At 41.5% G+C, this 57,671-nt stretch carries 46 protein-coding genes, 1 tRNA gene and 1 pseudogene; 19 read left to right on the forward strand and 29 right to left on the reverse strand.

What is annotated here, in order from left to right; all coding sequences use genetic code 11:
* Nucleotides 1–80: 80 nt before the first annotated feature.
* Both HUS62_RS15785 and HUS62_RS15790 read right to left on the reverse strand, forming a co-directional pair.
* Nucleotides 81–566 (reverse strand): annotated as a pseudogene (locus HUS62_RS15785) (HipA N-terminal domain-containing protein); the annotation flags it as partial.
* Entirely contained in the window at nt 559–879 is a 321-nt protein-coding gene (locus tag HUS62_RS15790; RefSeq protein WP_175080292.1) for a helix-turn-helix domain-containing protein, read from the reverse strand. The pseudogene HUS62_RS15785 and the gene HUS62_RS15790, both read right to left, overlap by 8 nt.
* 1,102 nt (nt 880–1,981) lie before the next feature.
* Here HUS62_RS15790 and HUS62_RS15795 point away from each other — a divergent pair.
* On the forward strand, nt 1,982–4,636 hold the full coding sequence (locus HUS62_RS15795) for a hybrid sensor histidine kinase/response regulator (RefSeq protein ID WP_175080293.1): 2,655 nt from the start codon (nt 1,982–1,984) through the stop codon (nt 4,634–4,636).
* Here HUS62_RS15795 and rimI read toward each other — a convergent pair.
* The 5 genes from rimI to guaB form a co-directional block, all read right to left on the reverse strand.
* Nucleotides 4,633–5,079: a ribosomal protein S18-alanine N-acetyltransferase gene (rimI, locus tag HUS62_RS15800; RefSeq protein ID WP_175080295.1), complete on the reverse strand. Its 447-nt coding sequence runs from the start codon at nt 5,077–5,079 to the stop codon at nt 4,633–4,635. The genes HUS62_RS15795 and rimI overlap by 4 nt on opposite strands.
* Nucleotides 5,066–5,368, reverse strand: coding sequence for a hypothetical protein (locus HUS62_RS15805; RefSeq protein ID WP_175080297.1), 303 nt, complete (start codon nt 5,366–5,368; stop codon nt 5,066–5,068). The genes rimI and HUS62_RS15805 overlap by 14 nt, the downstream gene beginning before the upstream one ends.
* 68 nt (nt 5,369–5,436) lie before the next feature.
* A tRNA-Trp gene (locus tag HUS62_RS15810) sits at nt 5,437–5,513 on the reverse strand.
* A gap of 146 nt (nt 5,514–5,659) precedes the next feature.
* A complete protein-coding gene (gene guaA, locus HUS62_RS15815) occupies nt 5,660–7,237 on the reverse strand; it encodes a glutamine-hydrolyzing GMP synthase (protein WP_175080299.1) in 1,578 nt (525 codons plus the stop codon).
* A gap of 100 nt (nt 7,238–7,337) precedes the next feature.
* Nucleotides 7,338–8,807, reverse strand: coding sequence for an IMP dehydrogenase (gene guaB / locus HUS62_RS15820; protein ID WP_054551225.1), 1,470 nt, complete (start codon nt 8,805–8,807; stop codon nt 7,338–7,340).
* 134 nt (nt 8,808–8,941) lie between these two features.
* On the opposite strand from guaB, the gene xseA reads away from it, so the two are divergent.
* Nucleotides 8,942–10,276, forward strand: coding sequence for an exodeoxyribonuclease VII large subunit (xseA, locus tag HUS62_RS15825; RefSeq protein WP_175080301.1), 1,335 nt, complete (start codon nt 8,942–8,944; stop codon nt 10,274–10,276).
* 11 nt (nt 10,277–10,287) lie between these two features.
* Here xseA and HUS62_RS15830 read toward each other — a convergent pair whose 3' ends face one another.
* Both HUS62_RS15830 and cysE read right to left on the reverse strand, forming a co-directional pair.
* Nucleotides 10,288–10,878: a hypothetical protein gene (locus tag HUS62_RS15830; RefSeq protein WP_175080302.1), complete on the reverse strand. Its 591-nt coding sequence runs from the start codon at nt 10,876–10,878 to the stop codon at nt 10,288–10,290.
* An 86-nt stretch (nt 10,879–10,964) separates the two neighbouring features.
* Entirely contained in the window at nt 10,965–11,789 is an 825-nt protein-coding gene (cysE, locus tag HUS62_RS15835) for a serine O-acetyltransferase (RefSeq protein ID WP_054560835.1), read from the reverse strand.
* Nucleotides 11,790–12,130: 341 nt separating this feature from the next.
* Between cysE and HUS62_RS15840 the strand changes: the two genes are divergently transcribed.
* The 3 genes from HUS62_RS15840 (at nt 12,131) to HUS62_RS15850 (ending at nt 14,026) form a co-directional block, all read left to right on the forward strand.
* A complete protein-coding gene (locus tag HUS62_RS15840) occupies nt 12,131–12,532 on the forward strand; it encodes a hypothetical protein (protein ID WP_175080304.1) in 402 nt (133 codons plus the stop codon).
* A 3-nt stretch (nt 12,533–12,535) separates the two neighbouring features.
* The gene (locus HUS62_RS15845) at nt 12,536–12,853 is read left to right on the forward strand and encodes a helix-turn-helix transcriptional regulator (RefSeq protein ID WP_175080306.1); all 318 of its coding nucleotides are present in this window, start codon (nt 12,536–12,538) and stop codon (nt 12,851–12,853) included.
* A gap of 231 nt (nt 12,854–13,084) precedes the next feature.
* Nucleotides 13,085–14,026 (forward strand): sensor domain-containing diguanylate cyclase, encoded by a 942-nt coding sequence (locus tag HUS62_RS15850; RefSeq protein WP_175080308.1) that lies wholly within the window; start codon nt 13,085–13,087, stop codon nt 14,024–14,026.
* A gap of 35 nt (nt 14,027–14,061) precedes the next feature.
* Here HUS62_RS15850 and HUS62_RS15855 read toward each other — a convergent pair whose 3' ends face one another.
* Nucleotides 14,062–16,947 (reverse strand): pitrilysin family protein, encoded by a 2,886-nt coding sequence (locus tag HUS62_RS15855; protein ID WP_175080309.1) that lies wholly within the window; start codon nt 16,945–16,947, stop codon nt 14,062–14,064.
* Between the two features lie 247 nt (nt 16,948–17,194).
* Between HUS62_RS15855 and HUS62_RS15860 the strand changes: the two genes are divergently transcribed.
* Complete coding sequence (locus tag HUS62_RS15860; protein ID WP_175080311.1) at nt 17,195–18,151, forward strand: methylenetetrahydrofolate reductase; 957 nt, start codon at nt 17,195–17,197, stop codon at nt 18,149–18,151.
* On the opposite strand, the gene HUS62_RS15865 is transcribed toward HUS62_RS15860, so the two are convergent.
* From HUS62_RS15865 to HUS62_RS15875, 3 genes are all read right to left on the reverse strand, one after another.
* The gene (locus tag HUS62_RS15865; protein ID WP_175080312.1) at nt 18,148–19,116 is read right to left on the reverse strand and encodes a sensor domain-containing diguanylate cyclase; all 969 of its coding nucleotides are present in this window, start codon (nt 19,114–19,116) and stop codon (nt 18,148–18,150) included. The two genes, HUS62_RS15860 and HUS62_RS15865, sit on opposite strands and share 4 nt — an antisense overlap.
* Before the next feature lie 48 nt (nt 19,117–19,164).
* A complete protein-coding gene (locus HUS62_RS15870; protein WP_175080314.1) occupies nt 19,165–20,400 on the reverse strand; it encodes a DEAD/DEAH box helicase in 1,236 nt (411 codons plus the stop codon).
* Between the two features lie 95 nt (nt 20,401–20,495).
* On the reverse strand, nt 20,496–21,197 hold the full coding sequence (locus HUS62_RS15875; protein WP_175080316.1) for a DUF3581 domain-containing protein: 702 nt from the start codon (nt 21,195–21,197) through the stop codon (nt 20,496–20,498).
* A gap of 538 nt (nt 21,198–21,735) precedes the next feature.
* On the opposite strand from HUS62_RS15875, the gene HUS62_RS15880 reads away from it, so the two are divergent.
* The 3 genes from HUS62_RS15880 to HUS62_RS15890 are packed head-to-tail and all read left to right on the forward strand — an operon-like array spanning nt 21,736 to nt 24,013.
* Complete coding sequence (locus HUS62_RS15880) at nt 21,736–22,137, forward strand: DUF3019 domain-containing protein (RefSeq protein ID WP_152996533.1); 402 nt, start codon at nt 21,736–21,738, stop codon at nt 22,135–22,137.
* Nucleotides 22,137–22,826, forward strand: coding sequence for a response regulator transcription factor (locus tag HUS62_RS15885; RefSeq protein ID WP_175080318.1), 690 nt, complete (start codon nt 22,137–22,139; stop codon nt 22,824–22,826). The genes HUS62_RS15880 and HUS62_RS15885 overlap by 1 nt, the downstream gene beginning before the upstream one ends.
* Nucleotides 22,823–24,013: an ATP-binding protein gene (locus HUS62_RS15890; protein ID WP_175080320.1), complete on the forward strand. Its 1,191-nt coding sequence runs from the start codon at nt 22,823–22,825 to the stop codon at nt 24,011–24,013. Before HUS62_RS15885 ends, HUS62_RS15890 begins: the two co-directional genes overlap by 4 nt.
* Here HUS62_RS15890 and HUS62_RS15895 read toward each other — a convergent pair.
* From HUS62_RS15895 to proB, 8 genes are all read right to left on the reverse strand, one after another.
* Complete coding sequence (locus HUS62_RS15895) at nt 23,997–24,839, reverse strand: MipA/OmpV family protein (RefSeq protein ID WP_175080322.1); 843 nt, start codon at nt 24,837–24,839, stop codon at nt 23,997–23,999. The two genes, HUS62_RS15890 and HUS62_RS15895, sit on opposite strands and share 17 nt — an antisense overlap.
* A 320-nt stretch (nt 24,840–25,159) precedes the next feature.
* Nucleotides 25,160–30,481 carry a S8 family serine peptidase gene (locus HUS62_RS15900; RefSeq protein ID WP_175080324.1) on the reverse strand — a complete coding sequence of 1,774 codons (5,322 nt, stop codon included), beginning with the start codon at nt 30,479–30,481 and terminating at the stop codon, nt 25,160–25,162.
* Nucleotides 30,482–30,735: 254 nt separating this feature from the next.
* Nucleotides 30,736–35,829: a S8 family serine peptidase gene (locus tag HUS62_RS23390; protein ID WP_175080325.1), complete on the reverse strand. Its 5,094-nt coding sequence runs from the start codon at nt 35,827–35,829 to the stop codon at nt 30,736–30,738.
* Nucleotides 35,830–36,643: 814 nt separating this feature from the next.
* A complete protein-coding gene (locus HUS62_RS15910; protein ID WP_175080327.1) occupies nt 36,644–38,170 on the reverse strand; it encodes an arylsulfatase in 1,527 nt (508 codons plus the stop codon).
* 221 nt (nt 38,171–38,391) lie between these two features.
* The gene (gltX, locus tag HUS62_RS15915; protein ID WP_175080329.1) at nt 38,392–39,876 is read right to left on the reverse strand and encodes a glutamate--tRNA ligase; all 1,485 of its coding nucleotides are present in this window, start codon (nt 39,874–39,876) and stop codon (nt 38,392–38,394) included.
* 80 nt (nt 39,877–39,956) lie between these two features.
* Nucleotides 39,957–40,316, reverse strand: coding sequence for a glutathione S-transferase N-terminal domain-containing protein (locus tag HUS62_RS15920; RefSeq protein ID WP_054560852.1), 360 nt, complete (start codon nt 40,314–40,316; stop codon nt 39,957–39,959).
* 67 nt (nt 40,317–40,383) lie between these two features.
* Nucleotides 40,384–41,355 carry a GGDEF domain-containing protein gene (locus tag HUS62_RS15925; protein ID WP_175080331.1) on the reverse strand — a complete coding sequence of 324 codons (972 nt, stop codon included), beginning with the start codon at nt 41,353–41,355 and terminating at the stop codon, nt 40,384–40,386.
* A gap of 64 nt (nt 41,356–41,419) precedes the next feature.
* A complete protein-coding gene (proB, locus tag HUS62_RS15930) occupies nt 41,420–42,523 on the reverse strand; it encodes a glutamate 5-kinase (protein ID WP_175080333.1) in 1,104 nt (367 codons plus the stop codon).
* A gap of 122 nt (nt 42,524–42,645) precedes the next feature.
* Here proB and HUS62_RS15935 point away from each other — a divergent pair, with 122 nt between their 5' ends.
* Nucleotides 42,646–43,593 carry a DMT family transporter gene (locus tag HUS62_RS15935; protein WP_175080335.1) on the forward strand — a complete coding sequence of 316 codons (948 nt, stop codon included), beginning with the start codon at nt 42,646–42,648 and terminating at the stop codon, nt 43,591–43,593.
* Here HUS62_RS15935 and HUS62_RS15940 read toward each other — a convergent pair.
* Genes HUS62_RS15940 through pdsO form a run of 3 tightly spaced genes read right to left on the reverse strand, consistent with a single transcriptional unit; the run spans nt 43,500 to nt 46,839 of the window.
* Nucleotides 43,500–44,087, reverse strand: a complete 588-nt coding sequence (locus HUS62_RS15940) for a class GN sortase (protein ID WP_175080337.1) — start codon at nt 44,085–44,087, stop codon at nt 43,500–43,502. The two genes, HUS62_RS15935 and HUS62_RS15940, sit on opposite strands and share 94 nt — an antisense overlap.
* Complete coding sequence (locus tag HUS62_RS15945) at nt 44,075–46,075, reverse strand: marine proteobacterial sortase target protein (protein WP_175080340.1); 2,001 nt, start codon at nt 46,073–46,075, stop codon at nt 44,075–44,077. The genes HUS62_RS15940 and HUS62_RS15945 overlap by 13 nt, the downstream gene beginning before the upstream one ends.
* Nucleotides 46,076–46,101: 26 nt before the next feature.
* Complete coding sequence (pdsO, locus tag HUS62_RS15950; RefSeq protein WP_175080342.1) at nt 46,102–46,839, reverse strand: sortase-associated OmpA-like protein PdsO; 738 nt, start codon at nt 46,837–46,839, stop codon at nt 46,102–46,104.
* 219 nt (nt 46,840–47,058) lie between these two features.
* On the opposite strand from pdsO, the gene pdsR reads away from it, so the two are divergent.
* The 4 genes from pdsR to HUS62_RS15970 all read left to right on the forward strand — a co-directional run bounded on the left by pdsR (nt 47,059) and on the right by HUS62_RS15970 (nt 50,418).
* Nucleotides 47,059–47,748, forward strand: a complete 690-nt coding sequence (pdsR, locus tag HUS62_RS15955; RefSeq protein WP_175080344.1) for a proteobacterial dedicated sortase system response regulator — start codon at nt 47,059–47,061, stop codon at nt 47,746–47,748.
* Entirely contained in the window at nt 47,748–49,874 is a 2,127-nt protein-coding gene (gene pdsS / locus HUS62_RS15960; protein WP_175080346.1) for a proteobacterial dedicated sortase system histidine kinase, read from the forward strand. Before pdsR ends, pdsS begins: the two co-directional genes overlap by 1 nt.
* 113 nt (nt 49,875–49,987) lie before the next feature.
* The gene (locus tag HUS62_RS15965) at nt 49,988–50,158 is read left to right on the forward strand and encodes a hypothetical protein (RefSeq protein WP_156426462.1); all 171 of its coding nucleotides are present in this window, start codon (nt 49,988–49,990) and stop codon (nt 50,156–50,158) included.
* A 50-nt stretch (nt 50,159–50,208) separates the two neighbouring features.
* Nucleotides 50,209–50,418 (forward strand): hypothetical protein, encoded by a 210-nt coding sequence (locus tag HUS62_RS15970; protein WP_054551195.1) that lies wholly within the window; start codon nt 50,209–50,211, stop codon nt 50,416–50,418.
* Nucleotide 50,419: 1 nt separating this feature from the next.
* Here HUS62_RS15970 and HUS62_RS15975 read toward each other — a convergent pair whose 3' ends face one another.
* From HUS62_RS15975 to HUS62_RS15990, 4 genes are read right to left on the reverse strand one after another with little or no spacing between them, the layout of a single operon-like run.
* Complete coding sequence (locus tag HUS62_RS15975; RefSeq protein ID WP_105174824.1) at nt 50,420–50,920, reverse strand: DUF1543 domain-containing protein; 501 nt, start codon at nt 50,918–50,920, stop codon at nt 50,420–50,422.
* Nucleotides 50,921–50,928: 8 nt separating this feature from the next.
* Nucleotides 50,929–52,272 (reverse strand): sigma 54-interacting transcriptional regulator, encoded by a 1,344-nt coding sequence (locus HUS62_RS15980; RefSeq protein ID WP_063527941.1) that lies wholly within the window; start codon nt 52,270–52,272, stop codon nt 50,929–50,931.
* A gap of 2 nt (nt 52,273–52,274) precedes the next feature.
* Nucleotides 52,275–52,802 (reverse strand): hypothetical protein, encoded by a 528-nt coding sequence (locus HUS62_RS15985; protein ID WP_175080348.1) that lies wholly within the window; start codon nt 52,800–52,802, stop codon nt 52,275–52,277.
* Nucleotide 52,803: 1 nt separating this feature from the next.
* Nucleotides 52,804–54,261 carry a HAMP domain-containing sensor histidine kinase gene (locus HUS62_RS15990; protein WP_175080350.1) on the reverse strand — a complete coding sequence of 486 codons (1,458 nt, stop codon included), beginning with the start codon at nt 54,259–54,261 and terminating at the stop codon, nt 52,804–52,806.
* Between the two features lie 312 nt (nt 54,262–54,573).
* Between HUS62_RS15990 and HUS62_RS15995 the strand changes: the two genes are divergently transcribed.
* The 5 genes from HUS62_RS15995 (at nt 54,574) to HUS62_RS16015 (ending at nt 57,373) form a co-directional block, all read left to right on the forward strand.
* Nucleotides 54,574–54,801, forward strand: coding sequence for an EF-hand domain-containing protein (locus tag HUS62_RS15995; RefSeq protein ID WP_175080352.1), 228 nt, complete (start codon nt 54,574–54,576; stop codon nt 54,799–54,801).
* A 9-nt stretch (nt 54,802–54,810) separates the two neighbouring features.
* The gene (locus HUS62_RS16000) at nt 54,811–55,038 is read left to right on the forward strand and encodes a hypothetical protein (protein ID WP_054551189.1); all 228 of its coding nucleotides are present in this window, start codon (nt 54,811–54,813) and stop codon (nt 55,036–55,038) included.
* Between the two features lie 129 nt (nt 55,039–55,167).
* Nucleotides 55,168–55,401 (forward strand): EF-hand domain-containing protein, encoded by a 234-nt coding sequence (locus tag HUS62_RS16005; protein WP_054560866.1) that lies wholly within the window; start codon nt 55,168–55,170, stop codon nt 55,399–55,401.
* Nucleotides 55,402–55,405: 4 nt separating this feature from the next.
* Nucleotides 55,406–55,639 (forward strand): EF-hand domain-containing protein, encoded by a 234-nt coding sequence (locus tag HUS62_RS16010; RefSeq protein ID WP_063703288.1) that lies wholly within the window; start codon nt 55,406–55,408, stop codon nt 55,637–55,639.
* A 93-nt stretch (nt 55,640–55,732) separates the two neighbouring features.
* Nucleotides 55,733–57,373, forward strand: a complete 1,641-nt coding sequence (locus tag HUS62_RS16015) for an amidohydrolase (RefSeq protein WP_175080354.1) — start codon at nt 55,733–55,735, stop codon at nt 57,371–57,373.
* A gap of 2 nt (nt 57,374–57,375) precedes the next feature.
* Here the strand turns inward: HUS62_RS16015 and HUS62_RS16020 are convergent, their stop codons facing one another.
* On the reverse strand, nt 57,376–57,606 hold the full coding sequence (locus tag HUS62_RS16020) for a YgjV family protein (protein WP_054551185.1): 231 nt from the start codon (nt 57,604–57,606) through the stop codon (nt 57,376–57,378).
* Nucleotides 57,607–57,671: the final 65 nt, after the last annotated feature.

Below are 57,671 nucleotides of genomic sequence, written 5' to 3' on the forward strand. Positions count from 1 at the left end.
AGAAAAAAGAAAATGGCAGGGCTAGACGATGATTATCGCTCAACCCTGTTAGAATCTGGGATTAAAATGCGCTAGCCGTGGCCGTTAGCCTGTTGCACGGCTGAAAACTTCAACTGCACACCCGCCAATGAGAAGCGCATCGGCGAGAAGCGCATCGGCGCTTCAATTTTCGTTTCATCGTCAATGCCTTGATGCACATTAGGTGGCAGCGCTTCACCATCCGCCGGTTCAACCGTGATCGCGCCAGCTAAATCCTGCCCTAGCACCCACAATAGAAAAAACTCCCGTGCTGGGTTCACACCAGCACGCTCAGCCAGGTAATTACGCATGGTTTCTTCTGGTAAAAGGTTGGAGAAAAACGGGGTTAACTTAGTTTGGGTAGGTTTGAAGCTAGTCAGCAGGCCACCGAGCGAATCTTTAAAGCCAAGCCCTAACACAGGCCGCGATTCGTCATTAATGTACGAATCCATAAAGGCAAAAAGTGTTCTGTCATTACCCACGTTGGTGATCGTTGCGATCGGTTCACCATAGAGCAACACGTTGAGCGTAGAGACATGGTTAGTCATCGTCGTCTTCCTCTAACTGATACGCGGGCGACATTGGCTCACCCTCATCGCTGATGCCGTTAATACCTTGGCCACTTCGAATGATCGACTTGATGGCAGGTACAGACTTTTTAGGCGCAACCAATAGCTCTAGGTCTACTACACGGGCAAGTGCAATCAAACTGGATATTCTTAAATCAACACTGCCAGACTCGATTTTCGAAATATGGCTTTGAGGCACACCCGAACGAGCACTTAACTCTCTCTGGCTAAACCCCTTTCGTACCCGAGCTTCTCGAAGACTTTCTAGTATCTGCTCTGTTACATAGCTCATTTCGATACGCCTTAATGCATCACTTAAGAATAATTATATACAAAAACATATCACAGTAACTCAAATAACACAAATTCGATTAGCCATTACATATCAAAAGCCATGACCTGATACATAATTACATATAAGTAGAAGGAGATTTTTGTCATCGACAAAAGAGCGATACTCTCGCTGATAATCGCGAACTGACGCATCAAACTCCCTAAGTACTTTTGTCGCTCAGCCCTTATACAGCAAGGGCTACAGAAGAACTCGCGTCAAATCGCCAGAAGATAAGTGCAACAAAGAGGAAGTTTGTACACAGTTACAGGAAATTTTGTACACACAAGTCGAAAAACAAGTGCAAAATGATGGTGTAAACAGCAACTAAATTTGAAGGTAAGTCTGATATCTCAATTAGAAATAACCGTATTGGTTCGCTTCAAGCATCTTCAAAAACAAACACTAAAGCAAAAATTACACCAACAATAAACTCCCTCATTAAATTTTGTAATTTGGTACAGAAGAAAACGTTTACCAAAAAAGAGACTCTTTTTAACGGTAGTACTTTTTACGTCAAACCCAGTAACCACAAGGCCTACAGACAGGTTTGTGTCATGGAATTTTCGCCAAAGGCCTCTAAAACGGAATTTGTACTCAAGTTTGTACACACTTTCCGAGGTTACGCTTGAACATCATTGAAAAGCAAAGAAACGAGAAAAAGACAAAAAGCCTTTAAATTCAGTACGTAGAGATGTGATTGTGGTGTGCAATGAAAGGTGATTTTAAGCGTTGAAAGGCTGGGCGGCATCAGGGTGGGAGATGATCGCAAAGGTGCGTCGTTTATTAATTTCGGTAGTTAAATTAGACATGTAAGCTGCTTTTAGTCATAACAAAGCGCACTTAACTGCCTTATAAATTATAAAGCTCGGTGCGCACTGTAAAAATAAAATAGAATTGCTGAGCATTATACCTTGTTTGTCTTAGCCAAAAAAGCAGCGATTGTAAGTAATTATTCACCTTTCGTTGAGGATTTTCGTTGTTCACTTTTTTGCTAAGCTTGTGTAATCAAGTTGTAACGCATACTATTGGTAAATTGCACGGAGGGATATCAATTTAGGTCATGAAAACCAGTAAGCTCAGTATTCGATTATTATGGTATATCACACCATTAGTGATCTTACCTTTGTTGTTTTTAGGTGGCTTTACGTTAACCAATGTGACCAATTCAACAAAAAAACAAGCTGAGCTGATTGTCAGTCGCTTTGTTGAGCAACAGCAGCAAAAAATCTTCAATTACATTGACTCATTTCACTCGATTACCCGCTTGCTTTCGACCTCCCCTGTATTGGCAGACTTTTTAGCCCGCGAACCTGAATCAAAAAATCAATACATTGAACGCCTTGGCGAATTAATGAATGTATTTGCAAGTTATTCAGAAGCTTACCCTGATATAGTAAGCATTAACTATGTTGCCCCAGACGGTAAAAGCGATGCATTTTATTCAAGCCAATTAACCCCTGCGCCGAAAAGTTACCCGTTTTTTGATCAAGTACTGCAATCAAATTTGCGCCAACAGCAATTTATGATCTCCAAAGAAGATGGCTCAACTAGCCTGTACTTTGTGCATCCAATTTATAATATCGATTACTACTTAAAACAGCCGCAGCAACTTGGGTTTATTGTTGTTCATGTTGAACCATCGATATTAAATGCCAGTATTTTAGAAGCGCCATTTAATAACACTCTAAATTTGTTTTTGACCACTAAAGGGCAAATTTTATTTAGCTCAGACTATGACCTACGCGGCAGTTACCTAAGTGAATACGAGCTTGAACAAATTAAGAGTTTGGCCGATTACGGCAAACTAGCCAGTATTGAGCTGTCGAGTATCGATAAAGAAGAGCGCATCATCTACGCGGTACAAATGACCGACGGTGATTATTTTATCTCTACCACTCCCAAAGATTTGCTATATCAGTCTGGTAAAGCCATCAGTTTAATTACTGCATTAATTGTTATTATTTCAGTAATTTCACTGCCTATTTTGATCTACATTGTGGTGCGCAACTTACTACTTACCCCAGTCGAATTATTAGGGGCTGCAAGTCATCGAGTTGGGGATGGTGACTTATCTGTATACCTACCCGCCCATACAAACGATGAAGTAGGTGTGCTTTTCAACGATTTCAATCACATGGTGAACCAAATTCGTCATTACCAAGACGAGCTTGAAGAATATAAACATCACCTAGAAGAAAAAGTTGAAAGCCGTACTAAAGCCCTCGAAGCAATGAATAGCAAGCTAGAAGTAGCAATTGCGCAAGCTGAGCAAGCAAACCAACTGAAAAGCCGCTTTTTAGCGAATATGAGTCATGAAATTCGTACTCCACTTACCGCAATTATGGGCTTCACAGAGCAACTTCTGCACAACAAAGATGCGGTGAATGATGAGCAGCATTTAAGCACTATTTTACGTAACTCTAAGCACTTGCTTGAGCTCATCAATAACATTCTTGATTTATCAAAAATTGAAGCTGAAAAACTCGCCGTTGAGCGCGGGCCATGTAATGTAGTGCAGCTTATTCATGATATTGATTCGATTATTCGACCACTGGCTAATGAGAAGCAACTGGCGTTTAATATCAACTACAAGCTACCAATACCCAAAACTATTAATAGCGATACCACACGTTTAAAACAAATCTTGATCAATATTGCCAGTAATGCAGTTAAGTTCACTGAGAAAGGCAGTATCTCGATTGATATTAGTTACAACAGCGAAAAACAACATTTACAATTTGCGATTCAAGATACCGGTATCGGTATGTCTGAGCGCGAAGTTGAGCGGGTATTTAAACCGTTTGAACAAGCCGATGCGACGACAACTCGCCGCTTTGGTGGTACGGGTCTTGGCTTGTGTATATCGAAGAACTTAGCCCAGTTATTGGGTGGTGATGTACAGCTTATTAGTGAACCTGGAAACGGCAGTTGTTTTACCATACAAGTTGCTGCTCATTTAAATGCCGAGCAGTTACAAAATGAAGGCTTTATTCATAGCTATGAGCAGCTCTCACCAAGTAAAGACGTTCAGCTGTCATTCGCAGCGAATAGCTTTGATGCCAATATTCTGGTAGCCGAAGATAACCCAGATAACCAGTTACTGATCAAGCTACTGTTACAAACTTGGGGGCTTGAGCCTGACATCGCGAAAAATGGGGCTGAAGCAGTAGAAATGGCATTGGTAAATGATTATCAGCTGATCATCATGGATATGCAGATGCCTGTCATGGGTGGCTTAGAAGCAACGCAAATGCTACGTCACGCAGCCTATGATGGCCCTATCATTGCGCTTACGGCCAATGTAATGAAAACCGATGTCGATACCTACATAGAGGCTGGCTGTGATGAAGCACTAGCCAAACCAATCGACAAAGATGCTCTAGAGCAAGTTCTTGTAAGCTACCTACACATTGAAAAAGACAGTCAAAACAAGTGGGAAAACTTACTAAAAAGTGAGAAGTTCCAACAAATTAACGACAACTATCGCTCAAAACTACCTGATTATTTAAGCCAAGTCGTGCAGTTGTATCGTGCTAAAGAGTGGGAAGCACTCCGGTCATTGGCGCACAGCTTAAAAGGCAGTGCGGGGTGTTTTAGTTTTGAAGCTATTCACAAGACTGCAGGTCAGCTTGAAAATGCGCTACGCAGTAATCAAACTGATCAGGTAGAGCAATGCTACGATGCACTTATCAATGCCCTTGAAGAAGCATCTTAAAGGGAAAAGCTCATCCCCATTAAAATAGCGTCTTCGTTGCCTGTCGCGGTTGGGTAATAGTTCTTACGCACCGACATATGTGCAAAGCCAGCGTTTTCATACAGGCCAATAGCGGGTGCATTCGACTCACGCACTTCTAAGAATAGGTTTTCAGCTTGGTGCTGCTCGCCGTGCTCAATAAATGCATTTAACAACTGCTTAGCAATGCCCTGCCCTTGGTACTTCGGCGCAACACAAATATCCATTAAAGTGTAATCTGGGCCCGCTTGTTCACCAATATAAAAACCTAGCATCTCATCACCTTGAAAAGCGGCTAGGTTAAAATAACGCCCAGCTAAACACGACAGCATAGTTTTCTCTGTCCACGGGTGACTATGGCAGGCGTTTTCGATAGCCATTAACTGGCTAATATAGGTTGCATCTACAGGTTTAAAGCTTATCAAGTTGTTCACCGATTAAAGACCAAAGTTGTTTTTTCTGTTCGCCATTGAGCTTATCGCTTGGTAAGCCTAAGCAGCCCTCTTGCCAGCTAATATTTGCTGTTTTAACGATTTGGGTAATAACTAACGGTGCAAATGCTTTTTCGAGGTCTTGGTGAAACTGTAACGGAAGCGTCAGTGTTTCTTGTTGAGTGTTTGGTATCTGTTCGCCAGAAGTATCAGGCGCAGTTCGATAGTGTTGATTCAACTCTAAAGATTGTACAGAGAATATCGCAGCGTAACTTGGATTCATAACAACTCAATCATGATTAAGAGCAAGTAATATAGGGAGATTTGCGATTAAAGTAAAGAAGGAAGAAATGGCAGGGGCGGAGAGATTCGAACTCCCAACCGTCGGTTTTGGAGACCGCTGTTCTACCAATTGGAACTACGCCCCTGCAATGACGACGAATTATATAGAGCTTTTTTCAAAGGTAAAGTAAAAAAACACAGTTTTTAGTTTAACTGCTTCTTAAATAAACAAAACGGCGAATTAGCAAGCTAATTCGCCGTTTTTGTACCAATTCAGGTCAAAATAATAAAATTATTCCCACTCGATTGTTGCCGGTGGCTTACCTGAAATATCGTAAACAACACGTGAGATACCATCGATTTCGTTGATGATACGGTTAGAAACCACACCTAAGAACTCATAAGGTAAGTGTGACCAACGTGCCGTCATAAAGTCGATTGTTTCTACACAACGTAGCGATACAACCCAGTCGTATTTACGCGCATCACCCATTACACCTACCGATTTAACTGGTAAGAATACAGTGAAGGCTTGACTTACTTTGTGATAAAGCTCTGCTTTGTGTAGCTCTTCAATGAAGATAGCATCTGCGCGACGTAGTAAGTCACAGTACTCTTTCTTGATTTCACCAAGTACACGAACACCTAAACCAGGCCCCGGGAATGGGTGACGGTAAAGCATGTCGTATGGTAGACCAAGCTCAAGACCAATTTTACGTACTTCATCTTTGAATAGCTCACGTAACGGCTCAACAAGACCCATTTCCATATCGTCTGGTAAACCACCTACGTTGTGGTGAGACTTGATTACGTGTGCTTTACCTGTTGCTGATGCAGCAGATTCGATTACGTCTGGGTAGATAGTACCTTGACCTAACCATTTAGCACTTTTCAGCTTTTTAGCTTGCTCGTCAAAAACTTTAATGAAGGTATGACCAATCGCTTTACGCTTATCTTCTGGGTCATGTTTACCAGCAAGATCTGCTAAGAATTGATCTTCAGCATCTACTTTAACAATGTTTAGGCCAAACTTATTGCCGAACATGTCCATAACTTGCTGACCTTCGTTTAAACGAAGAAGACCGTTATCAACGAATACACACGTTAGCTTGTCGCCGATTGCACGGTGAATAAGCATGGCAACAACAGATGAATCAACACCACCTGATAAACCTAAGATAACTTCGTCATCACCTACAGTTTCCTTAATACGATCAATAGCATCGTCGATGATTTTAGCTGGTGTCCATAGCTTTTCACAGCCACAGATATCAATCGCGAAGCGCTCAAGTAAACGTAAACCTTGGTGAGTATGAGTTACTTCTGGGTGGAACTGTACGCCGTAAAAACGTTTTTCTTCCCAAGACATTGCTGCATGTGGACATGTTGAAGTTTTAGCAGTTGTTTTGAAAGTCTCTGGTACTTCCATCACTTTATCGCCGTGGCTCATCCAAACGTCTAGTACGCCTGCACCGCCGTCAGTAATGTGGTCTTCGATAGCATCGAATAACGCACAGTTACCTACTTTTTCAACTTGCGCATAACCAAACTCTTTCTTATCAGAGCTGTGTACGCTACCACCTAGTTGCGTTGCCATTGTTTGCATGCCGTAACAGATACCAAGTACTGGAACGCCTGCGTTAAATACATACTCAGGAGCACGTGGGCTGTTTTCAAGTGTTGTAGACTCAGGGCCACCCGACAAAATAATACCTTGTGGATTAAATTCGCGGATTTGCTCTTCAGTTACATCCCATGCCCATAGCTCACAGTAAACACCAATCTCACGTATACGACGTGCGATTAACTGTGTGTATTGCGAACCAAAATCTAAAATGAGAATTCGTGAATCGTGAATGTCTTTGCTCATGGAGTATCTCGTTAGTCAGGAACTGCTCTCCCAAAGGGAGATGATCAATAAATTAGGGCTAGCAGATGCTAGCCCATGTAATTTCAATACCTTAAGGTAATTAACCTAAGCGGTAGTTTGGCGCTTCTTTAGTGATTTGCACGTCGTGAACGTGTGACTCACCCATACCAGCTGAAGTTACGCGAACAAATTGAGGTTTAGTATTTAACTCTTCAATTGTTGCACAGCCTGTTAAGCCCATTGCACTGCGTAGACCACCCACTTGTTGGTGAATGATTGTCGCGATAGGACCTTTATAAGCAACACGGCCTTCGATACCTTCAGGAACAAGCTTGTCTGCTTCGTTCGATTTTTGGAAGTAACGGTCTGATGAACCTTCTTTTTGGTCCATAGCACCAAGGCTACCCATACCACGGTATGATTTGTAGTAACGACCTTGATATAGCTCAACTTCACCCGGTGCTTCTTCAGTACCGGCTAACATTGAACCCACCATTACACATGATGCACCAGCAACAAGTGCTTTTACGATGTCACCAGAGAAACGGATACCACCGTCAGCAATAACAGGAATATCACGGCCTTTTAAGCCTTCAACTGCGTCAGAAATAGCAGTAATTTGTGGAACACCACAACCTGTTACGATGCGAGTAGTACAGATAGAACCAGGGCCGATACCAACTTTAACAGCATCAACACCCGCATCAGCAAGAGCAATAGCGCCTTCAGCTGTTGCAACGTTACCTGCTACGATTTGTAGATCTGGGTATGCTTGACGTGTTTGTGCAACACGGTCGATAACACCTTGTGAGTGGCCATGTGATGTATCGATAAGTAATACGTCAACACCTGCTTCAACAAGTGCTGCGATACGCTCATCAGTACCCGCGCCAACACCAACAGCTGCACCTACACGTAGACGACCTTGCTCGTCTTTACATGCATGCGGCTTGTCTTGTGCTTTTTGATAATCTTTTACAGTGATCATGCCTTTCAGTTTAAATGCATCATCAACTACGAGAATTTTTTCGATACGGTGCTCGTGCATTAGACCTAAAATTTCATCACGGTCTGCACCTTCTTTAACAGTCACTAACGATTCTTTTTTCGTCATTACTGTAGAAACAGGTTGCTCAAGTTTCGTTTCAAAACGCATATCACGGCTTGTCACAATACCAACAAGGTTATTGTCAGCGTCGGTTACAGGGAAACCTGAAAAACCTTTGTCTTCTGAAAGCGCGATAGCATCAGCAATTGTAAGATCCGCAGTCACAGTAACAGGGAAAGAAACAATGCCAGCTTCGTAAGTTTTAACTTTACGAACGTTTTTAGCTTGCTCTTCAATTGTCATGTTTTTGTGGATGAAACCTAAACCGCCCTCTTGCGCTAAAGCAATCGCTAAGCGTGCTTCTGTTACAGTATCCATAGATGCTGAAACTAGCGGCAAGTTAAGATTGATACCACGCGTTAAGCGAGTTGAAATATTTGCCGTGTGTGGCAAAACAGTAGAATGACCTGGTACTAAAAGTACGTCGTCAAAGGTAAGAGCTTCTTTAGCGATTCTTAGCATAGTGCAACTTCTCACATGTGGATCTGAGTATAAGGAATTGCGGCCAAATTTTATCAGCGTTGCGAGCACGAGTAAATAAAATTATTCATTTATTTGTGTTAAAGTACACAGAGAATTTTTTACTGGGGTTTTTAATGGCTTTTACGCAATCAACACAGCCTGTTTACACGGTCTCGCGCCTAAATAAGGAAATTCGCCATGTTTTAGAACAAGGCTTTTCATCGCTTATCTTAAATGGTGAAATTTCTAACTTTATAGCCCCTGCATCTGGACACTGGTACTTCACTTTAAAAGACGACCGAGCACAGGTAAAAGCGGCAATGTGGCGCGGCAATAATCGCGGCCAAACTTTTCGCCCGAGCAATGGTGCACAAGTAACTGTACGTGCCCGCGTATCTTTATATGAACCTCGTGGTGATTATCAGCTGATTGTTGAGCATATGGCCCCTGCTGGCGAAGGCTTATTAAAACAAGAATTCGATGCGCTAAAAATGCGCTTAGCTGCCGAAGGCCTATTTAGCTCAGCCCATAAAAAACCATTACCAACCAATATTAATCGCGTTGGGGTGATCACCTCAGCCACTGGTGCAGCTATACGCGATATTCTAACGGTACTTAAACGCCGTGCTCCGCAGCTAGAAGTCGTGATTTACCCAGCTATGGTGCAAGGCGCAGATGCACACAGCCAATTAATAGAAAAAATAAACATCGCCAATCAGCGTAACGAAGTAGATGTGCTTATATTAGGTCGCGGTGGTGGTTCACTAGAAGATTTGTGGTGTTTTAACCATGAGCAACTAGCTCGCGCTATTTTTGAAAGTCGCTTACCTATTGTTAGCGCTGTTGGTCACGAGGTCGATACCACAATTAGTGATTATGTTGCCGATATTCGCGCCGCAACACCTTCTGCAGCCGCAGAGCTAGTTGGTCCAAATACCGAAGAGCTACATAACAAAGTTACGCAGTTAGTTAGGCACTTAAATCATGCCTTTAAACACGCTTTAGCTGTAAAGCGCAGTACTGCCACTCAATTTGAGCATCGCTTGCAGCTATGCCATCCCCGTAATCAACTCAATCAACAAGCGCAAAAACTAGATGAACTTAGTTTGGCCTTACACAGCGCAATGAGTGGCAAAATCCAGCGATGTGAGCGAGTACTTGCCAACCTAACACCACGCTTAATGCAACGTTCTCCTGAAAAGCAGTTAGCGAAAAGCGAGCATCAACTGGCTCAATTGCATGCCCGCCTCACACAAGCGATGCAACAGCAACTTTCAAGTTCTCGAAACCAGCTTTCTTTACAAGCGAGCCGTTTAGATTCTGTGAGCCCACTCAGTGTGTTATCGCGTGGTTATAGTATTACTAAAAACCAACAAGGTGGCGTAGTAAAATCGGTTAACGATGTAAGTTCTGGTGAGCTTATAACCACCGAGCTTGCAGATGGGCAGCTACAATCAAAAGTTTTTTGATATCTTTGATATCACTGCGTGCTTGCGATGATTGTTAGACTATCGTCACTTGAGGTGGTGGAGGTAAATTTGAATTGTTTCCACCAGCTTTGCTCCATCATTTTATCGGTCATATTACGCCAATAATGGCTTGGCAAATCATCAACATCCTCTGGTTGCAATAGCTTAAACTGACACACAGAGCTTTTGCATGTTGAGACACTAAGCTGTGGTTGCACTGGTAAATCGGCCATGATTAAAAAATCACTCATAGCTGTTTCAACTTGGTAGGCCCAAGCCTCATCCCGAGATTGCTCTTCTAACAAGGTATAAAGTTCATCCAGGTGTGAGTCGATTTGCTGCGGAGGTATCGCGCTTGATCGGTAACTGGCAATCACTGCTTGTTGGTTTTCGACTTGTAACTTCAGCTCTGCTACTTGTTGCTCAAGCTCGCTTTTGCTAACAGCTGCTGAACTATTTGAATTGACTTCAGCGACTTGTTTATTAATAACAGGCGCTATAGCAGTGGCTTGCTGCTCTGGTGCTTGAGCTATTTGCTCTTCAACAAGTTGTTGCTGATAAGTTTGCGGCTGTTGTTGTGGGTCTGATTGAAAAAGTGACATAGCGACAGCGCCACAAATAAATGACGCTGTAACAGCTAATCCGAAGGATAATTTAGACAATTCCATTGCTCTTTTAAAGTGTAAAACTACAACATAGCACTGGTGTGGGAGGCATTACTAGCGGTAGTCGTACCATCATCTAAAAAGTTTTGGTTCATGCTCTCTGCTGGACAGGGACAGCTCGGTTTGCCGACCACTTTAGCAGGTACCCCAACCACAGTTGTGTGTGCTGGAACCGCACTTAACACGACAGAGTTTGCACCAATACGTGCCCCCTCTCCCACTTCGATGTTACCTAGTACTTTTGCACCCGCACCAATCAATACACCGGCGCGAATTTTTGGATGACGGTCACCTTGCTCATTACCTGTACCACCTAAGGTTACAGATTGTAGAATCGATACGTTATCTTCAATAACTGCTGTTTCACCAATTACAATCCCAGTTGCATGGTCAAACATAATACCATGACCAACTTTACAAGCAGGATGAATGTCAACGCCAAATACTTCTGAGGTTCTGCTCTGAATGAAGCGAGCAAGCTCTTTTCGGTTTTGTTGCCATAAACAATTTGCGAGTCGGTGCGCTTGTATTGCATGGAAGCCTTTAAGGTTCAAAATAACAGTTAAGTAACTATCAGCCGCAGGGTCGCGATCTTTAACTGCTTTTATGTCATGAGCCACATGCGTCAACATTAGGTCACATTTAACAAAGGCTTGGTCGAATAATTCACGGATAGTAAATGCTGATACCACCGCATCTGCAAGTTTATTTGCAACAATAAAGCTCAGCGCCGAACCTAAGCATTCATGATTTAACACACACGAATAAACGTGACTTGCTAAAAGCGGTTCGCGGGAAACGACTTCGTTTGCTTCATCTCGAAGCTTTTGCCAAATTTCATGACGCATAATATTGCCTTTCTGGTTGTACCTAACTGCTAAGCCTTAAGTTTAACGGATTTGTAGCAAGATGTACTAACCCGTTGTTTATTTGTTCTGGTTATATCTAATAACCAGAGTAACAATACCTATTTTTACTCTTTTTGCTGTGCTTTTTTGCCAATCGCATATGACAGTAGCAAATGCTAGCTCTAGCCGATAAACTTAATTAAAGTGCTTATTTTTCAATGACAAAACAGATATGACATCTTGCCTGTCATATGCCAAAATAGGCACTGGCATATCGCTGACGGCGTAAAAAACAAAAATAATCATTAAATTTACATCATCAACTTAACAAGGAAACGATGATGAAAAACGACGTACTAAACTCACACAAGCTAGGTTATAAATTTTACTTTCAAGATGGTGACAACCAAATCGCCTGCTTTGGTCATATCATGAGCGGTAAAGAACAAGTATATGTTAACGACGAATTGGTTAGTGAAAAGCGCAGCTTTGGCTTTAAAAGTCATCATGACTTTAGCTACCAAGGTAATGCTTATGCAGTCAAATTCGAGATGCAAAATATACTCACAGGCAAGCTTGAATGTTCGTTTTACAAAACTGGCAAATTAGTTAAACAGAGCACACAAACCTCACTTACTGATAATCCAAAACAAGTGGCTGTGGTTACCTTAGGCTGTTTTATTGGTGGTGCAATATTTGGTTTTACCCTGATCACGTTATTTGAACAGTTGATTTGGAAGTAACTGATGCAGTTGAACCCTAATACAATAAAAGCACTTAGACTTAAATTCGATTGGACGCAGCAGCAATTGGCCGATGCCTGTGATGTAAGCCTACGTACCATTCAACGAGTTGAAAAAGAAGGTGCGGCATCAAAAGAAACCACCATGAGCCTATGCGCAGTTTTTGAAGTGCGCCAAGGCGAGCTTATTAAGCTTGATGACGAAGCACCAGAACAAAGCACAACACATGCAGTGAGTAAGCAGAACCTCGCTGCAATCGTAGCGGCTTCTTCGTTTGTCAGTTTTGCCCTTGGTATGGCAACGGTATTTGTTATTTTTTAGGAGTGATAGATGACCAAAGAACAACGCGGCTACGCTACACTTATCGGCTTTGTAATAGTAACCATGCTATTTGCACTAGCAGTTAAAATTGGTGCAATGCTGTAACTTAGAGAGTAAATATAATTGTCGGCTCCGACCTTTAACTTAGGAATCGACATTTTTTATGTAATCACAATGAAAACTCAGTATTTATTGCTAACCTCTTATAAGAAAAACTAAATAGGTGTTTATGTGGTTGAGTCAAAAGAGTTCTTAAAATCAATACTTGATACTATTTCCGAACATATTGTGGTGATTAATGACACAGGTGATATCAAGTTTGTAAATCGCAGTTGGCAAACCTTTGGCGATGAAAATAATTGCCAGTGTAACACTCAATGGGAGGAGCAAAACTACCTTGCTATTTGCAAATCAGCTGCTGCCAATGGCGATGAATTTGGTGCAAAAGCCTACACCGGAATAAACCAAGTAATTAATCTACAACTCGCCGAGTTTTACCTCGAGTACCCTTGCCACAGTGATACCGAAAGCCGCTGGTTTATGATGCGTGCAGTACCTTTAAAACTTGGCACAACAGGTTATGTTGTGATCAGCCACTTAAATATTACCGAACGTAAAATCGCAGAGCAGCAAGTACAAGAACTCGCCCGTAACGATGGCCTAACACAAATAGCTAACCGACGTCATTTTGATGATTTTTATAAACAAGAATGGAGTCGTTGTGCACGTTTAAAGCACCCCTTGTCGTTAGCCATGATTGACCTTGATAACTTTAAGTCTCTTAACGATAACTTTGGTCATCTGGTGGGTGATATTTGCTTAAAAGAAGTGGCAAAACTATTACCAGATTATACTCGCAGACCTGGTGACTTGTGCGCTAGATACGGCGGTGAAGAATTTGTACTGGTACTCGGTAATACGCAAAGCCATCAAGCACAAAAACTCGTGACGCGTTTTATGGCAGCGCTAAATACGCTTCAATTAGCAGAGCTTGCCGATCACCCCTTGACGGTTAGTATTGGTTTAGCAACTATCTACCCTAGTAGCAGTGATGATGCCATGTTACTCATTGAAATGGCTGATAGCGCGCTTTATCAAGCAAAAGAAGCTGGCCGAAATCAGCTTGTGGTTGCTGATAACATCGAGCCATTAAACATAGAAAAATGCCCCTGATTAGGGGCATTGTTTAGAGCTTGTTTATTCAGTTATTACTGAAATACTTTTTCGACATCAAGTACTGAAATGTTTTTCGCTGGTATTGCAAGCTTATAGTCTGCAATCACTTTATCTTCAGCAACAAGTGCTGCTGGTTTTTCAGCGTTATACACCATAGGTGATGTTTGCTCTGAAGCTAGGCGCTTTTGCATGTCTTTGCCATCACCTGTAATAAACACATAATGAATATTCTCTGTTTGCAGGTTATCGCGAATAACACGGTTAACATCATCAAGGGTTAGCTTTTCAAGCTTGCCGCGCACATAGTCAACAAAGCTCTCAGTGTTATAGAACTCACTATCAAGTGCATAGCCTAACTGGCGATCTTGGCTTGCAACCATTTGTGGCACAAAGTTAATTAAGAAGTTACGAGTCGCTTCAAAATCTTCTTTGCTGATGCCATTTTTAATTAGCTTATCAAGCTCAAATAATGCCGTACGCGTTGCAAAGTGCGCATCGTTATTTGAACGAAGCGGACGTAACCACACTTGGAAAATTTGCTCTGAACGACCTAAGTTAGCATCAGGTTTAGTTTGGAACATACCACGAGGGAAGTACTCAATGTATGCATAATCACCATAGTTCATACCACGGGTTTGACGAATGCGCTGATACAAGAAGCTGTTTGAGCTGCGGTGTTCACCAAAGTAAGAGCGCACCAACCAAAGCGCTGTCCAGTCATCGCTACTACGAATTGTATCGATTGGGAAACCAAATGACACAGCGGTAGATTGCGCTGATTTTTCAACAATCGTTGCATGATGACCTTTAAGTTCTGGCGCATCAGGGATCGTTAAGCGGCTTTCTTTACCTTGTGGAAGCGATGTTAAATCTTTCAGCATAGTCGATTTAACATCACCCGGGATCGCACCAATTAGACCCACTGTTAACTTAGATTGAGTAAACTGGTTAGCATAAAACGCTTTTACATCGTCAAGTGTCAGTGCTTCAAGATCTGATAAATCGCCATAGTTATAGCTTTCATACGGATGGCCTTTATAAAGCTGATGATATAGCACTTCTTTACCTAGCTCTTCGTCATTTGACGCTTTCAGACCTGCTTTAATGCTATCAATAAGCTCTTTTTTCAGGCGTTTAAAATCATCTTCTCTAAAGCCAGGGTTTAACAACTGGTCGCTAACAAGTGCATACCACTGCGCGGCATTGTCTTTATGTACACGGCCGCGTAGTGAAATCATCTCTTTATCGATTTGATAGCCAAAGCTTCCCGCTAGTGGATATAACGCTTTTTGAATATCTTTGTAGCTCATAGTTTCTGAGCCACCTTGCGCTAGCATCGCTGCAGTGAGTGCTGCTAAACCTTTTTTACCATGTGGATCAGCCGCTGCGCCGGTATTAAATAACCAGTTAACATCAACCAGTGGTGAGCTATTTGTTTTATCAAGTACTTTAAAATGACGCTCTGTTGGGGCTTGCTCGATACTGGCAACCAAGGCATTTAAATCAACTTCTTGCTCAAAACCAGCCACTTTATCAAGCGCCGACATTGTCACCGTAGTACGGCTTGGATCAACAAAGTACTTGTTTGCTACCGCTTTGATATCTTCTGGCGTGATGCTATCAGCAGTGGCATAAAGTTGGTTAATCACTTCAGGGTCACGCTCAAAGTGCATGTAGCTTGCAAGTGTTGAAGCGATTGACTGCGATGAATCAAGACCATTTATAAAGCTGTATTTTAAGTTAGATTTTAAATCAGCTAACTTTTGCGCATCTACTAACTCAGTACGTGCTTGCGCATAAGTACGGTTAATCGCATCACGGGCTTTAGCAAGGTCCGCTTCGTTTTCGACTTTTACAAAAACATGCAGTAAACCCGGATCTTTAGTATCTGGGTTATAGGTAAACATTTGGCTGGCAATTTGTTTATCAACAACAAGCTCTTGATAAAGTGCCGAGTTATTAGAGAAATACAGCTGTGAGATCAAATCAAGAGCGGCACGGTCTTTTTGAGTAGGATCCCATGCAGTGCCTTTATAAGACACAAGCAACCAGTGGCCTGGTAAACCATCATTTTTTTCATGTACATATTTTGCGGCTTGTTGCTTTGGTTCAACAGGAATATCTGCTTGGTAATCACCTTTTTTCCAATTACCCCAATGCTTTTTCACCATTGCCATGGTCTCTTGTGGATCAACATCACCAACAATGACTAAAGATACATACTCAGGCTTATAAAATTTAGCGAAAAACTCTTTACCATAGGCCATTTGATCAGGCATAGCTTCAATGTCTTCGAAAAAGCCCATGGTGGTGTGCTTATAGGTATGCTTTTCGAATGCTTCGTTACGAACCGCAGAAAGTAACTTACGAATTGGGCTAGCATTATTCTTTAAATACTCACCTTTTACAGTCAGCGCTTCGGTGCGGAACTGCTCTTCGCTGTAAGTCAGGTTTTGGAAAATATCAGCTTCAATTTCGAGCACTTTATCTAAGTGCTCTTTTGAGAAGTTTAAGTGATAGTTAGTGTAATCGTTGGTCGTATACGCGCGATTATCAACACCCGAGTTTTTTAAAATATCTGAATACACATCTTGTGGGAATTTTTCAGAGCCTTTAAACATCATATGCTCAAAGAAGTGTGCAAAACCGGTTTTACCTGCTTCAACCTCATTACGTGAACCAACCGATACCGGAATTTGCAGTGACACAACATCTGGGTAATCTGTTTTAACTACCATCACGCGAAGGCCATTCTCAAGCTCTTCTAATAGATAATCTTGGCTAAATACACGGTTATCACCTTGGCTTACTAGCTGCTCAATTTCGACTTCTTTAACCATAGTTGACTGTGAGTTACTTACGCAGCCACTTAAAGCAAGTGTTACAGCAACACTGGTTGCTAATAATCTAAATTTCATAATGTTCCCTTGTTAGTTATTTTTCTCATAATCATTGCTGCTTGATTATGCATCAAAGCACCAGAAAATATGAGGGTCAGAGCAATAATTTATGTAAACAGGTGTGTCAATTTTGCGAAACGGTCAGCTTTAAACTTGAGTAAAATTCATAGTCATTGAAAAACTTTCAAGAAAAAAATCTATCTAGACGTCTAAATGGCTGCTATATTGTTTGGCATAGACATTAGCACGAGCTGGAATGAGGATTATGGCTTTATCATTACAAGAGAAAATTGAAGACACCAATCAAGGTGTCTACCTAATTGGTACCACACCACCAAAGTCAGGTACTGATAAAGCACAGCTTGAGACCATTGCTCAGAAGCTACTTGGTCGTTTACACGAAATTGAATACGACGGTGTAATCATCTACGACATTCAAGATGAAAGTAGCCGCATTGCAAAGCCGCGTCCTTTTCCGTTTAAAGAAACGGTAGATCCACGTGAATACAGTCAATTACTTCGCAGCTTGTCGCAACTTGATGTGATCACATATAAGAGTGTAGCCCAGCGTGGTGAAGCAGAATTTACCGAGTGGTTAAACGAAACACGTAACGACTTTGAACTAAAAAACTTAGTGTTGGTAGGTAGTCCATCATCTCATGGCGACATCAAATTAAGCCTACCAGATGCATATAAAACGCTTGCTAAGCAGAACAGTGATGTATTTTTAGGTGGCGTTACGATTGCCGAGCGTCATGCCAGGAAACGTAATGAACATGAGCGTTTAGTTGAAAAAACAGCGCAAGGTTGTAAGTTTTTCATCTCACAAGCAGTTTACAATGCCCAAGCAACGATTGATTTGATCACTAGCTATGCGCGTAGCTGTAAAGCACAAGGCACAGCACCAAAACGCATAATTCTGACGTTTACCCCGTGTGGTGGTGAAAAAACCTTAGAATTTATGGAATGGTTAGGTATTTCTGTACCAGAAGCGACTAAGTACCGTATGTTAGATTCGGCAAATACATTGAGTGAATCAGTGCGTATTTGCCGTGAGAATCTCGACTTAATTTTACAAAGCTGCGCACATTTAGATGTACCGCTAGGTTTAAATATTGAGAGCTTAACCAATCGTAAAGAAGAAATTGATGCGTCAATTAACCTTTACCGTTTACTTAAAGCAACCATGGAACTAAACCTAGCTGAGAAGCAAATAGCTTAACGTGCAGCCTTAGAGGCTTGCTTTTTCTCATACATGTCTTCATCTGCTCGTTTTAATAGCTCAGCAAAGTTTTCTTTTGGCTGAGCTATTACCCCTGAACCAATACTTAAGCTCGTAACAGGAATGCCCCGCTTCTCTAAATTAGATTGATAGGTGGTGTTGAGCTTATCAGCGATGCTGTCTATGCAATCACCGGGCTGAACTTGCAATAACGCAATAAACTCATCGCCCCCTAAGCGGCCGATAATATCGGTTTCACGTAGGCATTCTTTCATGGTGTCAGCTAAACAAATCAGCGCGAGATCGCCCACTTCATGGCCATACGTATCATTGAGTGGCTTAAAGCTGTTTATATCGATAAATAGACAACTAATATCAAAGCCAAGTCGTTTCGATATATTTAATTTATGTTGGCAAAGCAGATCTATTGCACGGCGGTTATAAATATTGGTCAGTGAATCGAGCATGGCAATTTCACGCATCTGCGTAAAGTTGTCTAACAGTGCAAGGTCATCTTCAACCATATCGCGAAGCTGCTCTATTAGTTCTAAAAAGCTCTGTTGATAATGGGTTTGTTTAAAATCCATAACACAAAAGGTGCCAAACGGATCACCACTTGGCCAGCTAATTGGCACCCCAAGATAAGACTCAAAACCATCTTTTACCAGTGGGCTGTCATCCCATTGACTATCTTGACTGGCGTGATCAACATAAAGCGGTGCCATGTCACGCAGTACTTTTTTGCAGAAGATATTATCGTCGGCGCTTAATTCAGCCCCGGCATCATAGGGATTTTCTTGTTGCTCACTGGAGACGATAATACGATATACATCATCTGTTTTATGAACGATGAAGCCTGCGGGAGCAGAAAACAACTCGGTCATGAGATCAATTGTTTTCTGCCACTTTTCTAAGGAGAACTGTTTATCAGCGCGGCGGAACGTCCATTTATTCTCTTCTAACATACTAAACTCTCAACTTTAGCCGGAGGATAGTATAAATATATGCCAGATTTAGGAACGTCTCCTACTTTTTTGCCCTAAAATACGTTTTTTATCGCGAGAGCGGCGTGCCTTATTCGTATTTTTACGAACTTGCTTTGGCTCTTTGGTTAAATCAGGCTCATAGCCTGGTAACCACTGCGGCGTGAGTCTCGTGTCGAGTAAGATATCTATTTCGTCCAATAGCCACTGCTCATCGATGCTAACCAGCGACATCGCCATCCCTTTCTCGCCAGCACGTCCTGTTCGACCAATACGGTGTACGTAGTCCTCAGCCACATAAGGCAACTCATAGTTAATCACATACTTGAGTGAGGCAATATCAAGACCACGCGCAGCAACATCTGTCGCAACCAGTACTCTTGTAGCACCTGATTTAAAATTTTGCAGTGCTTTATCACGCGCACCTTGGCTTTTATCGCCATGAATAGATTCGGTTTTTAAGCCGTCTTTACACATTTCTTTAGCAAGCACATCGGCGGTTTGTTTAGTGCGAGTGAATATAAGTACTTGCTGCCAATTTTTCATGCCAATCATGTGTGATACCAGCTCGCGTTTACGGTCTTCATCAACCGCATATACTAGCTGCTCAACTTCAACCGCTGCTGAGTTGCGTTTATTCACTTCAACTAATTTAGGATCATTTAATAACTGCTTACTGAGTTTAAAGATGCTGTCGTCAAATGTGGCTGAAAAAAGTAAGGTTTGGCGTTCTTTTGGCACATGGCGCAAGATGCGTTTAATTTCGTCAATAAAGCCCATATCAAGCATGCGATCAGCTTCATCAAATACCAGCGCATTGATACTTGAAAGCTTAATACTGCCTTTGATCACATGATCAAGTAAACGCCCAGGTGTTGCCACTACAACCTGCGCCCCTTTTATGGCTTTAATTTGTGGGCCAATACTAGCACCACCATAAGCCAGTGCTGCTTTTATTTCAGTATGCGCAGCATAACGCTCTACACTTGCAAATACTTGCTGAGCGAGCTCTCGGGTAGGTGTTAAAATTAGGACTTTAACGGCATCAGGGAGTACTTCAGCAGATAGCAAATTATGCAGTAGTGGTAAAACAAACGCGGCGGTTTTGCCCGTTCCCGTCTGTGCACTGCCCATTACATCAGCACCCGCTAAAATAAGTGGGATTGTTTGCGCTTGAATTGCAGTGGGGGTGTGATAATTCTCTTCTTGCAAGGCTGTTAGCAATGCAGGGGCAAGATTTAACTCTGAAAAGGTCGCTACTGACATAGTCTGAAGTACATTTGGCTATAAAAGCGCTATTGTACGCGGAACGCCAACAACAAAAAAGGCGCAATCAGCGCCCTTTATAGCAAATGTAAAGATTACGCTGGTTTAAGCGACTCTTTACGTTGATTATAAAAACTAATTAAGTCATCAACCGTTGCTTGGCAATAGTCACGAATGCCAGACACAAGCATGTGTTTTTCACCCGACCCTACTTTTTCGCCATTTTCTAACAGGTTGAAGCGAAGCGTGATTTTGCCGCGTTTGCCAGTAAACTCAAAATCAGGCTCAGCAAACTCTAACTCAGGTGCGCTGATATCAAGACGGTCAAGGTTAATCAGCATTGATTCGTAAATCACCATTGGACGGGCCGGATTGATCATCACATCCTGCTTACCCATCAATGGAATAATCACATGCGGGAAGGTCGTGCCAGAGAACTCAACATAGTTTTTGATTAAGCTATTTGTTAACTCAGGACATTGGCTAACAGCCCCTTCGCGTTTCACTTTTAGCATGACTTTTTCGCCATCGGTGATCGCAAACTCATCAGCACCTTCAGGGAAAGTCAGCTTTGAATTTTCATCAACCATGCCTGCAAACGTGAATTCCATTTTTTCACTGATGCCATAGCGGTTTAAAACCAGCGAAAAAAGTAAATCGCCCGGCACACAAAACTTTTTGGCATCTTTATCATGTAACGGATTGAAATCATCAGCCACTAACTTGGCAAAACGACAGCCTTGCTCACGTGAGATAGAAACGTAATCAGCATGTTGCTGATAATAAGGACTTAACATAATTGTTCACTGCTTAAACTACTTATAACCTGACTATACTACCAGATAAAATGAAAATAGAGGTCGAATCTGTTAATTATTAATCACGTGCTCAGCATGTGTTTAAATGCACCAGCTAAAATAGTGGCTTTGATAGGCTAAATTTAAATTGTATCAATTTGTACGAAACAATTAACAAATAACGCAGAATAGTAAAGACTAAGGCCCAACTAAATTTAGTGAAAAACTATTAGCTAAAACTAAATATAAATTCAGTTTCCCTTTTAAAACAACAAGCTAACTTTAGAATATAAAGAAAATACGCCAATAGGTTGAAATTACTGGCTTTGCATAGCACCTATTTGTAGCTATAACGATAAATGAGGTATGATAGACACGCTTTTTTATCGTGTAATCGCCACTCATAGGCTGCATAAATAATAATTATAATAAACGGCAAAAAAATGAGTACTCAAAGTGAGTTGGGCAGGTTACATCAGCTTTCGATGGTTATTGTTACTTTGAAGAAAAGACTTTTAAAAAACAGAGACTTGGTTAAATGATAAACCGATTTAGTTGGCTATTACTGTTTTTTTGTCTTTGTTTTTCGTCGCTTTGTTTAAGCGATGACAGTCCCGAGCAACCTTTTTTTAAAGTCTCACCCACTGTGTGTGTGACAGATGCAAAACAAAAAGCCTGTGAGTTTAATATACAGATTCATTTTCGTGTTGCTCCCTTTAAAGAACTTTGTTTAGAAATAACTCAGCGTCCTCAATATACGCAGTGTTACAAACAAGGTGGCTTAATTATCGAGAAATTAACGATTAAGACTGAGCATCCGCTTACAGTGAAGTTAATCAATCCATTGAGCAATCAAGTTGTTAAGCAACAACTACTGTCAATAGCAAGCTATGAAGCTAAAGATTACCGAATAAAACGGCGCTTTGGCTGGAGTTTATAATGCAGCATATTTTTTTAATTGAAGATGATGTGAAATTAGCAAGCTTAATACAAACGTTTTTGTTAAAGCATGGCTATACCATAGATGTATTTAATACTGCCGAAGCGTACCGTAGCAGTGAAATCACCTTTATGCCTTCACTGATCATCTGTGATGTGATGCTACCGGATGGCAATGGCTTTGAGTTAATATCTCAATTGAAAGAAAAGTACAGTTGCCCTGTTATTTTTCTAACGGCACTGGATTCCGTGCAATCACAAATTAAGGGCTTAAACCTAGGTGCTTACGACTACCTTGTAAAACCCATTAAGCCTGAACTGTTACTCGCCAAAGTTAAAACGATTATCGCCCACACCGTCGGCCAAGATAACTTTTCACACCAAATTGATATTTTGCGTATCGATAATAAAAAACGCGATATCTATTTTCATAACACAGCATTGAATCTCAATGAAAGTGAATTTGAGATCATTGCCTATCTTGCGAAAAACACCCCTGAACCGGTTTCTCGCGAGGTATTATTCAAGCATGTTATTGGCCGTGAGTATGACGGACTTGACCGAGCTATTGATTTAAAAATTAGCCGTTTACGTAAAAAGCTAAAAGAAACCATTAGCGAGCAAAAAGAAACGCTAGATATCAAGTCTGTACGAGGTAAAGGATACAGCTTGGATATTTCAAAATTATGAAGCAGCAATTTTTTAAGCTGTACTTAATTATCACAGTAAGCTTAATTGCCTTAGTTTTAGCTTTTGGCCAGCTTTATAATCAGTTTTTTTCTGAGCACATACCGAGTGTGCAAATAAGTGTTGCAGAACTTGCTCAAATTGCTGAGCAAAAAGAAACGAGGATCAGCTCCTTTAACCAAAACGAGGTTGTTTTACCTGATTCATTACAAGCCAAATTCGATAAAGATGGCATTATCAGCGTCACCGAAAACAATCAGCAGTATATATACCTCAAAGGTAATAACGGCAGCATCCAAAAAGTTGGCCCCATTTCTTTGATTTCGCAAGCCAAAACTGACTGGCTTGCATTTTTTGCCTTTTACTTTTTACTTGGTGCGATGATCTTATTATTTATTCGCCCAGTATTTCGCGATTTGAGCTTATTACAACGCGCAGCTCATCGCTTTAGTAAAAAACCGCAACGTATAGAGCTTGATATAAAACCAAATTCATCTATTGCGCCATTAGCCAGCACCTTCACCCATATGTCTGAGCGCATCAATAAGTTTGTTCAGCTACATAATGACTTATCGCGTATTATTTCTCATGAAATTCGCACTCCCCTTACCCGTATGCGATTTGCTTTGTCGATTGCCGATTTAGAATCTCAAGAAAGTAGCCAAATTGAGCGTGATATAGATGAGATTGAATTACGTCTAGAGCAGTACTTATCATTCGCTCGCTTAGAGCACCAACAAAGTGTTTTTAATCAGGAGAAAGTTAACTTAGCTAAACTGATCAACACAGAAATTGCTAAATTCGATTTATACAAAGAACTCAAATTCATTCCAGCCCTTGAAGTAGACACAGCCTATTGCGAAGCAAGCTTTATGGCAATCGCGGTACAAAACTTACTGATCAACGCCACAAAATACGCAAAACACATTATCCATATAAGTAGCACAGAACAAGCGGGTTATTACAGTATAAGTATTACAGACGATGGACCTGGCTTACCAATTAATGCGGATGCGTTAATTGAGCCTTTTAAACAAGGTGAAGGAGATAAGCTAGCGAGTGGGTATGGATTAGGACTGTATATAGTACATCGTATTGCCAGCTGGCATGGCGGTAAGATTAGCTTGGCTAACTGTTCGCAAACAGGCGGTGCAGAGATCACCATTCGTTGGCCTAAAAGTGGTAAGTAATTCCCGTAAAACCTGAGAAATAACCGTTTTTATTGATCATATGTGAGTTAGCTAAGTTGCTATCAAGCCATGTATGTTTAAGTTTAAAATCAAGGCTGAAACTGTCGCTGATCGGATATTCGTAACTTACTTTTAAGTAGTAGTTCGTGGCACTTTCTAAATTGTAGCTTAGTAAACGCGTTTTGCTTTCTGATGGATTAACCGTGTAGTAATAATCGATCAGCTCTTCATTTTTGTAATTAATACCCGCTTCAAGACCTGCAGTACCAGAAAACAATTCAAATACATGATAGCCGTTGAACAAGATTTCATAACCATTATGAACATTGGTTACATCGTGCACATACGCAGCACTTAACCACATGCCATCGTAGACGTTTACCGCAGATGACAGCCCCGCCATGTAAGAAAGGTCACGCTCTATAGGCGTTAGGTTAATCGGTGATGCGGTAGGTAATGTAGGTCGCCCAGAGCTCGAACGAACAACACCGGTGGCATAGAGTTTATCTACCCCATCCAACTCAAAGAAAAAACCATCATCATTAAAGCGCCCAAGTAAATCAACGTAGAAGTTCTCAGTTTCATAGAGGCTGTAGCCAACAGAGAAATCATCGAAATACCAGTTATCACCGTAATAAGCAAAGCTTGGCAGAATTGGCGAAGTGACATCATCAGCATCAAGTACCGGGTTTTCAATGCCTCCGTAACCCACAGTGATACTGGCATGTATTGTCGACTTTTTAATTAATTGTGGTTGTTTAACATCAGCCTGCGCAAACGCAGTTGATGCAGTTAAACAACATACTAAGCCAAACAATTTCTTCATTAACGCAATTCACCTTTATGTCATAAATAACAATTACTATGACAACTTAATACTACCAAAAAGTCTTTAGTCTTTACTTAATCCGGGACGATCATATCGCTTGCGCGCTTTATTGTATAACTTTTTTGACCAACAAAGCGGCGTAGACTGTTAATTTACGCCCTATCTTCAAACTAACACACTGAAAAAAATATAAAATAGCCTGTACATTTTGCTACATAGGTTTTCAGTTGTTAGTTATTCTTTTTAGTTATTAAAATTTTATAGACCAAAAAAAAGGGCCCGAAGGCCCTTTGTCACATAACATACTTAGGGAGTACTTAGCCTCGTTTTACGCGGCGACGAACACCTGCAAAACCAGCTAATAGAACTGTTAACCATGCAAGTGAACCACTTGATGATTTCGCTTTTTCTTCAGGAACAACGGTTGTCTCTTGTGCCGTTACCGTCACTGCTACACCTAGTTCCATCGCTTCAACACCGTCACTTACCGTTACAGTAAACTGATGCTCACCAGCTGTTAAACCTGATACTTCAGTGATTGCTGATGTTGGACTTGCGATTGTACCTGGGCCTTCCCATGAGAAAGTTAACTCATCGTTATCTAAATCATGTGATGCTGATGCATCTAGGGTAATAACGCTGCCTTCAGTCACTTGTTGAGCACTCGCCTCAACTGCCACTACCGGTGCATCATTAACTGCTTCAACCGTTAACATAAAGGTTGTGCTTGCAGCATCTGATGGGTACTCAATATCAGATACCATTACAGTTACTTCGGTCTCACCAGAGAAGTTATCATTTGGTGTAATCGTTACTGTATCGCCATCAACTTCATAGGTTACGTCGTCAGAAATTACAGATATTTCATTCTTCGAGTTCTTTTCATCAATGTGATGAACATCAAAGCTAATCGGTGTTTCTTCTGTTGTTACCATGTCATCAAGCGCTACCACAGTGATGTTGCCAGGAATGGCCAGTGTTGCTGTTGAAGTCATGTCATTCAGACCAGAGATTGCTGCTTTAGCTGCAACTTCAAGTGTTTGACCTGTAGCTGATGGCATAACTTCGGCCCATGCTGTTACTTCAAATTGTGATGACTCTGGACCTACATAGTCCATACACACCACGTAACCATCGCTGATCACTTCATCTAGATTGTTATAAGCGATTTGGATGCCACGGTAATTCTCTAGTGGACCATACTCATACTGCGCACCACGGAAGCCTTGTAGACCGATACTACCGGCAGGACGTGTCGACCCATAGTCTAGGTTATCGTATGCATAGTAAATTTCATGCTCACCTTTACCAAAGCGTGTATTTGCATTAAACAACACTTGGAAGTCAAATGAGTTATCACGTTTAGTGTAAGTGTATTTACCTGTAGTACGATCATACACTGGATCATCGTAGTCTGATGCATTATCCCACTCAATAATACCCCAACCAGTTGTCGTACTTGCAAGTGAAATACCTTCGTTAGACGATAAGCCAACTGACATTACAGAGCGTAATAAGCCATTATCAGTGAACTCCCAACCACGCCATAATGGACCCATGTTCTCATATGGGAATGAGTTATAAGGGAACGGATTATGAACAGGGTAGAAGTAACGGCTACCATTAGTATTCACTGTACCCATACCACGAATTTGGATTATCGAGTTTTGGATATTAGTATTTTCAGCATTGTTGTACAGGCTGAATGTGTCATAAGCACCATTATAGAAGCTTGCGATAGGTAACGAGTAACCACTTTGTGAGTTGTAAAGGTTGTTTTCATCGAAACCAGAAAGAATTGGCGTAATACCAAACTCTGATAAATCGACATAACCACCTGGATTTGAGTTACCAAAATCAGGCGTACGACACATTTCATCAGTGATGTTATCTGTCACGATATAATCAGGTTCAACATCGCGAGTATCCGCTTGCGTACCCGTTACAATGACTTTACCGTCAGCAATTTCAACGTTGATTTCTGATGCAGTTGAAACCATTACATTTTCTGCTTTAACATCAAGACCTGCAGGGATATCAAGCTCTAATGAGAACTCACGGTCTACACCTGAGTTGTTCGCTAACACTTCAAATGTGTAAGGCACCATATCACCTACTTTTGCACCAGTGTATGGCGCATCAAGGTGAGCAACATCATTACCACGGTTAAGCTTAAATGGAATTGAACCTAAGTTACCATGGTTTACAGCCGATGTACCTACATCTAGTAGTGAGTAGTACACGCTATCTGCATCAAGGTCCATGTCCCAATCTACAGTCATTTCAACTGTGTTTTGACCATCACTTCCCGGCAGGCTTGCAGTCATACCTGATGCAACTTGGTCAGACACAACTGCTGTAGCAAGTTCAAAGGTTTCTTCAACTGCATCAACAGATGATTTATTCGTATTATAAGCTACAACCCAATACTCACCTTCTTCAGGGTTGTTTATATTACAGAAGTTTTTATAAATCTTATGGTTAGATACACACAAGATTTCGTCTTGTGGCTGAACAATACCGTCACCATTGTAGTCTTTACCTACATATAAAACAGGGTTACCTACGTTCAAGGTGCCTTCAAGTTCTGACTCAACACCGACTGTTTCTGCAATAAAACGTTTTGAGTTAGCTGGCACAGTAACAAACTTAGTAAATGTTGCTTCATCTAAAATATCAGCCGCATCAACATCATCAGCTCTGTTAATATCCCAAGGGAAAGTACGGTCATCGTCTTTTGGTAAAGTTACCGTAGTGATATCTGCTTTAACTGGCTCATATGCGCGAGCTACAGGTGCTTCAACGCTTGGTAACACAATACCTTTAGCAACATAAGTACCTACATTTGAGTGAGCTGTCGTCTCTAATGATGATGGTAAGTTACCACGGTCATATTTAAATGCCACAGGCCAATGTGCATCAGGGATATCCGCTTCTTCAGCTTGGAAAACAAGGTTTGTATGAAGCTCAACTTCAGAGTTACTGAACCAATCTTGAGTATCCATGATTGATGCTTTAACAATGATTGTTTGTGTTTCACCTTTTTTAAGTGTGAAAGTTTTCGGGAAGATATCGATGTTCACACCATTTTGTGCTGTTTGTGTGTTTACATCAAAAGCCCAGTTTTCAACATCTTCATGGCTTACAGTCCAAGTGCCATCTTCTGTTGCTTTAATGGTACGAACCCACTGACATTCAGGCGCACATGAGAAGTTAACTAGATTTGGTAGGTTTAATTTATGTGGTGTACCACCATTGTATGGATCTGCAGCTAAGAAGTTATCAGCCGTTTCATCCATTACAAATCCCGCTTTTGCAGCAAGAGCAACATTGATGCGGCCCGCGCCCGAGCGATAGATTTTCGCATCTGCAACAACATCACTTTCGCTGTTTAGGCGGTGATATTTAACCACGTTTTCAGCAGTCATTGATAATGCAGATTGAATTTCAGCAGCAGTCCACTCTGGGTGAATTTGACGTAATAACGCCATTGTACCTGCAACATGTGGTGATGCCATCGATGTACCACTAATTGCAGCGTAATCTTGACCATGCGGAGTCACAAACGGATGCTCATCAGAGTATGCCGCGTAAATATCAACACCAGGAGCTGCTAGCGCAGGAGCAAGCACTTCAACATTAGAATAAGACGGGCCGCGTGATGAGAATTTTGCCAACCAATCAGCATCTTCAGCATCAACACGGCGCTCAATTACTGTTGGTTTGATAGTGATCATATGACCAAGTTCTGAGTAACTATCTACCCAATCCTCTAAACCATCTTCTGGATAAACACCATTCCATTGCTCATAAGTAAAGTGAACACCTGGTAATGAGTAACCTTCAGCTACAGTACCTTGGTCACGGACACGGTTGAACATGATGAAACCATCTGCACCACCGGCTTTTACGTGATCAACTTTTGCTGTACGCGCATTCGCTTCTGAATCGTTTGGATCGTGACGTTGACAGATTACAATAACATTCGTGCTACCATCAGACGCACCTTCGATTTCAGTACCATCTTTGTAGAAATTGAAAGTGTTTTCTGGGTAATCTGCAGTACAGTAACCGTTGTAATCTTTAAAACCATTGACGTCTTCGTAATCTTTAGCCCAAACAACAACACCTGTAATTTCTTCGCTGTTAATTGAACCACCAACAAGGCCTGTTTCTGACCAGCTAGGTACTTCTGAACCCAGTGTTTCGTCTGCAAAGCCAGCAAACTCAACGGCAGTTTCAACAGCTACAGTACGACCATGCGTTGTTGCTGCAACTTGTGCAAGCCAAGGAGACGAGTTATCTAAATAACCAAAGCATTCAGCTGCGCCACATGCTTGACCATTGTTACCTGCAGCCGCTGCAACGTTGATACCTGCTTCACGCGCTGCTAAGAAAGCAAGTTGCACGGGATCTGCCCAAACATTTGAATCGGCACCACCAATTGAGAAGTTGATTACATCAACACCATCAGAAATTGCATCTTCGATACCAGCAACAAGTGCTTCACCTGGGCAGCCTGCGTATTCTTCACTTGATGGGTAACATACTTGATAAGCAATAATATTTGCATGCGGTGCAACACCTGAAATCTCAGGGAATAAACCTTCTTTTAAGATATTACCATCAGTGTTTTCACCGTAGCTTGCTAGCATAAATGGCACGTCTTTGACGACGTTACCCGCTGCTGTTGAAGCTACGTGTGAACCGTGACCTTGGTAATCTTCACCAATTGCAGGCCAGCCTGGGATCATGGCATCAAATGCATCTGTGATCACATCATAAGAACGCACACCGATCAATTTATTATTACATTGAATTTCTTCAGGCTCTTCAACACAGTCACCTACATAAACACCTGAACCAAACGGGTTTTCATGCTCGTAACCATCACCACCTACAGCTGCAAATGAAGGGTGGTCTGTGTTAATACCAGTATCGATGATACCAACGATTTGGCCTTCACCTTTACCTTTGATGCCACTTGGAACGCTTGAGCCATCCCAAATTTGATCAGCACCGATATGCTTAGGACCTTCATCAGAAAGAAGATCATAATTCTTCGAACGCATTACAGAAACAACTGCACCAAGCTCTGCAACGCGCATCGCTTCTTGCTCTGTCATTTTTACAGAGAAACCATTTAATGCTTTAGTGAATTGACGGCGCATCTCTGTGCGGCCCGTTACTGCTGTCACGCTTTGCATTACAGTACGTTGTTTTGAAAGTAATTTGTTTTGATAGTCAGTTACGGCTGAGACCGCCGCTTGACCTTTTTCAAATACTTTTGAAACGCCTTGTGCTTGAAGTGTTTGTGATAATGGCGAGGTTAAATCGCGGGCTTCAAGAGCCACAGAGTTATCACGTAAACGAATAATATAAATATGTTCACCATCAATGCCTTCTTCAGCAAATTTATTTGCTTTGCTATTTAGCTGAACATTTAGACCATCGTTTTGTAGCATGTTGCTAGAGTCACCTTGATTAAACTCTTTGCTAAATGCTTTTACTTCTTCAAATGTGATATTAGGAGCTCTTAATTGGTGTTTAACTTGGTTGTTATCTACACCCGCCGCATGAGCAGCACTGGCACTATAGAGAGCTGCGGCAACAGCAATCGAGAGTGTTTTCACTTGCATAAAGTATCCCCTGGATAGTTAATTAGAATAATTATTCAAGCTCTGTGAACATCCATTTCACCGCTTGCGATTACAATATAACCACAGGGACAATTAAAAACAGGCGTACATTTGTGTAGCGTTTTGTACACACTGGTAACATTAAAGTTACTTTTAAGCTATAAAAAGATACAAACACACCAATGTAAGGTAATAATAATAAACGAAAAAAGGGCCATAAGGCCCTTTTGTTAAATCACTCATTTTTGCAAAGTTTAATCGCGTTTTAGTTTACGACGTCTTACTCCAGCAAAACCAGCAAGTAGTACCGTTAACCATGTAATTGAACCACTTGAACCTTTGTCAGAGTCAACCTCTGGTTCAGGCGTTACTTCTGTTGGTTTCTCAATACCATCTGAGTTTACAGTTAACACAAACGATGTTTGCGCTTTATCTGATGGGTTTTCGATATCAGAAACCACCACAGTTACCTCAATGTCACCATAGAAGTACTGATCTGGTGTAATCGTCACAGTATCACCTTCGACAACGTAGCTTGCGTTTTCAGCGATAATTGAGATTTCATTTTTAGAGTTTGTTTCATCAATATGATGTACTTCAAAGCTAATTGGTGTCTGCTCTTCAGTTACCATATCGTCAAGCTCAACAACAGTGATATTACCTGCAACTTCCACTGTATTTGTCACAACTTTATCAGCCGTTCCCGACATTTGCGTACGCGCTTCAAACTCCATAGTTTGCCCTGCACCACTTGGTAAAACTTCCATCCATGCGGTTACTTCAAATTGTGAAGACTCAGGGCCTACATAGTCCATACATACAACAAGGTCGTCTTGAATTACTTCATCTAAGTTGTTGTAAGCAATATCAACACCTAAGAAGCCTTCTAATGGACCGTACTCATCGATAAAACCTTTGTAACCTGCAATACCAATACTACCGCGCGCATCAGTTGAGCCAAAGTCTATATTATCGTATGCAAAATAGATTTCATGCTCGCCTTTACCAAAGCGTGTTTGCGCATTAAAAATAGTTTGGAAGTCAAAGCTATTGTCACGACGCACACCTTCGTACAGACCTGTTTCACGGTTGCGGTTAAACTCACCGTAGTCAGCTGCATTATCAAACTCAATAATAGCCCAACCACTTGATGTACCTGCAACAGTAATACCTTCTGATGAACTTAAGCCCATTGAAAGGATATCACGGTTATAAGTACCATCAGTGACAGCAAAACCACGCCATAGCGGTGCAATATTCTCATATGGGAATGAGAAGTATGGGAAACGGCTATGTGCAGGTTGTAGATAAGGTGAACCTAGGTTATCAATGGTACCGATACCTTTAACCTGAATAAAGTTGCTATACCAGTTTACGTGATCATAGTTATTGTAAAGACTCAAACGGTCCCATTGACTACCCCAAACTTGGGTTACAGGAATAATCCAACCACGACGATAATTTGGTAATCCATTGTCAGCAAAACCTGATAGCACAGGGGGCATACCAAACTCGCTTAAGTCAACATAACCACCAGCGTTTGAATTACCAAAATCAGGGGTGCGACACATTTCGTCAGTGATACTGTTTGTTACGATATAATCTGGTGCTACATCACTAGTATCAAGCTGAGTACCCGTTAGAGTTAACTTACCATCAGCCACTTCAACATTGATATCTGATGAGCTCGAGATAAGTACGTTATCTTCGTGAAGCGCTAAACCATCTGGAATATCAAGCTCGAAGCTGTATTCACTATCGATACCAGTATTGTTCGCCAGTACTTCAAATGTAACAGGAACATAGTCGCCAGCTTTCACTTTTGCCTTTGGTGAATCAACATGGATGTGGTCTTTACCACGAATAAGTTTAAGTGGAATTGAACCTAAATCACCCATATTTGTAGCAGAACTACCAACATCAACAAGCGAGTAGTAAACGCCATCAACATCCATTTCCATATCCCAGTTGATAGTCATATCAACCGTATTTACGCCATTACTTTGTGGTAGAGTTGCGCTTAGTTGCTCTGATATCTGATCTGTTACAACCGCAGTAGTGAAGCTAAATGTCTCAACAATATCGCCTTCTGGGTAATCATTTTTGTATGAGTTATAGATAACAGCCCAATACTCACCCTCTTCAGGGTTGTTGATATTACAGAAGTTGTTATAAAGCTTATGATTAGATACACATAAGATCTCGTCTTGAACTTGGATTTGACCATCACCGTTGTAATCTTTACCGACATAAATAAGCGCATTACCAGCATCGTTTGTGCCTGCTAGTTCTGACTCAGAGCCCATGATTTCAACCGTTAAACGCTTAGCATTCGCTGGTACACTAATAAACTTAGAGAATGTTGCTTCATCAAGTACATCAGCTGCATCAACTGAACCTTCAACACGATTGATATCCCAAGGATAAGTTTTATCGTTATCTTTAGGTAGAGAAATCGTCTCTAATTCAGCTTTTACCGGCTGGTATACACGCGCAACAGGTGCATCAACATTTGGTAGTTGAATGTTAGGGGCTGTGAAAGATCCCTGATTTGTATGCACAACTTTATTTAAGCGCGATGGTAAATCACCACGGTCATATTTAAATGCCATTGGCCAATGAGCATCAGAAATGCCTTCTTCGGCCGCTTTAAAGTGTAAGTTTGAATGTAGCTCAACTTCAGAGTTACTAAACCAATCTTGGGTATCCATGATTGATGCTTTCACAACAATTGTTTGCGTTTCGCCTTTTTTCAGTGAGAAAGTTTTTGGATAAACATCAATGTTTACACCGTTCTGAACTGCTTGATTATTTGTATCAAATGACCAGTTCACCACGTCACCGTGCTCAACCGTCCACGTACCATCTTCAGTTGCTGTGATAGTACGAACCCACTGACATTCAGGTGCACAAGTAAAATCAACTAGGTTAGGTAAGTTCAATTGATGTGGAGTACCACCATTGAATGGATCTGCAGCTAAGAAGTTCTCTGCTGTTTCGTCCATTACAAAGCCGACTTTAGCAGCTTTAGCAACATTAATACGACCCGCGCCTGCACGGTAGATTTCAGCAGTATCAACGACGTCAGTTTTATCATTTAAACGATGATATTTAACGAGGTTTTCTGCAGTCATGGTTAATGCTGACTGCACCTCAGTGGCTGACCAATCAGGATGAATTTGGCGTAGTAACGCCATGGCACCTGCAACATGCGGTGAAGCCATAGAAGTACCGCTAATTGCGTTATAATCTTGGCCATGAGGCGTTGTGAACGGGTGCTCATCTGAGTAAGCAGCTAAAATATCTACACCTGGAGCAGCTAAAGTTGGCGCAAGAATTTCAACATTAGAATAAGATGGGCCACGTGATGAGAATGTTGCTAACCAGTCAGCATCTTCATCATTGACTTGTCGTTCAATTAGAGTCTCTTTGATAGTGATCATGTGGCCTTTTTCTGAGTAGCTATCAACCCAGTCTTCTAAACCATCATTAGGATAAACACCATTCCACTGATCATAAGTAAAGTGCACACCCGGTAATGAATAACCTTCTGTCACTGTAGCCTGTTCTCTATCGCGGTTAAACATGATAAAACCATCTGCACCGCCTGCTTTTACGTTATCTACTTTTGCAGTACGTGCGTTTGCATTAGGGTCGCTAGGTTCATGGCGTTGACAAACTACAATAACATTGGTGCTACCATCTGCTGCACCTGCGATTTCAGTGCCATCTTCATAAAAATTAAAGGTATTTTCTGGGTACTCTGCAGTACAATAGCCATTGTTATCTTTGTAGCCATTTACATCTTCATAGTCTTTAGCCCAAACAACTACACCGGTAATTTCTTCGCTATTGACCGCACCACCAATTAAGCCTGTCTCTGACCAGCTAGGCACTTCTGAACCAAGCGTTTCATCAGCAAAACCAGCGTACTCTACAGCTGTTTCAACGACAACAGAGCGACCATGCGTTGTTGCAGCTACCTGAGCAAGCCATGGCGATGAGTTATCAAGATAGCCAAAACACTCAGCTGAGCCACATGCTTGACCACTGTTACCTGCAGCCGCTGCAACGTTGATACCCGCTTCGCGCGCAGCTAAGAAGGCAAGTTGGACAGCATCAGCCCATACATTTGAATCAGAACCACCGATAGAGAAGTTGATTACATCAACACCATCAGAAATTGCATCTTCAATACCGGCAACCAATGCCTCACCCGGACATCCCGCATAGTCAGCACTGTCTGGGTAACACACTTGATAAGAGATGATGTTAGCGTGCGGTGCAACACCTGAAATTTCAGGGAAAACATCCTCTTTGATGACAACACCGTCAGACTGCTCACCTAGCCCCATTACCATGTATGGTACATTTTTAACTACGTTACCCGCCGCTGTTGAAGCAACGTGTGAGCCGTGACCGCCGTAATCTTCACCTATGGCCGGCCAGCCAGGGATCATGGCATCATAAACATCAGTGATCACGTCATATGAACGCACACCGATTAATTTGTTATTACATTGAATTTCTTCAGGCTCTTCAACACAGTCACCGACATAAACACCGTCACCAAACGGGTTTTCATGCTCGTAACCATCACCACCTACAGCTGCAAATGAAGGGTGATCTGAGTTAATACCGGTATCGATGATACCAACGATTTGACCTTCACCTTTGCCCTTAATACCACTTGGTACGCTGTTACCATTCCAAATTTGATCAGCACCAATATGTTTTGGGCCTTCATCTGACAATAAGTCGTAATTTTTAGAACGCATTACCGTTGCAACAGTACCAAGTTCTGCAACACGGCGAGCTTCTCGTTCAGTCATTTTCACTGAGAAGCCGTTTAATGCTTTAGTGAATTGACGACGCATTTCAGTGCGGCCTGTTACGGCTGTTACAGAGCTCATTACTGTTTGTTGCTTACTTAGTAATTTATTTTGATACTCAGTCACTGCAGCAATTGCAGGCTGGCCTTTTTCAAATACTTTGCTTACACCTTGTGCTTTCATAGTGCGTGCTAATGGCGACTCAAAATTGCGCGCTTCTAAGGCAACTGAGTTTTCACGAAGAGTCACAATATAAACATGCTCGCCATCAAGGCCTTCTTCTTTAAATTTATTCTTTTGGCCATTCACTTGTACATTTAAGCCGTCGTTTTGCAGCATATTTTGCGAGTCAGCAGTATGGAACTCTTCTGTTAACTTGACGATTTCTTCAGTTGTGAAACTAGCTGGTTTTAAAACATTAGCTTGTTTAAATGGCTGGTCTACGCCGACAGCATGGGCTGCACTGGCACTATAAATTGCTGCTGCAACAGCAATCGATAAGGTCTTAACTTGCATAAGTATCCCCTGGATAGTTGGTAAGTATAGTTATTCAAGTTTTGCGAATATCCATTTCACTACTTGTATAGACAATTCAATCACAAAGGGAGTTAAAAGAAAGCTACATACGTGTAGCATTTTGTACTTCAGGTTAACAAATAACTTGCCAAAATAACGAGAACATCAACTTTAAGCTTATAAAACAAGCTATAACGTTAAACAACAATTCTCAGCTATTGTCTGAATGTGAACTTTTTATCGTTTTATTTAAAACTCAACAAATTGATTCTATTAACAAATATGCAAGCTCAGTTACATTTTTATTCGTATTTAATCCAAGTAAAAGTGCTTATAAAAAGTGACTTATGCAATCTAGCCAACAATTTTTAACAACAAATATGTGCTAACAGCGATAAAGTAATTGCATTAAATTGAGATGAAAATCATGACTAGACTACTAATTTTAATCACCAGTTTTTCTCTTATATCAGTCTGCGCCATCATGGGTTTAAGGCTAAACAGTCCCTGAAACTGGTTTACCCATGAATTAAAAAAAACAGCGCTTACAGGAATTTATAAGTGAACAACAGGCTATTTAAAGTGGCGCATATTATTTAGGTGAAGTTGAAGGGCTTAGTTGTCTTGGTAAGCGTTCAGTACAATCTGGTGGTTATAGCACTACAGAGATAAATAGTATTGCTATTGAGCAGCTAAAACTTGAAGTAGTAAATATAGGTGGCAATGGCTACTTAGTTGAGAGTTGTAAAGACTTTACCAGGGATTATCAAAACTGCGATGTTGCAACCTTGTGTTCTGGTAAAGTCTTTGCTTTTTAGCGGTTTAACGCTTGCTTTGAAATCATCTCAGCAACACTACCCACTTGTACTGACATACTCTCTTGGCTAGGTGGAAAAGCCTTAAAGGATTTTACAAACTCTGTAATTTGATTACCTGCTGGGCCTAAGATCCAACTACGGTTTTCTGCCCACTCATCATAACCCCTAGCATCAATGAAACGCTCAAATGGATCCATTTTTAAGTTAATAATATAAGGTGAAGTAAGAGCTTGCTGTGTAGACCTAAACCAATGATTTTGTTCTGTAAAGATTAATTTCCAGTCACCGTAACGCATTCCATGAAAGGTAGTTTCGGTGAAATAATAAAACTCTTTACGCTTTGTTTTGCCATTATTTAGCAAAATATCACTTTGATCGAAACCATCTAAATGAACCTTATATTTTTGACCATTGATTTTGGTGCCTTTTAATAAATTAGCTTTTAAATCTTTATCGCCAACCCATGACATGATCGTTGGCATCCAATCTTCCATTGTCATGAACTCACCTGTGCTCACGCCTTTAGGAATATGACCAGGCCATTTAACAACCATAGGTACTCTGAAGCCACCTTCCCAGCCACCAACGCCTTTTTCACCATGAAATGGCTGGTTGCCACCATCAGGCCATGAATTTGAAGCTGCACCGTTATCTGTAGAAAACATCACTATTGTATTATCAGCTACTTTAAGTTCATCAAGTAAGTTAAGTAACTCACCTACATCATCATCCATTTCGGCCATACCATCAGCATATAAACCAAAGCCAGTTTTGCCGTCATAAGCTTTATTAAGGTTAGTTTGGTAATGCATACGAGTTGTATTATGCCAAACAAAGAAAGGTTTATTTTGTTTTACTGCATCACGGATAAAGCGTTTTGACTCTACAAGTACTTCTTGGTCTAAATTGCGTTGACGCTCTTTCCCAAATGGACCAAGATCTTTAATCTCTTGCTTGCCATTACCAAGCGCTTTTGAATGAATGACCCCACGCATTTTTAAACCAAACTTCTCTTGTGTTTTAGCGTCTTGAGGATAATCTTGCTGTTCTGGGTACTCACCGGCATTGAGGTGATATAAAATACCAAAAAATTCATCAAAGCCATGATTTGTAGGTAAGTGTTCATCACGATCACCTAAATGGTTTTTACCAAACTGGCCTGTGACATAACCCTTTGATTTGAGCATAGTTGCTAAAGTCGGATCTTTCTCTTGCAAGCCTTGTTTCGCGCCTGGGAGCCCTACTGTACTGAGACCAGTACGCATTGGATACTGACCTGTGATAAATGCAGCGCGGCCAGCAGTGCAAGAGGCCTGTGCGTAATGGTCCATAAATATCATGCCATCATTAGCAATTCTATCTATGTTTGGGGTACTGCCTCCCATCATGCCTCGATGATAGGCACTAATGTTCCACATACCAACATCGTCACCCCAAATAACAAGTACATTGGGTTTATCTGCAGCAAAGCTTGGTAAACTAAAACCTAAAATGGTCAAACAGACCAATACGTATCTAAACATCACTTTCTCCTTGAAATCTTACTAAAGCATTTGCCTCAGTTTCAAAAATCCCTCGCTTGCAGTTACCTTATACTGCTTCATTAAGATATATCTACAAGTGATAAATTGTGTATATTTAATACTATTAGAGCAGCCCTTATTTACAAGTTAAATCTGCATTAACTTTGATTTAAATATAAAAAAACCGAGCATAAAGCTCGGTTTTGGGAGTTACATTATGGTTATACTTGTGGATAATCGCGGTATGCACGCTCAATTTTTTTCGCTTGCTTTTTAGACACACCAAGATGTGCTAGTGCAACACGTAAACGAGCACGTGATAAATCAGAACCTAAAATTTCCATCGCATCAAGTACTGAAGTTGAAGATGTCTTACCTGTGATAGCCACAAAGATTGGCTCAAGGAAGTCTTTAATCTTCAATTCATGGAAAGTCGCCACTTCTTTTGCGATAGCAAAAATCGCTGGTTTTTCCCAACTGCGTAAACCTTCTAATTGCCAGATGAAGAACTGTAATGCTTGACGGATTACATCTTCATCAGCTTTACCTGCCGTTAATAGCGCAGGATCATAGCTTGGAATACCACCTACAAAATGACCGGCAAGGTCAACCATATCAGAAAGCGTATTAATACGCGTTTTTGCTTCTGGTAATACTTTAGTGAATAGCTCTGTATTAAATTTCCAATCTACAAAACGCTGCATTAGCTCTGCATCAGATAAGTTTTCACGGATCCACATACCGTTTAGCCAGCTAAGCTTATCGATGTCGAAAATAGGGCCACCAAGCGACACACGTTTCATATCAAAGTGTTCAATCATCTCTGCTAGCGTGAACTTTTCACGCTCATCAGGCATTGACCAACCCATGCGGCCTAAATAGTTTAATAGTGCCTCAGGTAGGTAGCCCATCTCTTTATAGTAATTGATTGAAGTTGGGTTTTTACGCTTCGATAATTTTGACTTATCTGGGTTACGAAGTAACGGTAAGTGACCTAGTACAGGCGCTTCCCAACCAAAATCTTCGTATAATTTTAATAGCTTAGGCGCTGAATTGATCCACTCTTCACCACGGAAAATGTGGCTAATTTGCATGTGGTGATCATCAACAACGTTGGCAAGGAAGTAAGTTGGGAAACCGTCAGCTTTAAGTAGCACTTGCATGTCTACATTTTCCCATGGGATCTCAATTTCGCCACGTAGGTAGTCGTTAAACTTGAACGTGCCTTCGCTTGGGATCTTCATACGGATTACGTAAGGTTTACCCGCTTCAAGGTTTGCTTTAATTTCATCTTCAGAAAGATTTAAACCACGACCATCGTATTTAGGGCGTAGGCCTTCGGCCATTTGCTCTTCACGCATTTGGTCTAGTTCTTCGCTCGTAGCAAAACAGTAAAAAGCTTTACCCTGTTCAACTAACTGATGCGCAAATTTCTTATATAAATCGCTACGCTCAGATTGACGGTATGGACCAAACTCACCGCCGACATCTGGACCGTGATCCCAGTTTAAGCCTAACCATTGTAAGCTATCCATAATAGCTTGCTCTGATTCTGGCGTACTACGAACTTGGTCTGTATCTTCAATACGTAACACAAACTCACCGCCTTGCTGCTTAGCAAAACAGTAGTTAAATAATGCGATGTATGCAGTACCTAGGTGCGGGTCACCAGTCGGTGACGGAGCAACACGGGTGCGAATTGTCATGGTTATATCTCTCAAAAGACAATTAAAAATTTGCCCAAATGCTAGCACAGCACGGGCTATAATCGAAGTGAAAAGCCGCTTTATGCCGCGACTTTATCTAAATAAGCAATGATATCATTTGATTCATACAACCAAGTTACTTGGCCGTTTTCTTCAATACGTAAACAAGGCACTTTCACTTTGCCGCCCTGCTCTAAAAGCTCTTGGCGAAATTGCTCGTTACCTTTAGCGTCACGAGTTTCAACTGATAGACCTTGGCGCTTAATAGCACGACGTACCTTCACGCAAAATGGACAGGCTTTAAATTGATAAAGCTTAAATTGTGACGTCACTGAGTCAAGCGCTGCTTGCTCTGCTGCTGGACGCTTTTTACTGCGTGGTGTGAATACAAAATCAAAAAACAAAATGATGCGGCCTAGTAACCAACGAACAAACTTCATCTTACCTTCTCATGTGGCTCTAAAAAATAGTGGGCAATTTTAACACAGCTAAGCGCGCTGCAACACCTTAAAACAGCTCTATAGAATCATCTTGAGGTTTGATTTGTTGAATATCTAACTCTGAATGGGCAGTGACGCAATTACGACCACTGTTTTTAGAATGGTACAAGGCCTGATCGGCTTTTTGGACTAGGCTGGCAACCATTTCAAACTCGTAAATTGGCATAAAACCACTACTCACAGTTAAGTTACCAACTTGAGGAAAGGGGTATTCTGCCACACAGCCTCGAAAACGATTTAGGGCATTACGTGCATCGAGCTCGTCACTTGCTTGAAATAACACAGCAAACTCTTCGCCGCCATAGCGAAAAACGAAATCTTCAATTCGAAAATTATTTTTTAATAGCTGCGCTACTAACAAGATCACTTCGTCGCCAATAACGTGGCCATAGTTGTCATTTACGCTTTTAAAATGGTCAATATCGACCATCGCCAAATACCAATGACGTTGCTTTGACTCATGGCTTTCATGATCCACAGCAGCATCGGCTGCAATTTCAATCACCTTTTTATCAAAGGTTTGCCTGTTTAAAAGCTCTGTTAAAGGGTCAAGTTGCGACTTATAAAGTAATGACAGTTGATTCGCGTAGATATTTAGCATGTAGATGGCGAGCATGCTACAGCGTTCTGAAAGCTCTTTTTCAGACTCAATGACCAGTACACCAACCACATTGCCCATGTAATAAATGGGCACATAAGTAGAAATAAAACCGTAGTTGCGACTGATGCGAATTTTATTGCGGCTGACTTTTTCGATGAGCTCATTGACTTCGTGTTCACTGAGCTCTTCGATAACCGAATCTTTATTTAGCAGCCTTGCAGGCAGGCCAGGTTTAAAAAACTTATTGATGTAAATAGCAAAACGAGAAAACTCATCTAATTCACTGACGGCATTAATAAGCGCCTGATCGAGCTCAGGCTCTTCTTCTTGTTGGGTGATTTCTACAACCCAGTCATGTCCGCAAGCGTTAGCCGCCATCTAAAAAGTCCCCAAAACTGCTTATTACTTTAGTTTAGTTAACTTTATCAGAATTACTAAAAAACTATAACAAAATCATATCATCTCGGTGAATTACTTCGCTGCTTGGTGCAAATGCAAGCAACTGGGTAATTTGCGACGAATGACAGCCTTTAATTTGATCTACTTCTTGATGGTTAAAATTAACAAGGCCTTTGGCTATACATTGCCCTTGACACGTCACTACTTCAATCACATCACCGCGTTCAAATTGCCCTCGCACAGTTTTTACGCCTTTTGCCAGTAAGCTTGCACCACGCTCTTTAAGTGCAAGGCTTGCGCCATCATCAATCACTAATTGCCCCGTGCTTTTAGGTCCTGCAAGTAACCATTTTTTGCGGCCATCTTTTGGTGCGGTGAGTTTTAAAAAGCGTGTACCAGGGAGCTTGTCGGCCATACAATTAAGTATCACATTTTTGCCTGCGCCTTTTGCAATAATGACCTCAACACCAGCGCGACGTGCAATATCGGCTGCTTGCAGTTTGGTTGCCATACCACCGGTACCTAGGGTGGTGCCACTGCCACCAGCGAGCTCTCTTAGCTCATCATTAATATGCTCAACTTCGTTGATAAGTGTTGCATTAGCATCAGAGCGCGGATCGCCTGTAAATAAACCTTCTTGGTCAGTTAACAGTAACAGCTTTTCAGCATTTGCTAATATTGCGACTAAAGCAGATAAGTTATCGTTATCACCCACTTTAATCTCGGCGGTGGCTACAGCGTCGTTCTCGTTAATAATTGGCACCACATTGTGAGCAAGAAGTGCATTTAAGGTATCGCGGGCATTTAAGTAACGTTCACGGTCTTCTACATCGGCGCGGGTCAGTAGCATTTGTCCAACATTCACACCATACAAAGCAAACAGACTCTGCCAAATATGAATAAGCTGTCCTTGGCCGATTGCGGCAAGCATTTGTTTTTCAATCAAAGAACGACCACAGGGGGTAATAAGTTGCTCGCGACCTGCAGCAACTGCGCCGCTTGATACTAAAACAACCTGATAACCCTGTTTTTTTAATTCACAACATTGGCGAACAAGTTCAACCATGTGTGCTTTATCTAATTTGTCGGTACCGCCTGTCAGCACGCTTGTGCCCAGCTTTACAACAACGACGTGTGGCCTTTGCATTTGATTTTTATATTCTGTAATTAAAATAGAGAATTTATATATACCAGCTAACGGTTTTTGAACAAGTTAAAAAAATTCATGCTAGGATCGCGCTCTCGTTTTTTTACTCAATAGCGACACCTATGCCAGCCAGTTTATGCTTAATTATCGCGACCTTTTTATGGGGTAGCTCCTACATTGCTCTAAAGCATGCAATCAATGTTTATGATCCTGTGTTAGTGATTTTTTTAAGAATGCTAACCACCCTATTGATTAGCTTATGTTTATGGCGCTATATAATCCGCTTTGAGTTTAAACAAGGTGACTGGAAGTACTTAATTGGTATGTCACTGGCTGAGCCTTGCTTTTATTATTTATTTGAAGGGCATGCTCTTGAATACACTTCGGCATCGCAAGCTGGGGTAATAGTCTCTTGTTTACCTATTATCGTCGCTATTTTGGCGTTCTTAATATTAAAAGAGTACATCAGTAAAGCCATCGTCGTTGGTTTTACCTTATGTATTGGTGGCAGTATTTTATTAACGCTATTATCACCAAGCACTGAGCAAGCCCCAAACCCACTGCTTGGTAACTTTTTAGAGTTGATGGCGATGGTGTGCGCGGCGTTTTATACCGTGAGCGTAAAACACCTAGTAGCTCGTTACTCACCACTTACTTTAATTGCAATTCAAGGGCTTAGCGGTAGCATATTCTTTGCGCCTTTTTTATTTTTCATCGAACTACCCAGCGAAAATCAGCATGATTTAAGTGCCCTACTGAGCATTTTATATTTAGGCTCATGTGTCACTTTAGGCGGCTATGGCATGTACAACTACGCCATTAGTAAGGTGTCGGTATTAACTGCTGCTGCTTATTCAAACCTCATTCCAATTTTTGCGTTAATTTTGTCTGGCATTTTACTTGGCGAAGTACTGACACTATGGCAATGGGTGAGTATTGCAGTGGTATTCGCCGGTGTTATTGTTAGTCAACGTCATCAAGAGCTGAAAGTTGACGTATACAACGATAATTTATCAGCCGACACCAATAGCCTAAACTCTGTCCCTGAAGCTAACGAGTCAAAAGGGTAACAGGTTAATAAATAAAGGCCTGATTGTGCTAAAAAGCCCTGTTCGCTTTGATGAATAACATCAATGCTACGAACTTGATAGTGCTCAATCTGGCCACTTTGCAACTGCATACTGAACTGCTCACCCACTGCGACATGTTTTAAAAATGCAAAGTGGGTGTCGTTATGACCAGCTATTAACCCCCCTTTTGAGCTGCCAAGTTCACCGCTTGGCAAAAAATGCCCCGGGGCAAACGCAAGGTTTCGCCCCGATGCACCAGCAAGTACGGTCAACTCTTGCTGCTGGCTTGGCCAATTTATGTGTGCAGTGACATAACCATCGGCGTAAAACCAAGGCCTCACTTGCTGATTAGGACTTTGCAAAGCTTGCTGCCAAGCAGATTCGATCAACGCCTGTGCCAGCCAAGCTTTCGCCTGCATATAACCGCCATTAACAAACAATGCGATGCCAAGTAAGGCGCTGCAAACTGGCAGCGCTTTTTTTAGCGTCGCCATTGCCATAACCACGAGAAAGAAAGTAACAACAACCCAAGTAACATAAACACCCGGCTTTGTCCGTCGGTTTGCGGTAGCGTCATGCCGTTAGGAAGTTTGTTTTGTACTTGCATTGAACGCTCTGCAATCTCATTCCCCGCGTAGTTATCAACTGCAATAAAGGCCGTAAAAGGGCTGAGTAAATGATGCTGAAGTGCTAATGCTTCGACTTCTGCGCGTACCGTTTGTTTTTCGTTATAAAGCAGCAGCGATTTAATTTTTTGTCTGGCCCAGAGTCTAGCGATACCTTCGCCGTTTGCAGCATTGGCTGTTGCTAAATTAATCGTCATTGGCCCTGTGTTTGTCTGCCCCTTTAATGTTAAGTGCTGACTGCCATCAAGCTTCACGGCAACCAAAACCGGCTCTGAAAAATACAAGTCAGGTAATGGCGATGGCCAATACTCAAGGGCTGCTTTGTCGCCTTCAAGAGCAAGCTCAGTAACAGCTGGATGCGCCAGCTTATCAAAAAGTAGCTGCATTTTTGGCTGTACTTGGTTGGTGCTACTTATAAAAGTAAATGTACCACGACCAATGTCAGCAGCTCTGGTCATAAAAAAGCTATTAGGCGCGCTACCAATACCGACGGTAAAGAGTCGGCTGTCACCTAAATCTGTTTGAATTTGTTTAAATAGCTGCGTTTCGTTACCCACACTACCATCGGTTAAAAACACCACTTGGCGTACAAAGCCATCATGCTGTTTACCATCAAGTACCTGAGTCAGTGCTTTTGCTATTTCGGTGCCGCCATCAGCTTGTAAGCCATAAATAAAGCGCTCTGCACGGCGAATGTTAAAGTCATTGGCAATCATTGGCGCGTCACTTAACACTGACACTTCGTTATCAAAGCCTATGATGTTAAAACTGTCATTTTCATCCAATAACGAAAGGGCATAAAACAAGGCTTGTTTAGCCTGCTCCATTGATTGGCCATGCATTGAGCCGGAGGTATCTACAACAAACACCATTTCACGAGGAAGACGAGCTTGCGAGATAAAGTGGTCGCTTGGCGGTACTAACATCAGTAAACCATACTCTTGACCTGCAACTGTTTCGGTAAAAAATGCAGCCTGAGAGTGGGCTTTATCAAGGGGTTTAAATGTCAGCTCAAAGTCTCTACCCATTGGAACATCACGATTAAGTGATAACTGGTACCGACCAAAACTTGGGTTATCGATTTGCATACCCGCTAAATTAGCGCTGATATCACTGAGTTCAAGGCCAATATCCATCGCAATTGCAAGGTTTAGGCTCGCATCAGACTCTTGGCTTTGTGCGCGATGAAAAACAGGTTTCAGCCACGCTGATGCCATTTGCGCTGTGTTAGCTGTTGCGTCGTTCTGTTGTTCTGTGTCTTTTGTTTCTAGATTCGCTTTTTGCTGTAGTTCTGCCGTTAAAGGTTCGTAGCGCGGCGTAATAGTGGTTGGAAAACGCAGTGAAAACACACCATCGCGAAAACCGATTATCTCTTGGTATTGCAAGGTAATTTCAATCTCTTCCCCTGCTCCAAGGTTTGCCACATCAGTTGAGAAAATGTTCGCACGCTGCTGACGAACTAAAGCGGCGCGTTTACCCTGTTTTTGAGCTTGCTTAAATTGCTGTTCTGCCTGCTGCTTAAGGGCAATGTTACCGGTGATAATACGCTCACCAATTTGCATTTGCATGGCATGAACTGCGCTTTCATCAGGTAACGGAAACACATAACGGGCATTAACCGCAAACGGGTGCGGGTTTTGATAACGTTGTTTAACAACAACATGATTAATAAGCCCAGTGAGCGTCATTGTGACATCGTTTTTCACTAATAAGCCCGACGACACTTGGCTATTTGAATCATCATAAAATCGCAGTTCGGCACTGGCATTGGCCGCAAATGCGGGGTTAACTGCATAACCTAATAAGAAGATAAAAAGGCTCCCAAAAAGGAGCCTTTTGGTACGGTTACTCAACATAATATGTCACTCCATCGACAGATGAATTAGTGGTTACTTTGTGCTGTACGTAAGCTGCTTTGTGACACAGGGCGTGTCGTTAAGGTTACGCGGCGGTCAAACACGTTGTCTTCGTAGTTATTTGAATCGGCAACACTTTGCTGCTCACCAAAGGCGGTTGCGGTTAAGCGCGTATGAGGTACACCTTGTTTAATTAAGTAGCTTTGCACTGCATTTACACGCTGTTTTGAAAGCATTAAATTAGCCAATTCATCACCACGCTGATCTGCAAAGCCATTTAAGTCGATAGCCAAATTTGGCTGAGCAATCAATAACTGCGCGACTTTGTCGAGTTGATTAGCAAAGTGAGGGGCAATTTCGCTAGAGCCAGTTTTAAACTGTACCGTCATCGCCAATAAGGTGTTCAATTGGGCTTGTAGTAACTGCTCTTTTTCGTCAGCTAATAATTCAAGCTGCTCACTTAGGGCGGCGTTATCGGCAATCACTTGTTGGTAATCAGCGGTTTGCTCCTTCATTACAACTAATGCGTGAGCTTGTTCATCAATGGTGTTGTCTGCCGCTTCTTTTTCGCCAATTAAGCCACCAGCAAACGCGCCAATAAATGCCCCCACTGGGCCGCCGACTATGCCGCCAACAAGGGCACCTGCACCTAAGCCAATGGCTGTTTCTTTTGGTGTTTCTTGTTTACTTTGACTCGCAGCGTCTGCAAAAGGGGCTACAGATACAGCAGATGTGATAACAGCGGCAATAATTAATTTTTTCATGGTTTAATCCTTTTTCTACTTAATTGCTTGGCAACATTGGTTGGTGTTGCGAACTTGGTATGGAGCTATTAAAACAAGTCGAAATGGCAATAAAGGGGATCAAAAAAGGCAAACTGCTGAGCAATTGTGGCAGAAAAATGGCAATCGCGTTTTTGCCAGTACGCAAGGCAAAAAATTAGGTATAGTTCGCTATAGAAAGAATTTAAGTAAGTATTAACAATGAAGAAAATAGCAATCGTTGAAGATGAAACAGCAATCCGCGAAAACTACACTGAAATGCTCAGCGCTCAGGGCTATCAGGTTGTAGGTTTTGCTGACAGAGCCAGTGCTGAATTAGCATTTAGTCAATCTTTACCAGATTTAGCCATTGTTGATATTGGCCTTGGCCATGAAGTGGATGGTGGTTTTTTACTTTGCCAAACATTACGCAGTCTTTCTAAAACCTTACCGATTATATTTTTAACCGCCCGCGATAGCGAAATTGATACCGTATGTGGCCTGCGCATGGGTGCTGACGATTACTTAACCAAAGACATCAGTATGGCGCATCTTGCTGCTCGCATAGGTGCCTTGTTTAGACGCCTTGATGCCTTCGATCAACCCGCCGATCAAACCGCTCTTTTGCATCGCGGCATGTTAAAGTTAGATACTCAGCGCATGCAGGTTTTTTGGCAAGAGCAACTGGTTGATTTAACTGTGACAGAATTTTGGATGGTACATTCACTTGCACAGCGTCCAGGCCATGTAAAAAGCCGCAACGAATTAATGAGTGATGCGAAAATTTATGTTGATGACAGTACTATTACCTCTCACGTAAAACGCATTCGTAAAAAGTTTATTGCTTTAGATGATGCATTTGACTGCATTGATACCGTTTACGGTATGGGTTATCGCTGGGAGCAAGCTTAATGCTGCGTTTGGGGCTTAGAACTAAGTTTATTTTCTTATCCTGCTTTTTATTTTTATTGCCTTGGCTTGGCTATGAATATGTTTGGGAAATGGAAAAGTTCTTAAGGCAAGGGCAAGAAAAAACCTTAGTGGGCACCACCCGCGCACTTGCAACGGCATTACATGAGCGCCCTGCTTTGTTTGACTCGCAAACCAACTTTTTAGATCAAGTTGTAAAAGGCCGAGATTTATATGCCTATAATCTGAATAACCCGATTCAACTTGATGGTAAATTGTCGGAATGGCAGCCTTATCAAAGCTTATTTTGGCATTACGACAAGCGCTACTTACAGGGGTTAAATAATGATCATCAAGATAGTGATCTAAGTTTTGATCACATGGTGGGCAAATACGAAAACTACCTTTATGCGGCATTTAAAGTCACTGACAGCTCACTGGTGTATCGCGCTAAAAATGTGCTCAGCTTTACCCGTAATGATCACTTACAGATCATGTTAAAAACACCAGAAGGTGAATTTAAAAGTTATGTGGTGGCCGCCCGTCAAGATGGCTGGGTTAATGCCTTTGATGCCACAACACAAGAGCCTGTCACAAAAATTCAAGGCTATTTTAAAAGCACCGACACGGGTTACAACATAGAGCTGCGTTTTCCGCTTTCGATGCTAGGTAATAAGCTTGGTTTTGCGATTGAAGATTGGGATGAAGACAAGGTTGAGCCTCAACTTATGTCGACTTCAAACCTACAAAATCCCAATGATATCGGCTCTGTTTTAGTACCTTCGCCAGAAATTAACCGTATTTTGAAAGGCATGGGCCACAGTGGCAGCCGAATTTGGGTCGTCGATAACCATCATCGCGTACTTGCACAATCAGGCTCAATTCATCATGCCGATGGCGTTTGGGCAGACGGCCTAAAAGATGCGCCGGCAACAACCTGGTGGCAACGCTTTGAGCAAGATTACTTACACCCACTTTACTATAAAATTTTAACTCGCCCAGAAAATGAGTTTATTGATACCTTACATGATGTCGCTGCGATGCAAGGTACTCACATAGCCAGTGCTTTAAATGGTAAACCTGCATCATCATGGCGCTTAACTCCAGATAACAAAGCCGTTATTTTATCGGCGGCCTACCCTATTTGGATCCAAGATAAAGTCATTGGTGCAGTAATCGCAGAAGAAACCACCAACGGCGTGCGCACCCTACGTAATAAATCGTTAGAAAAGCTCTTTAATGTCATCTTAGCGGTGATGCTTGTAGGCACTGTGACGCTATTCTTTTTTGCTTCAAGAATTTCCAGCCGTATTCGCCGCTTACGTGATAATGCCGAGCAAGCTATTGATGCCCAAGGGCGGATCACTGGCAAGATTACTTATGCCGATTCGAATGACGAAATTGGCGACCTTTCTCGCAGCTTTGCCAACATTGTTAGCCGTTTAAGTGGCTATACTGATTACTTAGAAAATATGTCATCACGACTCTCCCATGAACTGCGTACGCCCGTGGCTGTTGTACGCTCATCACTTGAAAATTTACAAATGCAGCCGCAATCTGAACTGAGTCAAAAATACCTCGACCGTGCCAGTGAAGGGGTTGAGCGGTTAGGTAAAATTATTACCACCATGAGTGAAGCAACGCGCCTTGAACAAAGTATTCAAAGTGCCGAGGCAGAAGAGTTTGACCTGACCAAGGTGATCACCGGCTGCATGCAGGGCTATCAAATTACCTATGGTGAAAGCCTATTTACCTTGTCGCTTTGTAATGAGCCGTTAAATGTTAGTGGCGCACCAGAATTTATTGCCCAATTACTCGATAAGCTCATCAACAACGCACTTGAGTTTAAAACCTCGCAAAGCACAATTTCAGTCAGCTTAACCAAGCAAGAGCACCATGCATTATTAACAATTAGCAACCAAGGACCTCTGCTCCCTGACGGTTTAGTTGAACACATTTTCGACTCAATGGTTTCAGTGAGAAGTCAGCAACATCAGCAGCAGCCCCACTTGGGTTTAGGTCTTTATATTGTAAGGCTTATTTGCGATTACCATCACGGTAAAGTATTGGCAGAAAATTTAGATGATGACACAGGTGTTGTGTTTACTGTGGAGTTGCCTATTAAATAAGCATATTTGCGTTACATATGATTACAGTTTAATGACTGGGTATTCACCGATAATTCAGATTACAGGACGTAATATTTGTAATACAAAAGGCAAATTATTCTTTGGAGGGCATCATGCGATCTGGATTACAACGTGAAGAGATTGAGTTCATTATGGGGCTATTTAGCTATAATGAAGCAACCGATAAACCAGCGGCTCCAAAAAAGCAGCCTGTAAAAGCTGACACAAAAAAAGTTGATACAGCGCAATATAAAGCAAACTACAAAGCAACTTATTTGACCTGAATAAGCTGAGCTAATTACAATGGCGCACCTTTGGAATATATCGCCTTGTAATGAAAAAACACTCACCTAAAAAAGAACTGATTTTACTGCCCGTTTTATTCGTGGCTATTTTACTTTGTGTTGCAGGTCACTTCCTACTCCAGCCTAACTACCAAGACAGCCATACCGTTGAGTATTTACTCGCTGCACTGCCATTTGCTTTGTTTGGATTGGTGATTATCGCCTTTAAAGTTGCCAGTAAAAACGATAACCAAGAATAGATCAAAGAACGTAATAGCCAAACCAATCGGGTTTCATTGCTTGAGCTTGCCCGCTTGGCGTTAATTTGATTGATAAATTACTATCAAGTAAGTCAATCGCAAAACAATCGTCTACATCGTGTAAATCATCTTTATGAAGATGAGTCATTCCCGCCAATAAAGACTCTTTAGCGCGTTGCTTTGCTTCTTCACTGCTACGGGCAACGTACAATGCAAAATCATGTTGCTCAGCAAGACTATCTGCTCGGTAAGCACCTAAGTTCACAAAATATAGTTTTTCAGCTTGGTGATGCGCAGTATCAACCACTTCGACCTGATAGCCATCGATGTGCTGAATTTGCATGTAGCTATCCATGTGCACATTGTTTTTATCACCCACCCATTGTGCTTTTAATTTTGAATAGGTTTGTTCAATGTTATCACCTACGACAAATCGAACGTCGTGCATTTCAATGTGACAACCTTGAATACGACCGCCCAGATAGACTAAAAAAAGCGCCATGTTTTTCCTTATATTAAGCTTTCAACATTAATGTTGTGCTTTTTGATTAATTTATAAAAATCTGAGCGATTACGTTTCGCAAGCTTTGCGGCTTCGGCAACATTACCCGCTGACATTTTCAGCGTATTAATTAAATAGTCTCGCTCAAATTCTTTTTTTGCATCATTTAACGAAAGTGGCTCAGCAATACTAACATTACTGTTTAAAGCACTCTCTACTAACTGAGCGGCAATCACTTTACCAGGTGTAAGGGCTACTACCTGCTCTATCACATTTTGTAATTGACGGATATTACCCGGCCAGTCATAGCGCACCAGCGCATGCATCGCATCATTGGCAAACTGCTTTTGCTCTTGCCCCATACGTTTAGCAATTAGACCTGCAAAATGCTGTGCTAGCAAACTTATATCTTCTCGGCGTTCACAAAGCGGAGGCAGTTTTAAGTTCACCACATTTAATCGGTAGTATAAATCTTCACGGAACTGCTGGTTATTGATTGCCTCAGGGAGGTTCTTATGAGTCGCCGACACCACCCGCACATCAATTGGGATCTCTTCTTGAAAGCCCACAGGGCGAATGGTTTTCTCTTGTAAAACCCTCAGCAGTTTTACTTGTAAATTTAGCGGCATATCACCAATTTCGTCTAGAAAAAGGGTACCACCTTGTGCTTGTTGAAACAAACCTTGATGGTCTTTGACTGCACCTGTAAATGCGCCTTTTTTATGCCCAAATAATTCAGACTCTAAAAGCTCTCCCGGCACTGCGCCGCAGTTAATTGCCACAAATGGCCCATCACTAACATGGCTGTGTTGATGTATTGCTTGTGCAAGCAGTTCTTTACCTGTGCCACTAGCACCGGAGATCAATACATTCACTTGCGTTGGACCAAGCAATTTAACTTGCTCAAGTAGATGCAACATCGCACCGCTACGGGTGACAATATTCGTTTGTGTAGGTGTTTCATCACCGTGTACACCATGGATCTCGATAGCTTTAGCAAGGCTGTCGAACAGCTCATCTTTATCAACCGGTTTGGTAATAAATGCAAATATACCTTGCTTCGTCGCTTCCACGGCATCAGGTATCGAACCATGGGCTGTCATCATAATCACCGGCATTGAAGGATAACGACTTTGTAACTGGCGATGTAGAGCCATGCCGTCCATTTCATCCATTCTTAAGTCGGTGATCACCGCATCATAGGTTTGGTTTTTTAGCGTTTGTAGTGCCTCAATGCCACTTTCAACGGTACTAACCAAATAGCCTTTAGACTCAATTCTAATCGCTAGTAACTTTAATAAACTCGCATCATCATCTACTAATAAAACCCGTGGTTTTGTTACTTCATTCATGGTTACTGCTCCTTGGTTTCTTCACGTAGCAGAAGTTGTTGTTCGATAGTCGCAAGCGACGATAAGGTTTTTTCCATTTCATCACTCAGTGCTTGCTTTGCTTGTTTTGCCGCTAAATTCTGTTGTAAATATTGCTTTTGTAACCATAGATACTGCTTAATATCATCTGGCCAATAAAAAGCATGGTCACTTTTTTCAAGCTGATTAAGGGCTTTATCTGGCTCAGAAGCACCGAGTAAACAAATTGACTCAAACAGACGCTTTAGCTCATTTTCGCCGACATAATTTGCTTTATCAGACCCCGCTTTAAAGCCACCACACTTGGCTGCATGCCAAGCAATGACTGTACTTGCAGGCGGGTATAGCGGCTCACTTTTAGGCCGAGGCTTTGGATTAGGTTGCCCTTGAGGTTTCACACCTGTTGTCGGCTCTACTTGCTTTGGCTCAACATGCTTTTGCGTGATCGTGCACCCTGTTATAAATAGCGTGCCTATAACAAGCATAAAACTGGCTTTATTCGCTAAGCCCATATCAGTTAACTCCTCGGGTTAATTGAATTGGTAAAATGGCTGTAAATACACACCCTTGTGGCTCATTATCTGTAATAGAGAGCTTACCGTTTAATTGTTCAACGGTTTCTTTAACTATGGTTAAACCGAGTCCGCTGCCCATTTCAGTATGTTGTTTTGCATTTTTGCCTTGGTAAAAAGCCCCAAATACAGCGGCTTTTTCAGTATCCTCTATCCCTACTCCTAAGTCGCTGACACTCAAAATTAACTGTCCCTGTTTTAAGCTTGCTTTTATTGTCACTGACTCATGTTCCGGCGAAAACTTTAACGCATTTGAAGTCAACTGAATGAGCACCATTTCAAGTAGCTCAATTGAGATAAACAAGGCTTTATTTGGTAACTCGTTCACCCACACAATGGATAAATCACGGGCTGATAATCGGTGCTCAAAATGACGCTCAATTTTATTCATCATCAAGTTAAAGTTAAGCTCGCTTAGGCTTTGCTTACTCGTTCGAATGGCGTTGTAACTCAATAAGCTTTCAATCATGGCTCTGAGTCGCACCATACTTTGTGTTATTAACTCGAGGACAGCTTGTTGCTCGCTATTGATTGGGCCAACAATTTCATCAGCAAGTAAATCTGTGCCTTCAACCATCGAAGCTAGGGGGGTTTTTAACTCATGTGTCACATGGCGTAAAAACGTATCTTTTTGCTGCTCAAGCATATGTAGCTGTGCTTGAACCCACTCTAATTTATTACCTAATTCAACTAACTCTGACGAGCCGCGAACTTGAATTTTTTGCTGCCAATGGCCTTGCCCTAGTTTATCAATCACATGTGTAAGCTCTCTCAGACGTCCGCTGATCCGCCAAAGAAACCCGCCCCCAACCAATAACGTGAGAGGAATTAACGCAACTAACCAATTAATGAATGAAGTTTGAAGTGCTTTTAATTGCTGCTGATTTTTTGTGATGCGTAATTCATTTTGCTCTTTGAGCCAATTTGTTTGCTCACTGATAAGCTTGCTGGCAGGAGCAAATAACTCACCGTCTTGCTTTTGTTCTATTAATAAATGTTGATGCGCAAATTGTAATACCTCAGCCAATTGCCGCCACTGCGAGACATAATCAGCGGTTGGGCTTAAAAATATAAGCTCATCAATACTTTGCAGTGAAGATTGCCACTTATTGGCAATCAAGCTATCGAGGGATTCACTTTTAAGCACCCAATTTTGTCGAGTTGCCCTTTCTAAGCTATTTAAGTCTTGTTTGAGGTTATTAAATGCTTTAGTGATTTCGTAATTGTCACCGACGATTTCTTGAGTCACCGCTAGCTGCTTATTAAGCGCATTTAAAAATAAAATCACCACCAAAGATAACGGTAGTAAAGACAGCAAAATGCTACAGACGAACTGGCCAATAAGACTAGGTCGCCAATTGAGTAACTGTTTTATTTTTATCGCTACTGTATTTTGCATATTCACTCTCAACATAATTTCAGATGCTGATTATTAGTGAACAAACTTAGACACTCGCTGAATCCGACCTTAAAAAGTACTGATTTTTACCCAAAAACCGATACAAGGTTGCTATTTGGAAACAGGCTAACTCATTGAAATAAAATGGATAAAGTTTTAACACCTGAAAATCGTTGCAAAAAAGACACAACACCCTGTAACTATTTCGCATTCAAAACCACATGAAAACCATAAATTATTGATAATTAAAAACTTTTAATTTTGGCACTGATTTTGATTAGTACTAAGCAAATTAGTTATTTACGACACAAAATGAAAGTAACGGCCCAGGTAGCCACTCTGCTTATAAGTCTCATCTCGGTAAGTAGTTATGCACTAGATTTGCAAACAACGTTTAACGAGCTTGATAAAGACAGTAATGGTTTTTTGAGTGAAGCAGAAGCATCTGAAGACGCATTATTACATGGCAACTTTACGCAAATTGATATTAACCAAGATGGCCAAATTTCATTTTCTGAGTTTCAGTCGTTTATTCAATAGGAGATTGTAATGAAACAACTATTAGCAGCATTCTCGCTGATGTTTTTAGTTATCAGCGCTACCGTTTTAGCATCACAAATGGATGTTCGATTTGCTAAATTTGATACAAACGCCGACGGCGAGATTTCATTAACTGAAGCAACCAAACACGATAACTTACTTAAGCAATTTGCCGATCTGGATGAAAACGGCGATCAGGTTCTGTCTGAACAAGAGTTTGAAAAATTCAAACCTTAACGGCTTAAAGTGCTTGCCATAATCCCAGAGGGAATGTGTAAACGGATTTAAATTTTGGGAGTTAAATTATGGCAAGCACTTTTATTTATAAAGGGGTGTAATTATGAGTATGAATAAAGGAGAGTAATTATGAGAATTTTCTGGCTTGCTTCATGTACCTTAATTACTATAAGCTTCAATAGCTTAGCATTGGATGTAAAACAACGATTTGATCATCTCGATAAAGATAAAAATGGTTTTTTATCTGTGCAGGAACTGTCATCGCAACCGCACTTGCAAAAACGCATAGCACAGTGGGATACAGATAAAGATCAACAAATCTCGCTCCTTGAATTTAAACACTATTTAACAAACAAGAGTTAAAATAATGTCAAAATTAACCTTTGCCAGCCTAATTTTATGTTGTGTAACTAGCACAGTGAGTTTTGCTGCAGATAGTATTGGTGAAAAATTTAAACAACTTGATCGTAATGACGATGGCTACCTGACTCGTTCAGAGTCAGCGAGAGACCCAGCTCTGTGGTCACGTTTCAAAAACTACGACAGTGATAAAGACAATAAATTATCGCTCAGTGAATTTAAGGTCTACGCAAGCAAATAAAGAGTTACAGTTAATTATTTGCTTGCTGCAGAGTTGCAGTTTACTGCAACTCTGATAGTGTTTTCATAAATCAATAAAAACTATTAGAAGATTATGAAACTCATCATCAGCTTACTAGCAACAGCTTCACTTAGCTGCTTTGCCAACACCACTGTTATTTATAATGTAAATGGCTACACGCCTACCTACAAAGGCGAAACCCAACACTTTTCTGCACTGGTTTTTAAAGACGGTAAAGTCGTAAAAACAGGCAATGACTCAATTAAAAACAGCTTCCCTGACGCCACCTCTATTGATGGTAAGCAAGCCACGTTGTTACCTGGCTTAGTCGATGCTCACGGCCATGTAATTGGTTTAGGTAATAACCTTTCACAACTTGATGTCAGAAATACAAACTCGGCAGATGAGGTTGGCAAAATGCTGGCTGAGTTTGCCAAAGATAAACAAGGTTGGATCATTGGTCGCGGTTGGAATCAAGAGCAATGGCCTGGCGGTGAGTTTCCAACTTCAGCTGATTTAGACAAATATGTAAAAGACAAACCAGTGGTGCTTTCTCGCGTTGATGGCCATGCTGTGTGGGTTAACTCAAAAGCCATGGAACTTGCAGGTATTGATAAACAAACTCCCTCTCCTGCCGGCGGTGAAATTTTAAAGTTAGATTCTGGCTTACCTTCAGGGGTATTCATTGATAAAGCCGAAACGCTTATTACTCAGCATGTACCAAAAGCAAGCCATGCCAGCATTAATACGGCATTAGATAATGCAGGTAAACACTTGCTGAGTTTGGGCATTACATCAACCCATGATGCTGGTATCGATTATGATACATGGCAAGTGTACAAGCAGCGCTCTGAGCAAAAGTCTCTTCCCGTTAGAATCGTTGCTATGCTAAGTGCAGCCGATCCTCAGCTAGAAACCATGCTCAAAGCGGGCAAATATAAAGACATGAATGACATGCTGTCGATTCGAAGTGTCAAAGTGTATGCGGATGGTGCTTTAGGAAGTCGAGGCGCAGCCCTTATCGAGGAATACGCAGATCGTAAAAATCACCACGGCTTAATGCTTGAAACCCAAGAAAAACTTGAGCAACTATTCAACTTAAGCTTTGCTCATGGTTTTAGTGCGAACACCCATGCCATTGGTGATAAAGCCAATCATGTTGTACTCGATGCCTATGAAAATGTGTTTAAAAAAACCGGTGGCATTTTACTGCGTAATCGAATTGAACACGCACAAATTGTGACTCCTGAAGATATCCCTCGTTTTAAAACGTTAAAAATTATTCCATCAATGCAGCCTGTTCATGCAACCTCTGATATGCATATGGCAGAGCAACGCCTAACTGAAAAACAACTTGAAGGGGCGTATGCTTGGAAAACCTTTTTAGCGCAAGGCTCAGTAATTGCCGCAGGTTCTGACTTTCCTGTAGAGCTTGCTGATCCGTTTGATGGATTATATTCAGCCATTACACGAATGGATCATAATCAACTTCCTGAAGGTGGCTGGCGACCACAAGAGCTGCTATCGCGTGATGAAGCTTTGCGTGCATTTACTTTAGGTGGTGCTTATGCTGCACATCAAGAATTTAAGGTAGGTAGTTTAGAGCAAGGAAAGTGGGCTGACTTTATTTTGATTGATAAAGACTATTATAAAGCCCCAGTTTCTGAGATCCACGATATAAACGTGACACAAACTTGGATTGCGGGCGAGCTGAAGTATAAAAAAGAGGAATAATATTACTCGGCGTCAGCTTTTTGCTGACGCTTTAATTTAACGATGTGGTAAATATTTACAAACGCCAGTAAGCCATTGGTAAAGGCTACCGGAACGGCACCAATTGCTAGCCCGTAGAAGGTAAATGCAATACATCCTGCGAGGTTGAGCCAGCGTAGTTTTACTACATCGCTCATTGTCAAAGAAGCAACCAACAGTGCTGACGCTAAATAGCCTAAATATTCCCAACTCAATTGTTCTCTCCTAGGCTTTAGGTTAGCATTGGAGCTTGTCATTTTTTTTGACGCACTCAGTGCTA

It is taken from the genome of Pseudoalteromonas sp. 0303 (genome assembly GCF_013349995.1).
Classification (GTDB): domain Bacteria; phylum Pseudomonadota; class Gammaproteobacteria; order Enterobacterales; family Alteromonadaceae; genus Pseudoalteromonas.

Coding starts and splice junctions, on each gene's coding strand:
- HUS62_RS15975 (WP_105174824.1), bottom strand. CDS start 50,920: ATGGCGCTTTTTTTAGTCTATCTGGGCGGTCGTATTCAAGGTTGTCAC.
- HUS62_RS15910 (WP_175080327.1), bottom strand. CDS start 38,170: ATGTTTAGATACGTATTGGTCTGTTTGACCATTTTAGGTTTTAGTTTA.
- HUS62_RS15870 (WP_175080314.1), bottom strand. CDS start 20,400: ATGTCAGTAGCGACCTTTTCAGAGTTAAATCTTGCCCCTGCATTGCTA.
- HUS62_RS15855 (WP_175080309.1), bottom strand. CDS start 16,947: ATGAAATTTAGATTATTAGCAACCAGTGTTGCTGTAACACTTGCTTTA.
- pdsR (WP_175080344.1), top strand. CDS start 47,059: ATGAAGAAAATAGCAATCGTTGAAGATGAAACAGCAATCCGCGAAAAC.
- guaA (WP_175080299.1), bottom strand. CDS start 7,237: ATGAGCAAAGACATTCACGATTCACGAATTCTCATTTTAGATTTTGGT.
- HUS62_RS15940 (WP_175080337.1), bottom strand. CDS start 44,087: ATGGCGACGCTAAAAAAAGCGCTGCCAGTTTGCAGCGCCTTACTTGGC.
- HUS62_RS16010 (WP_063703288.1), top strand. CDS start 55,406: ATGTCAAAATTAACCTTTGCCAGCCTAATTTTATGTTGTGTAACTAGC.
- pdsS (WP_175080346.1), top strand. CDS start 47,748: ATGCTGCGTTTGGGGCTTAGAACTAAGTTTATTTTCTTATCCTGCTTT.
- cysE (WP_054560835.1), bottom strand. CDS start 11,789: ATGCGTCATGAAATTTGGCAAAAGCTTCGAGATGAAGCAAACGAAGTC.
- HUS62_RS15880 (WP_152996533.1), top strand. CDS start 21,736: ATGATAAACCGATTTAGTTGGCTATTACTGTTTTTTTGTCTTTGTTTT.
- gltX (WP_175080329.1), bottom strand. CDS start 39,876: ATGACAATTCGCACCCGTGTTGCTCCGTCACCGACTGGTGACCCGCAC.
- proB (WP_175080333.1), bottom strand. CDS start 42,523: ATGCAAAGGCCACACGTCGTTGTTGTAAAGCTGGGCACAAGCGTGCTG.
- HUS62_RS15990 (WP_175080350.1), bottom strand. CDS start 54,261: ATGCAAAATACAGTAGCGATAAAAATAAAACAGTTACTCAATTGGCGA.
- HUS62_RS15920 (WP_054560852.1), bottom strand. CDS start 40,316: ATGAAGTTTGTTCGTTGGTTACTAGGCCGCATCATTTTGTTTTTTGAT.
- HUS62_RS15925 (WP_175080331.1), bottom strand. CDS start 41,355: ATGGCGGCTAACGCTTGCGGACATGACTGGGTTGTAGAAATCACCCAA.
- HUS62_RS15845 (WP_175080306.1), top strand. CDS start 12,536: ATGCAGTTGAACCCTAATACAATAAAAGCACTTAGACTTAAATTCGAT.
- HUS62_RS15890 (WP_175080320.1), top strand. CDS start 22,823: ATGAAGCAGCAATTTTTTAAGCTGTACTTAATTATCACAGTAAGCTTA.
- HUS62_RS16000 (WP_054551189.1), top strand. CDS start 54,811: ATGAAACAACTATTAGCAGCATTCTCGCTGATGTTTTTAGTTATCAGC.
- HUS62_RS15895 (WP_175080322.1), bottom strand. CDS start 24,839: ATGAAGAAATTGTTTGGCTTAGTATGTTGTTTAACTGCATCAACTGCG.
- HUS62_RS16015 (WP_175080354.1), top strand. CDS start 55,733: ATGAAACTCATCATCAGCTTACTAGCAACAGCTTCACTTAGCTGCTTT.
- HUS62_RS15865 (WP_175080312.1), bottom strand. CDS start 19,116: ATGTTAGAAGAGAATAAATGGACGTTCCGCCGCGCTGATAAACAGTTC.
- HUS62_RS15875 (WP_175080316.1), bottom strand. CDS start 21,197: ATGTTAAGTCCTTATTATCAGCAACATGCTGATTACGTTTCTATCTCA.
- HUS62_RS15840 (WP_175080304.1), top strand. CDS start 12,131: ATGAAAAACGACGTACTAAACTCACACAAGCTAGGTTATAAATTTTAC.
- HUS62_RS15830 (WP_175080302.1), bottom strand. CDS start 10,878: ATGTCACTTTTTCAATCAGACCCACAACAACAGCCGCAAACTTATCAG.
- guaB (WP_054551225.1), bottom strand. CDS start 8,807: ATGCTAAGAATCGCTAAAGAAGCTCTTACCTTTGACGACGTACTTTTA.
- HUS62_RS15935 (WP_175080335.1), top strand. CDS start 42,646: ATGCCAGCCAGTTTATGCTTAATTATCGCGACCTTTTTATGGGGTAGC.
- HUS62_RS15945 (WP_175080340.1), bottom strand. CDS start 46,075: ATGTTGAGTAACCGTACCAAAAGGCTCCTTTTTGGGAGCCTTTTTATC.
- HUS62_RS16005 (WP_054560866.1), top strand. CDS start 55,168: ATGAGAATTTTCTGGCTTGCTTCATGTACCTTAATTACTATAAGCTTC.
- HUS62_RS15985 (WP_175080348.1), bottom strand. CDS start 52,802: ATGGGCTTAGCGAATAAAGCCAGTTTTATGCTTGTTATAGGCACGCTA.
- HUS62_RS15980 (WP_063527941.1), bottom strand. CDS start 52,272: ATGAATGAAGTAACAAAACCACGGGTTTTATTAGTAGATGATGATGCG.
- HUS62_RS15900 (WP_175080324.1), bottom strand. CDS start 30,481: ATGCAAGTGAAAACACTCTCGATTGCTGTTGCCGCAGCTCTCTATAGT.
- HUS62_RS15995 (WP_175080352.1), top strand. CDS start 54,574: ATGAAAGTAACGGCCCAGGTAGCCACTCTGCTTATAAGTCTCATCTCG.
- HUS62_RS15805 (WP_175080297.1), bottom strand. CDS start 5,368: ATGAATCCAAGTTACGCTGCGATATTCTCTGTACAATCTTTAGAGTTG.
- pdsO (WP_175080342.1), bottom strand. CDS start 46,839: ATGAAAAAATTAATTATTGCCGCTGTTATCACATCTGCTGTATCTGTA.
- HUS62_RS15965 (WP_156426462.1), top strand. CDS start 49,988: ATGCGATCTGGATTACAACGTGAAGAGATTGAGTTCATTATGGGGCTA.
- HUS62_RS23390 (WP_175080325.1), bottom strand. CDS start 35,829: ATGCAAGTTAAGACCTTATCGATTGCTGTTGCAGCAGCAATTTATAGT.
- HUS62_RS15795 (WP_175080293.1), top strand. CDS start 1,982: ATGAAAACCAGTAAGCTCAGTATTCGATTATTATGGTATATCACACCA.
- HUS62_RS15860 (WP_175080311.1), top strand. CDS start 17,195: ATGGCTTTATCATTACAAGAGAAAATTGAAGACACCAATCAAGGTGTC.
- HUS62_RS15790 (WP_175080292.1), bottom strand. CDS start 879: ATGAGCTATGTAACAGAGCAGATACTAGAAAGTCTTCGAGAAGCTCGG.
- HUS62_RS15970 (WP_054551195.1), top strand. CDS start 50,209: ATGAAAAAACACTCACCTAAAAAAGAACTGATTTTACTGCCCGTTTTA.
- HUS62_RS15885 (WP_175080318.1), top strand. CDS start 22,137: ATGCAGCATATTTTTTTAATTGAAGATGATGTGAAATTAGCAAGCTTA.
- xseA (WP_175080301.1), top strand. CDS start 8,942: ATGGCTTTTACGCAATCAACACAGCCTGTTTACACGGTCTCGCGCCTA.